General features: G+C 34.7%; 35 protein-coding genes, 11 tRNA genes and 3 pseudogenes. 43 read left to right on the top strand and 6 right to left on the bottom strand.

What is annotated here, in order from left to right; translation table 11 throughout:
* Nucleotides 1–16 precede the first annotated feature (16 nt).
* The 21 genes and pseudogenes from ACIQ7L_RS25985 (at nucleotide 17) to yhbH (ending at nucleotide 12,112) form a co-directional block, all read left to right on the top strand.
* Nucleotides 17–92, top strand: a tRNA-Asp gene (locus ACIQ7L_RS25985).
* A 10-nt stretch (nucleotides 93–102) separates the two neighbouring features.
* A tRNA-Phe gene (locus ACIQ7L_RS25980) sits at nucleotides 103–178 on the top strand.
* A 14-nt stretch (nucleotides 179–192) separates the two neighbouring features.
* Nucleotides 193–268, top strand: a tRNA-Thr gene (locus tag ACIQ7L_RS25975).
* Nucleotides 269–278: 10 nt separating this feature from the next.
* Nucleotides 279–362 (top strand) — tRNA-Tyr (locus ACIQ7L_RS25970).
* Nucleotides 363–376: 14 nt separating this feature from the next.
* Nucleotides 377–450 (top strand) — tRNA-Trp (locus ACIQ7L_RS25965).
* A 12-nt stretch (nucleotides 451–462) separates the two neighbouring features.
* Nucleotides 463–538: transfer RNA gene (locus ACIQ7L_RS25960), tRNA-His, on the top strand.
* A gap of 114 nt (nucleotides 539–652) precedes the next feature.
* Nucleotides 653–727, top strand: a tRNA-Gln gene (locus ACIQ7L_RS25955).
* Between the two features lie 5 nt (nucleotides 728–732).
* Nucleotides 733–807 (top strand) — tRNA-Gly (locus ACIQ7L_RS25950).
* Between the two features lie 10 nt (nucleotides 808–817).
* A tRNA-Cys gene (locus ACIQ7L_RS25945) sits at nucleotides 818–888 on the top strand.
* Nucleotides 889–898: 10 nt separating this feature from the next.
* Nucleotides 899–980 (top strand) — tRNA-Leu (locus ACIQ7L_RS25940).
* Between the two features lie 55 nt (nucleotides 981–1,035).
* On the top strand, nucleotides 1,036–1,164 hold the full coding sequence (locus ACIQ7L_RS25935; protein WP_400572822.1) for a hypothetical protein: 129 nt from the start codon (nucleotides 1,036–1,038) through the stop codon (nucleotides 1,162–1,164).
* A 216-nt stretch (nucleotides 1,165–1,380) separates the two neighbouring features.
* A complete protein-coding gene (locus tag ACIQ7L_RS25930) occupies nucleotides 1,381–2,100 on the top strand; it encodes a YebC/PmpR family DNA-binding transcriptional regulator (RefSeq protein ID WP_097896623.1) in 720 nt (239 codons plus the stop codon).
* 58 nt (nucleotides 2,101–2,158) lie between these two features.
* Nucleotides 2,159–2,279: pseudogene (locus ACIQ7L_RS25925) on the top strand (DNA mismatch repair protein MutT); the annotation flags it as partial.
* Between the two features lie 779 nt (nucleotides 2,280–3,058).
* Complete coding sequence (locus ACIQ7L_RS25920; RefSeq protein WP_400572820.1) at nucleotides 3,059–3,835, top strand: transglycosylase domain-containing protein; 777 nt, start codon at nucleotides 3,059–3,061, stop codon at nucleotides 3,833–3,835.
* A gap of 187 nt (nucleotides 3,836–4,022) precedes the next feature.
* Nucleotides 4,023–4,676 carry a DsbA family protein gene (locus tag ACIQ7L_RS25915; protein WP_400572818.1) on the top strand — a complete coding sequence of 218 codons (654 nt, stop codon included), beginning with the start codon at nucleotides 4,023–4,025 and terminating at the stop codon, nucleotides 4,674–4,676.
* A 113-nt stretch (nucleotides 4,677–4,789) separates the two neighbouring features.
* Nucleotides 4,790–4,863, top strand: a tRNA-Gly gene (locus ACIQ7L_RS25910).
* Between the two features lie 211 nt (nucleotides 4,864–5,074).
* Nucleotides 5,075–6,217 carry a tRNA epoxyqueuosine(34) reductase QueG gene (gene queG, locus ACIQ7L_RS25905; RefSeq protein ID WP_400572816.1) on the top strand — a complete coding sequence of 381 codons (1,143 nt, stop codon included), beginning with the start codon at nucleotides 5,075–5,077 and terminating at the stop codon, nucleotides 6,215–6,217.
* Nucleotides 6,218–6,261: 44 nt separating this feature from the next.
* A complete protein-coding gene (locus ACIQ7L_RS25900) occupies nucleotides 6,262–7,149 on the top strand; it encodes an amidase domain-containing protein (protein ID WP_400572814.1) in 888 nt (295 codons plus the stop codon).
* A 58-nt stretch (nucleotides 7,150–7,207) separates the two neighbouring features.
* Nucleotides 7,208–7,696, top strand: a complete 489-nt coding sequence (gene trmL, locus ACIQ7L_RS25895; protein ID WP_400572812.1) for a tRNA (uridine(34)/cytosine(34)/5-carboxymethylaminomethyluridine(34)-2'-O)-methyltransferase TrmL — start codon at nucleotides 7,208–7,210, stop codon at nucleotides 7,694–7,696.
* A gap of 701 nt (nucleotides 7,697–8,397) precedes the next feature.
* Nucleotides 8,398–10,293: a PrkA family serine protein kinase gene (locus ACIQ7L_RS25890; protein WP_400572810.1), complete on the top strand. Its 1,896-nt coding sequence runs from the start codon at nucleotides 8,398–8,400 to the stop codon at nucleotides 10,291–10,293.
* A 643-nt stretch (nucleotides 10,294–10,936) separates the two neighbouring features.
* Nucleotides 10,937–12,112: a sporulation protein YhbH gene (gene yhbH / locus ACIQ7L_RS25885; RefSeq protein ID WP_400572808.1), complete on the top strand. Its 1,176-nt coding sequence runs from the start codon at nucleotides 10,937–10,939 to the stop codon at nucleotides 12,110–12,112.
* A gap of 121 nt (nucleotides 12,113–12,233) precedes the next feature.
* On the opposite strand, the gene ACIQ7L_RS25880 is transcribed toward yhbH, so the two are convergent.
* Nucleotides 12,234–14,045, bottom strand: a complete 1,812-nt coding sequence (locus tag ACIQ7L_RS25880; RefSeq protein ID WP_400572806.1) for an S-layer homology domain-containing protein — start codon at nucleotides 14,043–14,045, stop codon at nucleotides 12,234–12,236.
* Nucleotides 14,046–14,508: 463 nt separating this feature from the next.
* Between ACIQ7L_RS25880 and ACIQ7L_RS25875 the strand changes: the two genes are divergently transcribed.
* The 3 genes from ACIQ7L_RS25875 (at nucleotide 14,509) to ACIQ7L_RS25865 (ending at nucleotide 18,841) form a co-directional block, all read left to right on the top strand.
* Complete coding sequence (locus ACIQ7L_RS25875; RefSeq protein ID WP_400572804.1) at nucleotides 14,509–15,057, top strand: NfeD family protein; 549 nt, start codon at nucleotides 14,509–14,511, stop codon at nucleotides 15,055–15,057.
* 12 nt (nucleotides 15,058–15,069) lie between these two features.
* Nucleotides 15,070–16,632, top strand: a complete 1,563-nt coding sequence (locus ACIQ7L_RS25870; RefSeq protein ID WP_400572802.1) for a flotillin lipid rafts scaffold protein FloT — start codon at nucleotides 15,070–15,072, stop codon at nucleotides 16,630–16,632.
* A gap of 226 nt (nucleotides 16,633–16,858) precedes the next feature.
* On the top strand, nucleotides 16,859–18,841 hold the full coding sequence (locus ACIQ7L_RS25865; protein ID WP_400572800.1) for a methyl-accepting chemotaxis protein: 1,983 nt from the start codon (nucleotides 16,859–16,861) through the stop codon (nucleotides 18,839–18,841).
* Nucleotides 18,842–19,064: 223 nt separating this feature from the next.
* Here the strand turns inward: ACIQ7L_RS25865 and ACIQ7L_RS25860 are convergent.
* Nucleotides 19,065–19,296, bottom strand: a pseudogene (locus ACIQ7L_RS25860) (EcsC family protein); the annotation flags it as partial.
* Between the two features lie 196 nt (nucleotides 19,297–19,492).
* Between ACIQ7L_RS25860 and ACIQ7L_RS25855 the strand changes: the two are divergent.
* The 18 genes and pseudogenes from ACIQ7L_RS25855 to ACIQ7L_RS25770 all read left to right on the top strand — a co-directional run bounded on the left by ACIQ7L_RS25855 (nucleotide 19,493) and on the right by ACIQ7L_RS25770 (nucleotide 38,772).
* A complete protein-coding gene (locus tag ACIQ7L_RS25855) occupies nucleotides 19,493–19,747 on the top strand; it encodes a hypothetical protein (protein ID WP_400572798.1) in 255 nt (84 codons plus the stop codon).
* Nucleotides 19,748–19,903: 156 nt separating this feature from the next.
* Nucleotides 19,904–21,178, top strand: coding sequence for a right-handed parallel beta-helix repeat-containing protein (locus ACIQ7L_RS25850; protein WP_400572797.1), 1,275 nt, complete (start codon nucleotides 19,904–19,906; stop codon nucleotides 21,176–21,178).
* Nucleotides 21,178–21,696 carry a nitrous oxide reductase accessory protein NosL gene (locus ACIQ7L_RS25845; RefSeq protein ID WP_400572795.1) on the top strand — a complete coding sequence of 173 codons (519 nt, stop codon included), beginning with the start codon at nucleotides 21,178–21,180 and terminating at the stop codon, nucleotides 21,694–21,696. The genes ACIQ7L_RS25850 and ACIQ7L_RS25845 overlap by 1 nt, the downstream gene beginning before the upstream one ends.
* A gap of 90 nt (nucleotides 21,697–21,786) precedes the next feature.
* Nucleotides 21,787–22,599: an ABC transporter permease gene (locus ACIQ7L_RS25840; protein WP_400572794.1), complete on the top strand. Its 813-nt coding sequence runs from the start codon at nucleotides 21,787–21,789 to the stop codon at nucleotides 22,597–22,599.
* On the top strand, nucleotides 22,596–23,291 hold the full coding sequence (locus ACIQ7L_RS25835; protein WP_400572792.1) for an ABC transporter ATP-binding protein: 696 nt from the start codon (nucleotides 22,596–22,598) through the stop codon (nucleotides 23,289–23,291). The genes ACIQ7L_RS25840 and ACIQ7L_RS25835 overlap by 4 nt, the downstream gene beginning before the upstream one ends.
* Before the next feature lie 553 nt (nucleotides 23,292–23,844).
* Complete coding sequence (locus ACIQ7L_RS25830; protein ID WP_400572790.1) at nucleotides 23,845–24,207, top strand: alpha/beta hydrolase family protein; 363 nt, start codon at nucleotides 23,845–23,847, stop codon at nucleotides 24,205–24,207.
* On the top strand, nucleotides 24,180–25,004 hold the full coding sequence (locus ACIQ7L_RS25825; protein ID WP_400572788.1) for an ankyrin repeat domain-containing protein: 825 nt from the start codon (nucleotides 24,180–24,182) through the stop codon (nucleotides 25,002–25,004). The genes ACIQ7L_RS25830 and ACIQ7L_RS25825 overlap by 28 nt, the downstream gene beginning before the upstream one ends.
* 347 nt (nucleotides 25,005–25,351) lie before the next feature.
* Nucleotides 25,352–26,056 carry a metallophosphoesterase family protein gene (locus ACIQ7L_RS25820; protein ID WP_400572787.1) on the top strand — a complete coding sequence of 235 codons (705 nt, stop codon included), beginning with the start codon at nucleotides 25,352–25,354 and terminating at the stop codon, nucleotides 26,054–26,056.
* A gap of 1,136 nt (nucleotides 26,057–27,192) precedes the next feature.
* The gene (locus ACIQ7L_RS25815; RefSeq protein WP_400572785.1) at nucleotides 27,193–27,864 is read left to right on the top strand and encodes a response regulator transcription factor; all 672 of its coding nucleotides are present in this window, start codon (nucleotides 27,193–27,195) and stop codon (nucleotides 27,862–27,864) included.
* Entirely contained in the window at nucleotides 27,861–29,105 is a 1,245-nt protein-coding gene (locus tag ACIQ7L_RS25810; RefSeq protein WP_400572783.1) for a sensor histidine kinase, read from the top strand. Before ACIQ7L_RS25815 ends, ACIQ7L_RS25810 begins: the two co-directional genes overlap by 4 nt.
* Nucleotides 29,106–29,213: 108 nt before the next feature.
* Nucleotides 29,214–29,413, top strand: a pseudogene (locus ACIQ7L_RS25805) (transporter); the annotation flags it as partial.
* A 24-nt stretch (nucleotides 29,414–29,437) separates the two neighbouring features.
* Entirely contained in the window at nucleotides 29,438–30,280 is an 843-nt protein-coding gene (locus tag ACIQ7L_RS25800; RefSeq protein WP_400572825.1) for a C39 family peptidase, read from the top strand.
* A 48-nt stretch (nucleotides 30,281–30,328) separates the two neighbouring features.
* Nucleotides 30,329–30,856 carry a GrpB family protein gene (locus ACIQ7L_RS25795; protein WP_400572781.1) on the top strand — a complete coding sequence of 176 codons (528 nt, stop codon included), beginning with the start codon at nucleotides 30,329–30,331 and terminating at the stop codon, nucleotides 30,854–30,856.
* A gap of 308 nt (nucleotides 30,857–31,164) precedes the next feature.
* Nucleotides 31,165–33,147, top strand: a complete 1,983-nt coding sequence (locus tag ACIQ7L_RS25790; protein ID WP_400572779.1) for a methyl-accepting chemotaxis protein — start codon at nucleotides 31,165–31,167, stop codon at nucleotides 33,145–33,147.
* Between the two features lie 572 nt (nucleotides 33,148–33,719).
* On the top strand, nucleotides 33,720–35,327 hold the full coding sequence (locus ACIQ7L_RS25785) for a sensor histidine kinase (RefSeq protein ID WP_400572778.1): 1,608 nt from the start codon (nucleotides 33,720–33,722) through the stop codon (nucleotides 35,325–35,327).
* Complete coding sequence (locus ACIQ7L_RS25780; protein WP_400572777.1) at nucleotides 35,324–36,031, top strand: response regulator; 708 nt, start codon at nucleotides 35,324–35,326, stop codon at nucleotides 36,029–36,031. The genes ACIQ7L_RS25785 and ACIQ7L_RS25780 overlap by 4 nt, the downstream gene beginning before the upstream one ends.
* 120 nt (nucleotides 36,032–36,151) lie before the next feature.
* The gene (locus ACIQ7L_RS25775) at nucleotides 36,152–37,498 is read left to right on the top strand and encodes a 2-hydroxycarboxylate transporter family protein (RefSeq protein WP_400572775.1); all 1,347 of its coding nucleotides are present in this window, start codon (nucleotides 36,152–36,154) and stop codon (nucleotides 37,496–37,498) included.
* A gap of 68 nt (nucleotides 37,499–37,566) precedes the next feature.
* A complete protein-coding gene (locus tag ACIQ7L_RS25770; RefSeq protein WP_400572773.1) occupies nucleotides 37,567–38,772 on the top strand; it encodes an NAD(P)-dependent malic enzyme in 1,206 nt (401 codons plus the stop codon).
* Nucleotides 38,773–39,107: 335 nt separating this feature from the next.
* Here ACIQ7L_RS25770 and ACIQ7L_RS25765 read toward each other — a convergent pair whose 3' ends face one another.
* The 4 genes from ACIQ7L_RS25765 to ACIQ7L_RS25750 form a co-directional block, all read right to left on the bottom strand.
* Entirely contained in the window at nucleotides 39,108–39,632 is a 525-nt protein-coding gene (locus ACIQ7L_RS25765) for a DUF4871 domain-containing protein (RefSeq protein WP_400572771.1), read from the bottom strand.
* 201 nt (nucleotides 39,633–39,833) lie between these two features.
* Entirely contained in the window at nucleotides 39,834–40,346 is a 513-nt protein-coding gene (locus tag ACIQ7L_RS25760; protein WP_400572769.1) for a GNAT family N-acetyltransferase, read from the bottom strand.
* Nucleotides 40,347–40,530: 184 nt separating this feature from the next.
* On the bottom strand, nucleotides 40,531–41,919 hold the full coding sequence (locus ACIQ7L_RS25755; protein WP_400572767.1) for a sensor histidine kinase: 1,389 nt from the start codon (nucleotides 41,917–41,919) through the stop codon (nucleotides 40,531–40,533).
* A 79-nt stretch (nucleotides 41,920–41,998) separates the two neighbouring features.
* On the bottom strand, nucleotides 41,999–42,670 hold the full coding sequence (locus ACIQ7L_RS25750) for a response regulator transcription factor (RefSeq protein ID WP_400572765.1): 672 nt from the start codon (nucleotides 42,668–42,670) through the stop codon (nucleotides 41,999–42,001).
* A 330-nt stretch (nucleotides 42,671–43,000) separates the two neighbouring features.
* Between ACIQ7L_RS25750 and ACIQ7L_RS25745 the strand changes: the two genes are divergently transcribed.
* Nucleotides 43,001–43,123, top strand: coding sequence for a hypothetical protein (locus tag ACIQ7L_RS25745; protein ID WP_097896567.1), 123 nt, complete (start codon nucleotides 43,001–43,003; stop codon nucleotides 43,121–43,123).
* Nucleotides 43,124–43,681 lie beyond the last annotated feature (558 nt).

Below are 43,681 nucleotides of genomic sequence, written 5' to 3'. Positions count from 1 at the left end.
GTCCCCGCAACCAAATGGTCCCGTGGTGTAGTGGTTAACATGCCTGCCTGTCACGCAGGAGATCGCCGGTTCGACCCCGGTCGGGACCGCCATTTATATAAAGGCTCGGTAGCTCAGTCGGTAGAGCAGAGGACTGAAAATCCTCGTGTCGGCGGTTCGATTCCGTCCCGAGCCACCATTTTAACTAAATATGCCGGCTTAGCTCAATTGGTAGAGCAACTGACTTGTAATCAGTAGGTTGGGGGTTCAAGTCCTCTAGCCGGCACCATGTAAGTTTCGGAGGGGTAGCGAAGTGGCTAAACGCGGCGGACTGTAAATCCGCTCCTTCGGGTTCGGCAGTTCGAATCTGCCCCCCTCCACCATTTACATTTTATATAGGGGTATAGTTTAAAGGTAGAACAGAGGTCTCCAAAACCTCCAGTGTGGGTTCAATTCCTACTACCCCTGCCAAAACATAACATGGCGGTTGTGGCGAAGTGGTTAACGCACCGGATTGTGGCTCCGGCATTCGTGGGTTCGATTCCCATCAGTCGCCCCATTTATTTAAAATATTTACAAATTAATTTAACTATGATAAGATAGATAACGTCTTATGTAAATATTAATAGTAATAAAATAAGTGTTAAAACTATATAATGTATTAATAATTCGGTGGGCTATAGCCAAGCGGTAAGGCAACGGACTTTGACTCCGTCATGCGCTGGTTCGAATCCAGCTAGCCCAGCCATTTTTGCGGAAGTAGTTCAGTGGTAGAATACAACCTTGCCAAGGTTGGGGTCGCGGGTTCGAATCCCGTCTTCCGCTCCAAATTTAATATGGCGGCATAGCCAAGTGGTAAGGCAGAGGTCTGCAAAACCTTTACCACCGGTTCAAATCCGGTTGCCGCCTTTCTTATTATGCCGATGTGGCGGAATTGGCAGACGCGCACGACTCAAAATCGTGTTCCTTCGGGAGTGTCGGTTCGACCCCGACCATCGGTATCAAATAGCGTGGTAGAAAAAGACTCTAACAGAAATGTTAGAGTCTTTTTCGAATATGAAACAGCTTAGTAGAACGAAAATAGAGCTTTTATTACCTAATATTACATGTGGTGAAGCAAGTGGCGTAGAAATGAAGAAGTTAGTGAAAAACTTTACATCACTAATCATTCACCACAAACTGTAAAATCATGTTATTTGAGTATTACACTCGTAATGAATTATAGAATTAAGGTATAATATAATTTGGTGAATGAACAAAAATTATATCGATTTATATTATGTCAGTAATGCGAATTGATTAAGAACTTTTTGTATTTATTTTGAAAAAGTGTTGAATAAACAGTGTATTTCATATTAATATTTTTTATGTAGATTTAAACGTGAAAGAGAGTGGAACAGTATGGGCCGTAAATGGAACAATATTAAAGACAAAAAAGCGTCAAAAGATGCAAATACAAGCCGTATATACGCTAAATTTGGACGTGAGATTTATGTAGCAGCAAAACAAGGTGAGCCGGATCCAGAATCAAACCAAACGTTAAGAGTTGTATTAGAGCGTGCAAAAACGTATAGTGTACCAAAAACAATTATTGACCGTGCAATTGAAAAAGCAAAAGGTGGTTCAGAAGAAAACTATGACGAGCTTCGTTATGAAGGATTTGGACCAAATGGATCTATGGTAATCGTGGATACACTTACAAATAATGTAAACCGTACTGCAGCAGATGTACGTGCTGCATTTAGTAAAAATGGTGGTAACATGGGCGTGAACGGATCTGTAGCATATATGTTTGATGCGACAGCTGTTATTGGTCTTGAAGGAAAAACATCAGATGAAGTTCTTGAGATTTTAATGGAAGCAGATGTAGATGCACGTGATATTTTGGAAGAAGAAGAATCTGTTATCGTTTATGCTGAACCTGATCAATTCCATGCAGTACAAGCAGCACTTAAAGATGCTGGTATTACTGAATTTACAGTTGCAGAATTAACAATGCTTGCACAAAATGATGTAGAACTTCCAGAAGATGCACAAGTACAATTTGAAAAAATGATTGATGCATTAGAAGATTTAGAAGATGTGCAACAAGTTTACCATAACGTGGACTTAGGTGAATAATGAAGAAAAAAGACCCTTTCGTTTAATGAATAGGGTCTTTTTTCTACTAAAATTTTTCAATGAAGAAAATATTGATGCGTATATAACGCGTCCTCATATGAGATCAAGAACGCTTGATGAGATGAAGGCAACTCATTTTATTCCATATGAAACCTTATAATCTAGTAGGGCGATTATAAAATTATATATATTTTTATATAAATCCATTTTAATTTTTCAACATCTAAATCCCTGCTATGCAGAATAAACAGTGACCTACACTCGTTTGCTCTTTCCGTTTTTACTTCGCATGTGGCAGAAAAAGGCCCTGACCGCTTCTATGCATGAATAGATGCTCTCTCACACCTAAAAAGAGGTTTTTTTTAATTGATGTATATATAGGTTAGTCGCTTGAGATCATCTCAAACGACTAACCTTTCTTTTTATATAAAGAAAATCGTCTAATATGCAAGGAGAAAGGTCAAACTAAAAGTATAGTTATTTTGAAACGGAAATTAGAAAGTTAGTATTGATTAATAGAACGTTTGTTCTGTATAATAGTTATACTGTTATACAGAAAATTGGTCAAAAAATCAGTTCACCGCTCAAAAAACAGATGCATATCAAATGATATAATAGAAGAATGGGGCTTCCTATTCAAGTTTTCATATGAATAGGAAGTTAAGTGGTATTGTGATACAATATGTTTTTTATCCCGCGATTTGCGGGCAGTAATACTCCGACCTCAAAATTTGGCGAAAGCAAAGGAGTTAGATGGGAGATAAACTGTCCGTAAAAGCCCGATTGGTGAGGGCTAATAATCAGTGGGTGATGAAGAAAACCCCCGCTGATTAAAGTTTCACTTTATAACTTACAACATTGTAAGGTAGGTGTAAGAGAAATCGATTGGACGTTCTTTAAAGAAAATGTATTCTTAATTTGAGAATTATATATGATGTACGGAAAAGAGGTGTGCACGATGAAAGAACGAGTATTATCTAGGGTAAACTATCACCAAAAAATTTCATTCAATCCGATTGCAAAATTTTTTTATAAAGCTATTATTTTATTATTATTACTAAGTTGTACATTATTATTTATCGGAAATGTAATGATTGAACGAAGTGATATTAGTAAGTTACATGTACCTGCTCAATTAGAGATGCCAGATTCGTTAGCTCACGCATTTATTGCGACTGAGGATAAAAGGTTTTATCATCATAACGGTTTAGACTATATAGCAATTGTTCGTGCTTCTATTGAAAATATAAAAGCTGGTGGTGTTGTACAGGGCGGAAGTACAATTACACAGCAGCTTGCAAAAAATGTTTTTTTATCTAATGAACGTACGTTTTCTCGGAAATGGAAAGAAATTTTTTATACAAAAAAAATTGAGCGCACATTTACTAAAGATGAGATTTTAAAATTATATGTGAGCAATATTTATTATGGAGAAGGTGCATGGGGAATTGAAAAGGCGGCAAATTTATACTTTGGTAAAAAGGTCAATCAATTAACATTGAGTGAGAGTGCTATGATGGCTGCTGTAGTAAAGGCACCTGCCTATTATTCACCTGCACAGAATTATGATAAAGCAGTAGAAAGACGAAATGTTGTTTTAAAACTAATGGAGCGACAAGGATACATTAAACATGATGAATATATGCAAGCTGTAAGTGAGAAATTAGTGATTCGTCACGATATTAAAACAGAGCATTCCGTGCAAAAGACAGCACGTGAAAAAGCTGTAAGCTAAAGGGAGTTCCTATATAGGAGCTTTTTTTTATGAATAAAATATGAAAAAAGGGGACACAATATCGTCACATTTGTTATGTTTTTGGAAATTATGTGAGCGTGTTCATTGCGTGACTTGTATAAGTATTGATATTATGTGTAATGTATACAAAAATGTATACATAATATGAATTTAAAGAGGAATGTATATGAAATCATCAAACAAAATCATGGTTCTTGGTATTGTTTTTTCTGTCGCAGTATTAATCGTAATAGGGACAATTGTGTATAGTATTATAAATGACAAGAAAGATAAAGGGGATGAGATGTTTGCTTATTCCACACAACAATCTTTAGGTAAGGAAGATGCCCCTATTAAGATTGTAGAATTTGGAGATTTTAAATGTCCAGCTTGTCGGACTTGGGATTCGACAGTATTACCTCGTTTAAAAGAAGATTATATTAATAAAGGTAAAGTACAGTTTTATTTTATTAACTTCCCATTCATCGGAAAAGATTCTGATTTAGGTGCTGCTGCTGGTGAGGCGATTTATAAACAGGATCCAGAATCATTCTGGACATTCTATGATGAAATCTATCAGAATCAGAAGAAAGAAAATGAAGAATGGATTACAGAAGAATTGCTTCTTAATATAGTAAAGGAAAAACTTCCGAAAGTGAATGTGGAGCAGTTTAAAAAAGATTTACATAGCAAGGAAACACAAGATAAAGTACAGAAGGATTCAGATCACGCAAAAAAACTAAAAGTACCAGGTGCTCCTTCAGTATATGTAAACGGAAATCTTGCGAATCCAGATTATGATAGTATCAAAAAGGAAATTGATAAAGAATTGAAAAAGTGATGAGTATATCATCACTTTTTCGACTTTTTTCGATAAAATTCTTGCTTGGACTTTTGTTACATGCTATAATATTTTACATAAGTTATTTCAATGACTTATGTTTTTTCATATTTGCGGGTGTAGTTTAGTGGTAAAACAAGAGCCTTCCAAGCTCTGGTCGAGGGTTCGATTCCCTTCACCCGCTCCAGATCTTATTTCATATTCTCATAATAAATTGTGATCAACGCAGTGTTTCGTTTCTAAGATAAACGAGGCATTGCGTTTTTTAATGTTTGGAAATGATAATTTTATGCGAAAATAGAATGAAAGAGTATGATTACGAAGTAAATTGTTAACCAACAGTAGGTGGCTACTTGTTAGATGAGGTGTATGTATTCATCGTAGGAGGAAGCTTAAGCATGGATTTTGAGAAATTAAAACAAGAAGTAATAGCGTATAGTAAGACGATTGGAATAGATAAAATAGGTTTTGCGAGTGCTTCACCATTTGAAGAATTAAAACAGCGTTTAATGCAGCAGCAACAATTAAATTATCAGTCTGGTTTTGAAGAACCTGATATTGAAAAAAGAACAAATCCACAGCTGTTATTGCCTGGTGCAAAGTCAATTATTGCGATTGCGTTAGCGTACCCATCGAAGTTGAAAAATGCGCCGTTAAGTAAGCGAGGAGAGCGAAGAGGTATTTTTTGTCGAGCTTCCTGGGGACAAGATTATCACCTTGTTTTACGAGATCGCCTGCAGAAATTAGAGGCATATTTAATTGAGAAACTTCCAGATATAGAAGTGAAGTCAATGGTGGATACAGGAGAATTGAGTGATCGAGCTGTTTCGGAACGTGCTGGTATTGGGTGGAGTGGAAAGAATTGTTCTATTATTACTCCTGAATTTGGCTCTTATGTATATTTAGGTGAAATGATTACGAATGTACCATTTCTCCCTGACCAGCCGATAGAAGATCAGTGTGGCAGCTGTACAAAGTGTATTGATATTTGCCCAACGGGAGCACTTGTACAGGGCGGACAATTGGATTCCAAAAAATGTATTGCGTTTTTAACACAGACGAAGGGTTTCTTACCTGAAGAATATCGAGATAAGATTGGAAACCGTATATATGGATGTGATACATGTCAAACAGTTTGTCCGAAAAATAAAGGGAAAGATTTTCATAATCATCCCGAGATGGAGCCGGATCCAGAGTTAGTTAAGCCGTTATTACTACCACTTTTAACGATTAGCAATCGAGATTTTAAAGAGAAGTATGGTATTATGTCAGGATCGTGGCGGGGGAAAAAACCACTGCAACGAAATGCAATTTTGGCGCTTGCACACTTTAAAGAAACGGCAGCAGTTCCTGATTTAATAGGTGTTATGAAAGATGATCCAAGACCAGTAATGCGGGGGACTGCAGCATGGGCACTTGGTAAAATTGGCGGCGATGAAGTAGGAGCAGCCATTGAAAAAGCAATGGAACGTGAGAAAGATGAAGAAGTCCTTCATGAAATGAATCGCGGGCTTGAATTGTTGGCACAGAAAAAACAGTAGATAATATTTCCCTTCTTCATATTGTAATATGGGAGGGAGAGGAAATGATTGTAAGATCACATATTGAAAAACAGACGAAACAATTTTTAGCATTTATAACAAATAAACGTATAGATGCAGATGAAATTCCTGCAGATTTATTGCAAGTATTGCAAAGAAAAAAAAGCTTGTTTCAAAAACGCGGTGCTGAAATAGTAAAAGCAACAGCGGATGTTTCTTTTATTAGGCAATTAAATAGCAGGGAATATCAAGAGATCGATTATCAAGTACACTTGAAATATTTAATCCATCATAAAGAATTATTTTATATTGAAGAGGAACAATTAATACGACGTTTGTGCTTAAAAGATGGATGTATTGCAAAAGATCATGTTATTGAAATGAAAGAAGAAACTGTAAATAGTGGAACACTCGAACGCGAGGGAAAGAAAGGGAAGTCTAGTTCATATCAATATAATCGTCTAGAAGCGGTTAAATATGCAGAACGTTGGTGGGATGATCGAAATCCAGCATATCGCAATTTTCCTGATAATTGTACGAATTTTATTTCACAGTGTCTACATGCAGGGGAGACACCAATGACAGGATATCCTAACATTCGTAAAGGCTGGTGGCAAAGAGAAAATCAGTGGAGTTGGAGCTGGGCAGTAGCTCATTCATTTTATTGGTATTTGTCAGGTGCTACAGCAGGACTTCAGGCTAAAGCAGTGGAAAAGCCCGAAGAACTTATACTTGGAGATGTAATTGCCTATGATTTTGAAGATGATGGAAGGTGGAATCATACAACAATTGTAGTAGCAAAAGATGCTGATGGTATGCCGCTTGTAAATGCACATTCTGCTAACAGTCGCCGTCGTTATTGGAATTATGAAGATTCGAGTAAGTACACACCACAAATGAAATATAAATTTTTTCATATTATTAATGGGTAGAGATTTTTCGCTCAAGTGGTATAATACGTAGTAGACAAAAAATTGAGGTGAATATCACGTGGGAGTACATGTTGTTTTATATCAACCAGAAATTCCAGCAAATACAGGGAACATTGCACGTACTTGTGCAGCAACTGGAACAGAATTACATTTAATTCGACCGCTTGGATTTTCAACGGATGATAAAATGTTAAAACGTGCTGGTCTAGATTATTGGCAGTACGTAAAAATTACGTATTATGATTCAATTGAAGAGTTTTATGAAAAAAATAAAGATGGTGAATTTTTCTATTTAACAAAGTATGGTGAAAAAGCACATACAGCGTTTGATTATAGTAATCGTGAAAAAGATTACTACTTTGTATTTGGAAGAGAAACAAACGGATTACCGGCAAACGTAATCGAAGAGAATTTTGATCATTGTTTACGTATTCCGATGACAGATAAAGTTCGTTCATTAAACTTATCAAATACAGCAGCAATTTTAATTTATGAAGCGTTCCGTCAGCAAAATTATCCAGGTTTGGATTTAGAAATTGTATACTAAGAGTCGTCATTTGACGGCTTTTTTTTATAAGGATGTAGGAAATGTTTATTTATATATATACATCAATTAAAAAACCGACATACCCCCCTCTTTTTAGGTGGGAGAGAGCATCTATTCATGCATAGAAGCGGTCAGGACTTTTTTCTGCCACATGCGAAGTAAAAACAGAACGAGCAAACGAGTGTAGATTACTTTTATTCTGCATAGCAAAGATTTAGATGCCGAAAAATTAAAATGGATTTATATAGTCAAGTATGTAAGTCAAACAAGCTGATAGGAAGATTTACGAAAACCTAGTTAAAAAGTAGAAGGAAAAAAGTGATGGGCCTAGGCTCATCACTTTTTGTTTGTTCCGGGTTTATCATTATATCCAGATGTGAAAATTGCAGTAAGGAATGTGAGTGAGACACCTAAAATTAGTAATAATTTCACGTTAATTCCCCCTCTCTCTTAATATGTGAGTTGCACTTTTTAGCCTAAATTTATGTAAGTTCTGTGGAAGTAAAGAAGGGATTTATATAAGAATGAATAAAAAGGTGAGCTCCCTAATACTTTTATTATACAGAATTTTCTTTGAATTTTGGTAACGAAATTTTTAAGGAGTATTAGATATTTCATTTTGATTTCAAGAATGTTTAAGGACATCCTCGCATACCTTTTATAATAATCCGATTGAACAAGGAGATGGGGGAGGAGCTATAATGGATATTTTAAAAAAAATTGAACAGCACCGAGAAGCAGAAGAACGTTTGCAATGGGAAGGTACGTTTGCGGAGTATTTGGAGCTTGTGAAGAAAAGACCATGGGTGGCTCAAACAGCACACTCTCGCATTTATAATATGATTAAAGAAGCTGGGATTGAAGAAGTAGATGGCAGAAAAAAATATAATTTTTTTAGTAATCAATTATTTGGATTAGAGGAAGCGTTAGAGCGTCTTGTTGAAGAATATTTTCATCCGTCTGCGAAACGTTTAGATGTTAGAAAGCGGATTTTATTATTAATGGGGCCAGTTAGTGGAGGGAAATCGACATTAGTTACAATGCTAAAAAGAGGATTAGAAACATACTCACGTACAGATCGGGGGGCTATCTTCGCTATAAAAGGATGCCCGATGCATGAGGATCCTCTTCATTTAATCCCGCATCATTTACGGGACGATTTTTTTGATGAATATGGCGTAAGAATTGAGGGGAATTTGTCACCATTAAATGTAATGCGATTAGAGCAGGAATATGGTGGAAGAATTGAAGATGTAGTTGTCGAGCGTATTTTCTTCTCTGAAGATCGTCGGACGGGGATTGGTACATTTAGTCCCTCTGATCCAAAGTCACAAGATATCGCTGACTTAACAGGTAGTATTGATTTTTCTACAATTGCAGAATATGGTTCAGAGTCGGATCCGCGTGCCTATCGATTTGATGGAGAGTTAAATAAAGCGAATCGTGGCATGATGGAATTCCAAGAGATGTTAAAATGTGATGAGAAATTTTTATGGCATTTATTATCTCTTACACAAGAAGGAAATTTCAAAGCAGGAAGATTTGCGCTTATTTCAGCAGATGAGTTAATTGTAGCCCATACGAATGAAACAGAGTATCGCTCTTTTATATCCAATAAGAAAAACGAAGCATTACATTCAAGAATTATTGTAATGCCAGTTCCATATAACTTACGTGTTAGTGAAGAGGAACATATTTATGAAAAGATGATTCGTGAAAGTGATGTATCGAATGTGCATATTGCGCCGCATACATTTCGCGTTGCGGCAATGTTTACAATTTTAACTCGTTTAAAGGATCCAAAGCGTCCAGATATTGATTTAATTAAAAAGATGCGTTTATATGATGGTGAGATGGTAGAAGGTTATAATGCAATTGATGTCGAAGAATTGCAGCGTGAATATCAGGATGAGGGTATGAGTGGTATTGATCCTCGTTATGTGATTAACAGGATTTCTTCTACAATTATCCGGAAAGAAGTTCCATCGATTAATGCACTTGATGTATTACGCTCTTTAAAGGATGGATTAGATCAACATCCATCTATTAGTAATGAAGATAGAGAGCGCTATATGAATTTCATTTCATTAGCAAGGAAAGAGTACGATGAAATTGCGAAAAAAGAAGTGCAAAAAGCGTTTGTATATTCATATGAAGAATCAGCTAAGACACTTATGGATAATTATTTAGATAATGTTGAAGCATATTGCAATAAATCAAAATTACGCGATCCACTAACAGGAGAAGAAATGAGTCCAGATGAAAAGCTTATGCGTTCAATTGAAGAACAAATTGGTATTTCTGAAAATGCAAAGAAAGCATTCCGTGAAGAAATTTTAATTCGCATTTCTGCTTATGCTCGTAAAGGAAAACGCTTTGACTATAATTCACATGAACGCCTTCGTGAAGCGATTCAGAAAAAGCTATTTGCTGATTTAAAAGATGTGGTGAAAATTACAACATCGACGAAAACACCAGATGAGAATCAACTTAAGAAGATTAATGATGTTGTAGCACGCTTAATCGATGAGCATGGTTATAACTCTTCATCAGCGAATGAATTGTTACGTTATGTGGGCAGTTTATTGAATCGATAGTTTGATAATAAAACGCTGTCTCTTATGAAAGCAGAGGCAGCGTTTTTGTATCTATCTGATTGAAGTGATGGAACTTTACTATATAAATCCATTTCGATTTTCCGACATATAAGTCGTGGCTATGAAAACAAAAGGAAATCTCCACTTATTTTCTCCCTTTGTTTTCTAAAAAGGCATTGAACGCTACTATGCATGGTCGGATGCTCTCTCCCACCTAAAGATTAAGTTTTTTATGTCGGTTTTTTAATCTGTATTTATATAGTGAATGTTTCCTGGGGACTTGTCCAAATACAATAAATTAAGATGTAATTTCATGAATTTATTGTCAATTATTTTTACAATACGCATATGATAGAGTAACCAACCATTCATACAGAAAAAAGCCAACACAATACAATATGTTGCAGAGCAAAAAAATGTGCAACAATGCATTGTGTTTCTTTCTTATCAACTACAGAATGTTTCGTTCTATTAATTGAGTGTCAAAGTTTTTGTTGGGAACGTTCGGCGTATTACGTAAAGGGATGATTAAAGGGAAAATAGGTTTTAATGAACAGTTATTTTTTGTCACATCACAAACGTATATGTAATCGTACGGTTTGTTGGAACGGAATGAAGAAAATTACAGTAAGGAGGGAAAGAGATGGGCGAAGAAAATCAACCTAATTATACAATTTCACAGGAAAACTGGTCCCTCCATCGCAAAGGATATGACGATCAACAACGCCATCAAGAAAAGGTGCAAGATGCAATTAAGAATAATTTACCAGACCTTGTAACAGAGGAAAGTATCGTTATGTCTAATGGCAGGGATGTTGTAAAAATACCAATTCGTTCTTTAGATGAATATAAAATTAGATACAACTATGATAAGAATAAACATGTTGGGCAAGGAACGGGTGATAGTAAAGTCGGAGATGTAGTAGCAAGAGATGGGTCAAGTGCCCAAAAGCAGAAGGGACCAGGAAAAGGGCAAGGTGCAGGAGATACAGCTGGTGAAGATTATTATGAAGCTGAAGTATCCATTTTAGAATTGGAGCAAGCGTTTTTCAAGGAGTTAGAGCTACCTAACTTAAAGCGCAAAGAAATGGATGAAAATCGTATTGAACATATTGAATTTAACGATATTAGAAAAACAGGGCTATGGGGCAATATTGATAAAAAACGAACGATGATAGCAGCCTATAAACGAAATGCGATGAGTGGAAAACCATCTTTTCACCCAATTCATAAAGAAGATTTGAAGTTTCGCACGTGGAATGAAGTATTAAAGCCAGAATCGAAGGCTGTTGTATTGGCAATGATGGATACAAGCGGATCAATGGGGATTTGGGAGAAATATATGGCGCGTAGCTTCTTCTTTTGGATGACACGCTTCTTACGTACAAAGTATGAAACAGTAGATATTGAATTTATTGCGCATCATACAGAAGCAAAAGTTGTAACAGAAGAGGAGTTTTTCTCAAAAGGAGAGAGCGGTGGAACGATATGTTCCTCTGTTTATCGAAAAGCACTTGAACTTATAGATGGAAAGTATTCACCAGAACGCTATAATATTTATCCATTCCATTTTTCAGATGGGGATAACTTAACATCAGATAATGCTCGTTGTGTGAAGCTTGTACAAGAATTGATGAAGGTATGTAATATGTTTGGGTATGGAGAAGTGAACCAGTATAATCGCCACAGTACGCTTATGTCAGCATATAAAAATATTAAAGATGAGAATTTCAGATATTATATTTTAAAACAAAAAGCTGATGTATTTCACGCGATGAAGAGCTTTTTTAGGGAAGAATCAAGTGAGAAAATGGCGTAACGATATAAGGGAATCAGAATTTGTATTGTTACTGAAAATACAGCGAATGAATAAAGTAGGATAGAATTTACCTGCTCATAAAATTAACAAAGGCATCCAAAAAAGATGCCTTTGTTAGTTTTTAATATGTAAAAGTAATAGTTACTAATGAATAGCCTGGTTTTGCACTATATGGCGTTGCCTGATAAGAAGCGCGTTGTGAGCCTTCTGGCCAATCCACCTCTTTGAATATTTTTTTCACATCTTGTATGGCTCCATCTGTAGATTGTTTATAAAGAACTTCTACTTTTTCTGGTTTTGATGAGAATTGCTGTTGTAATTTGTCTTTTAGTTCATCATAGTTATTAGCAATATATTGTGTAGATAAGTAAACCAGTTTTGTATCTTTTAGTATTTGTTCATATGTTGATGATTTAGAGCTACCAGCTGTTATCTTATTTGTAAGTTCATCATAGTAGTTTGTAGTAGCCTGTGGGTACTCACTGCGATTCCATTGATGATCTTTTGCAAGTTGTTCATCAGATAAATTAAAATATGAATATAATACTCTTCCTTGTTCATCTGGTATTGGATCATCGAATGTTGTATCAAGGTGATACCATTTGTTATCAATTTTCACTAAATTCCAAGCGTGTGCTTCTCCGTTTCCAGTTCCAGTTACGATATGAGAATCAATCCCTGCTTCTTTAAGCAATTGATAGGTTAATAGTGCATAACCTTGACAAACAGCAGAATGGTTTGCTAATGCCCCGTATCCTGTGTAAGAATTATATGAAGTATCATAAGCCACATGTTTTACAACATAATCATGAATGGCTTTAACCTTTTCATGCTCATCCATTCCATTTTGGATGATGGAATTAACAACTGTTTTTGTTTGCTGCATTACATATTCTGTTTGCTCTTTTGATTCACGATATGTAATGTTTAAGGTAAAAGTATAGTTTCCAGGTGAACCAGAAAGAGAATAGGAAGTTTGTGCTACAGTATAATTCACATATTCATTTGTATGTACGACTTCTTTATATGCGTTAAAAAGTGTATCCATAACTTCCTGATTATTCGTATTCTTTGTTTTGTATGGAATTGTAATATTTGTTTCATAAGTATCGATATGTTTCTGTAATTCTTTCTTAAATTCTTCTATTAGTTGTGTATCCCCTTGTGGAGCGCTAGGATCTGTTTGCTTATCTTCTCCTTGTGGAGTGCTAGGATCTGTTTGTGTATCTCCTTGAGTACGCTTCTTATGCTCTAAAGCATTGTATAAAAACTGCGCATATTGTTCGCGTGTCACCTTCTTATTCGGCTCGAATTTCCCATCACCTGTCCCTGATGCGATATTATTTGATTGTACAGCGCTAATGGCATCATTGGCCCAAAAATTGCCTGGTACATCGTTAAATGTATGTGGTTTTTGAATGGAAAGATGGAAAGCATTTTTAATGATTTGCGCCATTTCCGCACGGCTTACAGAATCTTTTGGTCTGAAACTTCCACGTTCATCGCCTTTAAAAATTCCTAAATCAGTTAGAGTTAAAATCTCTTCTGGAAACATTGTAGAAGTAGAATTGATATCGCTATATGGATTTTTAAGTTTAGAGCCGTCTTGCATTACATAAAGAGAATTATCATTACTAAAAGTGCCATTTTTTTTATTTGGAAGTAAAACACGATAAATTAAAGCAGCTACTTGTTCTCTCGTCGCAACGTCACCTAAACCGAACATCCCATTTCCATAGCCGGCAATAATATTTTGATTTGCCAAATTTGTAATAGCAGGATATGCCCAGTGCGTTTGAGGAACATCATAAAATGAAGCAGACGTCTGATTGTTAGGGGTTTCTGCAGCTTTTACAAGACTACTATTTGAGTATAATAAAGCACTGCCTATTAGTGTTAATGATGTAATTGATTTTAATAGTTTCGTGTTCATAATACTTCCTCCTAATATATAATTTTATGGATAAGTTATACAATTTGATTTGTTTTGTTTTGAAGCATAGTATGAATTTATTTATTGAAAAATCCGAAGGAAAACAATATAACTACATACATTATACAATTAATCTTTTTATAACGATATAATATATTTGTGAAAATGCAAAATAACATAATTTAAGATTGTATAGAAATCTAAATTAGCAAGATAAATTCATTTCCAATGTATATATAACTTTACTTTTTGTGGAAATTAATATATTATATAGATATACAATATATCAGTTATTTTCTAGGAGGAGCCTGTCACTATAGGCTCCTTCTGTTCTTTTTTAGGAAACCTGTCGTACAGGTTTTTCTTTAAAGGATAAATAACTGAAAATTAGGATAAATAATCTTTAGGAGAGGTGAGGCATACATATAACAGAAAGGGATTGTTTAAGAAAGGGGGATAAGAAATGATAGTGTTTAGTTATCCGCTTGAGACAATTTATTTATATGGATTTATTGTTGCCACTATACTTACCGTTATCTATATCTTTTTTGGAGATATATTTGAATCAATATTTAGCTTCGGGGGTGGATCCACATCTATTGTAACGTTACTACTCAGCTTCTTTGCTATGCTCTGTGGTTTTAGTTATATAGGCGAGTATTTATTTTCTTTAAATAGTATCGTTATTTTTAGTCTTGCGTTTGGTGTATCTTTTCTTGGAGTTTTTGCGATGAAAATATTAATTTTAAAACCAATTGCAGAGGCTGAGCAAAATACAGTACAACGTATGGATGAGTTTGTTGGATGTCGAGGGGAAGTAATTATTACAATCCCGAAAGAAGGTTTTGGAGAAGTATTAATTTCTTCACAATTTGGAAGCAATGCGATACCAGCTAAGACAATTGGCAAGAAAGAGATTTTACAAGGAACCGAAGTCATTATTGAGGAAGTTCAAGATGGTGTTTTGCTTGTACAAAACATCGCTTATTCTTTAAAAAAACCAAAGTTATAAGGGGGAATTTGAATGATTCCATTAATTATCGGTGGTGTCTTACTCGCAATTTTACTTTTACTTATTTTGGTGTTCATCACAAAATATCGTACAGTTGGTCCAGATGAAGCGCTCATTGTAACAGGGAACTGGCTCGGCGGTGGAAAGAATGTTGTAACAACAGATGATGGAAAGAAAATTAAGATCATTCGTGGTGGTGGTACATTTGTTGTACCAATTATGCAACGAGCGGAACTTCTTAGTTTATTAAACTATAAATTAGAAGTTGGAACACGTGATACATATACAAAGCAAGGGGTGCCAGTTACGGTAAATGGTGTTTCTATTATTAAAGTAGGTTCAACAATTGAAGAAGTATCTACAGCAGCTGAACAATATTTAGGGAAAGAAACGGAAGAGTTAAAAGTTGAAGCGAAAGAAGTATTAGAAGGCCATTTACGTGCTATCTTATCTTCAATGACAGTGGAGGATGCTTATAGTAATAGAGAGCAATTTGCACAAAAAGTACATGAAGTTGCTTCGACAGATTTGAAGAAAATGGGGCTTCGTATTGTCTCCTTTACAATTAAAGAAATCATGGATAAAAATGGTTATTTAGATGCTTTAGGTCAACCGCAAATCGCAACAGTGAAACGTGATGCAACAATTGCGAATGCAGAGCGTGAAAAAGAAGCACGTATTGAAAAAGCTCGTGCGGAGAAAGAAGCAAAAGAAGCTGAATATCAACGTGATGCACAAATTGCTGAGGCTGAAAAGCATAAAGAATTAAAAGTACAATCATATAAGAGAGAGCAAGAGCAAGCACGTGCCGATGCGGACCTATCTTATGAATTACAACAAGCAAAAGCACAACAAGGTGTTACAGAAGAGCAAATGCGCGTTAAAATCATTGAGCGTGAAAAGCAAATTGAATTAGAAGAAAAAGAAATTGCGCGTCGTGAAAAACAATACGACGCGGAAGTAAAGAAGAAAGCAGATGCAGATCGTTATGCAGTTGAACAATCAGCGGAAGCGGAAAAAGTAAAACAAATAAAAAAAGCAGATGCAGATCAATATAAGATTGAAGCAGAAGCAAGAGCACGTGCGGAAGAGGTGCGTGTAGAAGGTTTAGCAAAAGCCGAAATTGAAAAGGCACAAGGGCAAGCAAAAGCTGAAGTTCAAAAAGCACAAGGTACAGCAGAAGCGGATGTTATTAGGTTAAAAGGTTTAGCAGAAGCGGAAGCGAAGCAAAAAATTGCGGAAGCATTCGAATTATATGGGCAAGCAGCAATTATGGATATGGTTCTTAAAATGCTTCCAAGCTATGCGAAGGAAATTGCAAGTCCACTTAGCAACATTGATAAAATTACTGTTGTTGATACAGGCGGCGGTGGAAAAAACAGCGGCGCTGGAAAAGTGGCAGGATATGCGACTGACTTAATGGCAACGATGCAGGAAACATTAAAAGCTTCTTCTGGTATTGATTTGAAAGAGCTATTAGAAAGTTTTGCTGGAAAAGGTGCAGTGCAGCAGGCGGTTAGTGAAAAACCTGTAGTGCAAGTGGTAGAAGAACAGAATAAAGAGCATCAAGAATAGTGTTGAATAAAGCCTCTGATCATATGATCAGAGGCTTTTTGCTGCTACTTAAAAAAATTTAATAATATACATGCTTATAAGTTGTTTTAGTTATTTAATTTATATAGAATTAAAGATATATTTCTGCAGGATAATATTTTTATTTACATTATAAGATTTGTATAAAAAGGATAAAAATGTTAAAAGTTTTGCGGTTTAAACAAAAACGTATAAAGGGGAAAGAGATATGTTTCAAGGGACAAAGGGACTAAGGGGAGTACCTTTAAAAACAAAATTACTTGTATCGTTTATTATCATTTTAATTCTTCCAAGTGTTGTAATTGGCTGGACGTCTTATCAACAAGCAAAAACAAATTTTAATGAAGCAATTTTACAAGCAGCAAAAGATAATATAAAGATTTTAGATAATGTGGTCAATAAAGACATAGAAAATAAGTATGTAGATGCGACGTATTACGCAAAGTTATTTACGCAAGCAAGTTATCAAGAAGATCAGCTTCAAAATGTTCAAAATAAATTAGAAGAATACAATAAGATACACCCAGGAGTGGAAGCAATCTATAGTGGTTCTAGCAACGGACAATTTATTCAATCACCAAATGTTCAAATGCCAGAAGGATACAATCCTACAGAAAGGGATTGGTATAAAGAAGCAGTGAAAAAGAGTGGAGAAGTGATTGTAACGGCTCCTTATACATCAAAGACGACAGGAAATGTAGTTGTAACAATTGCGAAGCAAAATGAAGATAAAAGCGGTGTAATTGGTATTGATTTAATTATTAATGGAATTGTGACGACTTCCAAAATGGTTAACATCGGAAAAGAGGGATATGTAGCAATTTTTGACCAAAACAAGAATGTAATCGCACATCCGTCTAAAAAACCAGGTGAGAAACTGGAAGATTCATTGGCGAAAGAACTTTATCAAAAAGAGACAGGAGATTTTAAGTATTCTCTAGATGGTAAAGACCAAAATGTACTATTTAAGACAAATAAGAAAACAGGATGGAAAATAGTAGGGTTTATGCCTTCAAAAGAAGTCATTCAGGCAGCTGAGCCTATTCTTTATAAAACATTGACTGTAATAGGTATTTCATTATTAATTGGTGGAGTGTTAATTTATTTCATTATCGCCTCTATTATTACACCGTTAAAAGAACTTGTTATGTCATCAAAGAAAATTAGTGAAGGGGATTTAACAGAATCCATTGCTATTTATTCGAAAGATGAAATTGGACAATTAGGGCTAAGCTTTAATGAAATGTCGACATCTTTACATACTGTGATTTCTCAGATTAATAAGTCAGCAGGCTATGTAGCGGCTTCTTCAGAAGAATTGACAGCTAGTGTAAAACAAGCAAGTGAAGCGACAGGACAAATTACGCAAGCTATGGAGCAAGTATCAAGTGGTGCAGAAATACAAAATCGAGAAGTTGAAGAGGGAGCAAATTTATTAGAAGAAGTTACAGAAGGAATCCAACGTGTTGCAGATAGTTCTTCATTAGTATCAAATGCATCTGTATATACAAAACAAAAAGCTGAAGATGGCGGGAAATTAGTAGAGCAAACAGTTAATCAAATGCAATTAATTCATCAATCTGTTTCGCATTCAGATACAGTCATTGCTTTATTAGATGATAAGTCGAAACAAATTGGAGAAATTCTTGAAGTAATCCAACACATTGCGGGGCAGACAAACTTATTAGCATTAAATGCAGCAATCGAGGCAGCAAGAGCTGGTGAGCATGGAAGAGGTTTTGCAATTGTAGCAGATGAGGTGCGGAAGTTAGCGGAACAATCAGGACAATCTTCTACAGAAATTGGAAAGCTAGTATCGGAAATACAGTCCGATATAAAACAAACCGTAAATTCTATGAATCAAGTGGGAAAAGAAGTACAGTCAGGGCTTGTAGTTGCTAACGAGACAAAACAGAGTTTTGCAGAAATATTACGTTCTACAAATGATACAGTTTTACAAATAGATAATATGGTAGATATAGCAAAACGTATGACAGTAGATGCAAAACAAGTAAGTGCATCTATTAATGAAATTGCAGCAACAGTCGAAGAAAATGCGGCAAGTGTACAAAATATTGTTGGTTCTTCTGAAGAACAATTGGCTTCCGTGGAAGAAATTAATTCAGCGGCAGTTCATTTATCGCAAATGGCTGAAGAGTTACAAGGAATGATTGGGAAATTTAAAGTGTAAAAAGATTTTTCTATTCTATATATACATCAAAAACCCCTCTTTTTAGGTAGGAGAGAGCATCTGGCCATGCATAGAAGCGGTCAGAGCCTTTTTCTGCCACATGCGAGGTAACAACAGAAAGAGCAAACGAGTGTAAGTTACTTTGTATTCTGCATAGCAGGGATTTAGATGTAGAAAAATTAAAGTGGATATATATAAAACGGAGTAGGTTCTCTACTCCGTTTTACTTATTATTAGATAGATGTTTTGTTTTTTCTAGTCTGTCTAACACCCTTCTTTTCTTATATAGCATTTTACCGACCTCTGCAATCTCTTCAATTGTTTTTCGGTTTAAATAAGCACCAAAAATCATGCCGGCAACGGGAATCATTTTTCCAACCATAATTATCGCGGTATACAGTAAACACTTCACGCCATGATTTCATTTGTGAAATACTATCAGTATGAGTAGCACGAGTGTAGGTTACTTTTTATTCTTCATAGCAGGGATTTAGATGTCGAAAAATGAAAATGGATTTATAGAGTACAATTGAAACAAAGATGTTAATTTGGCTTGTGAAATTCGAATTTTTAAAAATATAACTGATTCATTACAAGGGTGATAGAATAGATGAGAAAATAGAGAAGCGTGCAGTAGGGAGTAGATTTTGAATGAAAGCAAGGATTGAAGAGATTTATAGTTCATATCAAGGAAGAGTAGAAGAAATTTTCGTTGATGAATCAGCTTACGTATATGAATGGGAAAAGTTAATGACGATTCGAAAAAATGACGGAACACTGGAGAAAGTAGCGGTGGGAATTAGTGGTCATATAAGATCTGTAAATATAGAGGTTGGTCAGGAAATCGATATGGATACATTGTTACTTAAGCTAGAAGATGATTTGTTGATTACTGGTTGTGAATAATAGAAGGTGTGTAGAAATTGCTACACATCTTTTTTTATTAGCAACAATTCCATTTATTACAAAAAACACATTGTTTTTTCACAAATTCCACACAAACGTTTGATATCCTCTTAATTGAGAAAGTTAATAGAACTTGATTAGAGAAGGGAATTACATATGAAAATAATTCAATTTTCTTTTCTCTTATTTTTTGTATTACTCTGTATCCCATTTAGTAGTCATGCTGAGACGACAATACAATCACAAATTGATGCTGCTCCTGCATATGGAACTGTGAAACTAAAAGATGGCGTTTATAATGAAGCGATTGAAATATCGAAGCCTATTATATTAGAAGGAGAAAGAAATACGGAGATTCGTTTTTGCGGTAATAAACCTATTATTACAATAAGTGGAGAAAATGTTACCGTTAAACGCATAAAAATAGAGCAGTGTAAGAATAAAGAAGGAACAGCTGCTGTATCTGTCTCAGGAACTGGACATCATTTAACTGATTTAGAAATTCGTACACAGCAAATCGGAATTAAAATGGAAGACGCCTGGAATACGAAAGTACAGAATAGCAGTATTCTAGGGAAAGAAAATGCTAATGGAATTGATTTATGGCAATCTCACCAGAATCAAATTGAAAATGTTCAAATAAAACATGTACGAGATGGAATTTATTTAGAACAAAGTGATAATAATCAAATATTGAGAAATTCCATTGAGCAATCTCGTTACGGTATTCATCTTATGTATTCTGATGGTACGAGTGTGAACAATAATCTATCACAAAATAATATAACTGGTGCAATGATTATGGGCACAAAAAGAACGACTGTAAAGGAAAATCAATTTATAAATAACAGAAAGAATGTTCATGCACAAGGGTTACTCTTGTATGATTCGGTAGAAGCAGAAGTTATGCAGAATCAAGTTGCTAACAATAGAGTGGGAATTTATGTCGAAAAGGCGAAAGACAATCAGATTATAAAAAATGAAGTTACAAATAACTTTATTGGCTTGCAATTTAAAGATGCGAATGAGAATGAAATAGCTGAAAATGCCTTTTTAGCTAATATTAATGGATCGCAAGCTACGAAAAGTACGAATAATATCATTCATCGTAATTATTGGGATGCTTCTTTGAAAGTCGATGTAAATCATACAGGTATTAGTGCATTACCGTATAAAGCCGATTCGTTCTTTCTTGTTTTAACGCAAGATATTCCGGAATACCAGATATTTTTTCATGCACCAGGGATGCTCGTTTTACAAAATTTAATAAAAATTCCAGATGAGTCAATGTTGATTGATTACAAGCCAAGTATGAAGATGCAGTTTTGTAAGATAGAAAGGGACACAACATCTCAATTTGGAGCTTGGATAATTAGTTTAAGTATGTTGCTAATAGGGAGTATATTGTTTATTTTAGGGAGGAATTATTGATGAGATTAAAACATATTGTATTAGCTATGTGTATATGTTTAGCATTTGCGGTAGTAGGGTGTGGAAAGAAGAGTGTAGAGGCAGTTGCAGTCGATGGAAAAAATGATAAGTGTGATAATTGTAATATGGCAGTAATGGACAATCAATTTGCTACGGAAGTTATTTTAGAAAATGGAAAAGCGTTAAAATTTGATGACATTGGCTGTATGTATAAATGGATGGATAAGCATAAAAATGAAAAAACACAGGAAAAATTTGTCCGAGATTATAATACAAAGGATTGGATTTCATTAGATAAAGCGACTTATGTGTATGATAAAACAATTAAAACACCAATGGCTTACAATGTAATTTCTTTTAAAGAGAAAAAAGACGCTGAAAGCTTTGTATCTAAACATGCTGGAAAAGTAATTTCATATAAAGAGTTAGCGGATCATAAATGGGAAATGAATAAAGAAATGATGGGGGAAATGAAGAAAGAGCATGGGAAAGAGAATAGCACGGGTCACTCCCATTAATATGAAATAAAATGGGGCCATATAGCCCCAAAATAGCTGGATAAAAGACAACCTTAGGCGGTTGTCTTTTTCTATAAAAAGGGTGATGATATGTGGAATATATTTTATTCAGAGTGGCGTAGTACAGTAAGGGAAAAGTCTGCGTACACGTTTTTAGTGCTTTGGGTTGTGGTACTCTCTTTATTATTTTTAATGGAACGAAATGTACCATCTTTAGCGGGATATACAAACACAACGGGAACAATTTTAAATCTAGTCTTATATATTATACCGTTATTTATGTTAATTACAGGCTCATTTTCGATTGCAAATGAGCTTGAAAATGGAAAATGGAGGTTGCTATGTACGTATCCTTTAGCGACATCTTCATATGTAATAGGAAAAATCGCGGGTCAATTTATAGGACAAATTATTATTTTTACACTTAGCTTTGGAAGTAGTGTAATGATTGGATTATTAAGTGGAAGTAGGTTTGAAAGTAGCTGGATACTAGCAATTTATTTATTTTCTGTTATTCTCATATTCCTTTTTTTAGTTTTAGGTATAGCAATTGGTGGATTTTCTTCGACAAGATGGCAAGCATTAGCAATTTCAATTGCAGTTTGGTTTTTACTTATTATGATGTGGCCTACAGCGATAATAAGTATTCTTAACCTTGTTCCATATACGATGATAGCCCCGCTTATAAAAATTTTTTTGTTTTGTAATCCTGCTGAACTATTGCGAATTATATTTGTTATTCAATTAGGAGGGGGAGCCGTATTTGGTCAGCCATATGATCAGCTTGTGACATTTATGCAGAGCGGGACGGTAGTAATAGTTCTTTTCGTATACATTGTAATTTATACAGCGTTCTTCTTATTAATAGCAGTCTGGCGATTAGAAAGGAGAAGAAACGAATGACGATATTGCAAATTGAGGGGATTTGTAAACAGTATAAAAAGAAGACAGCATTATTTCCTACTACATTGCAAGGGAAAGGTGGAGAGTGTATTGTATTATGTGGTGGAAATGGAGCTGGGAAAAGTACGTTTCTTGATATACTAGCTGGAATTTCTTCACCCACATCTGGAATAGTAAAATTACAGGGAATAGAATTACATAAGGATCGGAAGCGATATGTAGCTGAAATTGGCTATATGCCAGATGATTTTCATGCACAGCAATCCATGACTGTACACGAATTTCTAGCATTCTATGCAGCTTTTCGAAAGATAGGAAAAGAGAGAGTGCAGGAAGTAATTACATTACTTGGATTAGAAGAAAAGAAAAACGAATGCTTACACAGATTATCAAAAGGTATGAGACAAAGGTTACTATTTGGACAAGCTTGGCTCGCTAAGCCTAAATTATTGATATTAGATGAACCGACAAATGGTTTAGATCCTTACTGGGTCAGTGAATTTGTTACGTTATTAAAAGGCATAAAGAGAAGCGGTACAATCATTGTTTTCTCAACACATATGATGGACGTAGCCGCAGAGGTTGGAGATGTGGTGCTTTTTATGAATGAAGGCAAGGTTACAAAAGAGATAAGGAATGATGGGAACACGGAAAGTTTGATATTACAATTGTTGAAACTTCACCGTAAGTAATAGTTCTGTATATAATACAAACAGCTGTTGGACATGATGCAACAGCTGTTTGTATTATATACTTGTTCTTATTTTTGATAATATAGACATGGGATATATTAGGAACCAGGGGATATATGAAGAAAGCTTTTGCTGCTCAAAGTTTCACTGTACATATGAGAGATGAACAATTTAGGAGATTGGCTAAAGAATTACAGAAGCCCTTTAGAAGCATATTCAGCTATTGGATTAATCGGTAGTACTTGAAAAAATTAATCGGGATGGAAATACGGGGCGTTTACAGGTAAACTTATATATAGCAATTAAAAAAACGACATAAACCCCCTCTTTTTAGGTGGGAGAGAGCATCTGGCCATGCATAGAAACGGTCAGGACCTTTTTCTGCCCCGTGCCAAGTGAAAACAGAAAGAGTAAACGAGTGCAGATCATTTTTTGTTCTTCATAGCAGTGACTTATATGCTGGAAAATCAAAATGGATACATATACTTTATAGACTGGTTATCTAAAAGGATTAGGATTTCATAGCATATGAGAAAGCGAAAATGAAACACTTATGGATAAGAGGCAGTACTCAACAGAAGACGTTATAAGGATAAAAGGTACAAAATTGAATGCAAAATGGTTAAGAGAACAGTTACAATATAATGTAGTTACATATTTAGAGAAAGTGTCATGCCATGTTTTAGCAATAACGGGAGACAAGGATATACAAGTGTCGCCTGAACATGCTAAACGAATTGCTTTATACGTTAGTGGTGAAGCAGGGTGGCATATCATTCCGAACATGAAACATTATGAACATAAGCATACAATGATTCGATTAAGGAAGGAATATAGGAGGCTTATGGATAAATCTATTGAAGAAGAGTTATTACATGTGATGAAGGAATGGTTAAAAAAACATTATCTTTCATAGGAGCTGTAGTTGTGAGGAAACAAAAAATTTTATTATTTATGTTATTAGGACTTTTAATTATGACAGTAGCTTGTGATAAGCAAGAAGAAACTGAAACGAAACCAGTTCAAGTGAAAAATGAAAAAAATCACGAGAAGAAGCAGAAGGAAAAAGAAGAAAAAGACGCGACGGGTATGGACTTAATGGATAAGCAATTATTGCTTTCCGCAACACTTGGTGATACAGAAACAGCTATGAAGTTGATAAAAGATGGAGCAAATATAAATGTAGTAGGCGATCAAGGCGAAACACCGATAATGGCAGCGACATACCACAATCATGTTGACACAGTAAAAGCATTGATTGATGCAGGGGCTGATATTGAGTTACAAGATAAAAAACAAAATAATCCGTTTCTGTATGCAAGTAAAGAAGGATATATTGACATTGTGAAGTTAACAATTGATGCAGGGACGAATATAAAGGAAATAAATCATTCTGGTAACACAGCGCTTATTGCAGCAGCTGAAAGAGGACATGTCGAAGTTGTAAAAGAGCTATTAAATCGTACACAAATTGATGTGAATTATAAGAATGATCATGGTGGAACAGCATTGTTGGAAACAATTGTTTTAGGAAATGGTAGTGAGAATCACAAACAAATCGTTCAGTTACTGATTGACCATGGAGCAGATGTAAACATGGCTAATCGTGAAGGAATCGCTCCTTTACAGCATGCAGAAAAACGAGGGTTTAAAGAAATTGTTAATATGTTGAAATTAGCTGGAGCAAATGAAATAAAACAGCCTACACTGTAATATAAGCTGTTATAAAAAGAGGTGAGGGAGCAAAGAAAGTATGCGAACTCATCTCTTTTTATATAATTACATCTAAAATATATATAAGGGCATTTGAAACTATATAAATCCCTTTTCATTTCTCATCTCTCCTTGTTTCTTGTTTTATTTCTTACTTTAAGTATAGTCAAAGCTTAGGAAGACAAACATCGAATTGGGTGACTGGAGACTTACAGTATTGTAAGAAAAAACAGTTAAGTTGTAAGGGAGAAATCTATTTTTGAAATTCATTTAGTTATTGTAATCTGAAAAATTAGATATTTTAAGGTATAATGTGGAAGAACTGGTTTTGGAAAGAAGGGGCATAGATGAAAAGAATTCTTGTAATAAGTGATATTCATGGGGAAATAGAGAAATTTGAAAAGCTGTTAGTAGAAGCAAAATATAACGCGAAAGAGGATCAGTTAATTTTACTAGGGGATTATGTTGATCGTGGTCCAAATGCAAAGGCTGTAATAGAAAAAGTAAAGCAATTAAAGAAAGAAGGAGCTTTTGTTTTAAAAGGAAATCACGAAGATATGATGATTAAAGCATTAACAACTAATGAAGAAAAATCATGGAATCATTGGGTAAAGAGAAATGGTGGAGATCAGACGTTATATAGTTATGGTTTTTTAGAGAGTGAGATTGCTGTCATTGAAGGAGCTTTTGAAAAACCAATTTTGAAGTCTGATATATTAGAAGAACATTTGAATTTTATCCAAGAGCTAGATCATTTCATTGAAACAGAAGAGTATATATTTGTACACGCAGGTGTTGAACCAACGAAAAAAGTTGCTGATTCTGAACCATACACATTAATGTGGATTCGGAACGAGTTCCATAGTGGTTATGATGGTGAAAAGATTGTTGTATTTGGACATACGGAAACAAAAACACTTCATGGTGATAATAATTGTAATGTGTATTTTGGGAATAACCGAATTATAGGAATTGATGGCGGAGCAGTATATGGTGGCCAGTTGAACTGTTTAGAATTACCAAGTCAAAATGTATATGCAGTGAAAGAATAATATAAAAAAGAGATAAGGGATTAAAACCAAGATCAAACCTTATCTCTTTTATGTGTTTATATAATTTGTGAAATCATTACTACGATTCATTATTGATTTAACTCCATTGCAACTTGCTTACCATTTACTAAAGCTGCTACCACAGCTACTACAACTTCCATTACTTTTTTCATTTTTCATCTCTCCTTGTTCCTTGTTTTATTTCTTACTTTAAGTATAGTCAAAGCTTAGGAAGACAAACATCGAATTAGGTGACGGGAGACTTACAGTGTTGTAAGGTATGTAATTTCTATTTGAAAATATTTTTTGCTAAGGGAAAATTAAGAAATAGAGTTCATAATAAAGCCTATATAGAACGTTATATATACATCAATTAAAAAAACGACATAACCCCCCTCTTTTTAGGTGGGAGAGAGCATCTAGCCATGCATAGAAGCGTTCTGCTACATACGAAGTAAAAACAGAAAGAGCAAACGAGTGGAGGTTACTGTTTATTCTGCATAGCAGGGATTTAGATGTTGAAAAATGAAAATGGATTTATATAGATAGTGAAATGAGTGAGGAATTTATTCATGCTATGAGAAGTCTACATAGGTAAGGGTATACAATGACTTTAAGTACGCATGATTTAGAGATACCAAAGTAAGTCGAATTGTTCGTATACAAGACGGGCAACGGTTTGAAAATAGGAATAGGTATGTTGAGTCTGCTTTCTTTTGTTATTATGAAAATAGGAATAGGGATTATTTATCCCGCATTAACGGGCAGTAATACTCCCACCTCGAAATTCGGGGAAAGCAAAGAAGTTAGATGGGAGATAAACTGCCCGTAAAAGCCCGATTGGTTCAACTAATAATCAGTGGGGGATGAAGAAAACCCCCGCTGATTAAAGTTTCACTTTATAGATGAATAGAAAATATTTTTATGTATACATCAATTGAAAAACCGACATCCCCCTCTTTTTAGGTGGGAGAGAGCACTAGCCATGCATAGAAGCGGTCAGTGCCTTTTCTGCCACATGCGAAATAAAAACAGAAAGAGTAAACGAGTGTAGGTTACTGTTTATTCTGCATAGCAGGGATTTAGATGTTGAAAGATTAAAATGGATTTATATAGATGAAAGGTGAGAAAGTGGCATGCGCTTATTAGTTGTAGAAGATAATGCACCTTTATTGGAATCAATTACACAAATTTTACGTGATGAATTTGAAGTGGATACAGCGGTAAATGGAGAAGATGGATTGTATTTGGCACTGCAAAATATTTACGATACAATTCTTCTTGACGTAATGATGCCAGGGATGGATGGTTTTGAAGTCATTCAAAGAATACGTGATGAAAAGATTGAGACTCCTGTCTTATTTTTAACAGCTAAAGATTCTTTGGAGGATCGAGTAAAAGGATTAGATTTTGGCGGAGATGATTATTTAGTTAAGCCATTTCAAGCTCCTGAACTGAAAGCGAGAATTCGCGCTCTATTACGTAGAAGCGGTAGTTTAACAACAAAGCAGACCATCAAGTATCGCGGAATTGAGCTGTTTGGAAAAGAAAAGGACATTCAAGTAGATGGAGAAGCAATAAAATTAACGTTAAAGCAATATGAGCTTTTAGAATATCTCATTCATAATAGAGGGAAAATCTTAATGCGTGAACAAATTTTTGATCGTGTGTGGGGATTTGATTCGGATACAACCGTAGCGATTGTTGAAGTGTATGTTCATCATCTTCGCAAAAAATTAGAGCCATTCGGTTATCAGAAAGATATTCAAACCGTTCGCGGTATTGGATATATATTAAAAGAGCAATGAAGAGAGAAAGTATGTTTCAAAAAACACGTATTCGTCTTACCATTTTAAATTCATTGGTGTTCATCATACTGATTGGGGTGTTAGGGAGTGTTATCTATGCATACACGTACAATCGGATTTATAGCGGAGTAGATACTTCTATAGAAATTGCTAAAGCAAAAGAGGAGAAAGATTCTAGGTTTCCACCAAAAGAAGTTGCTAAAATTCATATTGGAGATCCACGGATTACGAAATTAGTATGGCGTGGAAAACAAGTTGTAATAGACGAGAAGGGATTCAAGTTTGACCCTATTTTTCAAGAAAATATTTCAGAGTTTTTTCCGGGAAGACTGGAAGAGTTTCAAGATGTTCAAATAGAAGGGCGAAGTTTTCGAGTGTTTGCGTTTCAACGTGATACTGAAATTGTCCAATTTGTGCGCGATGCAACTGCGGAAAGAGATATGTTACATACATTATTGCTCATTCTTATAATTGGATGTGGTATAGGTAGTTTATGTGCAATTGGACTTGGATTCTTCCTAGCCGGAAAGGCCCTTATACCTATTCGAAATTCTTGGGAGAAACAACAACAGTTTGTTTCTGATGCATCACATGAATTACGAACACCGCTAGCAGTTATTCAATCGAAAACAGACGTATTGTTTCAATCACCTTCTGCGACAATAGAAGAAAAAGCAGTTGATATATCTACTATTTCGAAAGAGTGCAGAAGGTTATCAAAGCTCGTTGCCAATTTATTGTTATTAGCGCGTTCAGATTCGAATCAAATCGAAATGGATAAAAAGAATTTTGCGCTAGATGAGTTATTACAGGAGGTAGTAGATCCGTATAAGGAAATTGCTGCATACCAAGAAAAAGAGATAATATTGAAAGTGGAATCTAAAGTATCATTTATTGGGGATAGGGAAAGAATTCATCAATTGATTGTAATTTTACTAGATAATGCGATGAAATATACGAATGAGGGGGGAAAGATCCAAATAAGCTGTATACAAACAGGTACATCAATTATCATGCAAGTAAAAGATGATGGAATAGGGATTCAGGAAGAAGATATTTCGAGATTGTTTGACCGCTTTTATCAGGGGGATAAAGCCAGAACGAAATCAGAGGGAGCAGGTTTAGGACTTTCGATCGCTAGTTGGATTGTGGAAAAGCATTATGGAAAAATAACCGTAAAAAGTAAACTTGGAGAAGGTACTTGTTTTGAAATTGTTTTTCCAAAAAAACAAAGAGTATAAGAGAAATGACGGACGGCCTTGTTTTTTTACAAGGTCGTCTTTTTTTAAGAGAAAGTTAAGGAACGTTTTTTAGAATGAATGTTGTAAGGAAAAAGTGGCTAAAGGAGAAAAAAGTTTTATATTGATTTATATGGTAAAGATAGTTAACAAGTGCTAAGAGAAATAAATGAGCAAAAAGTCATCCAAATGGCAGATGGGCTTGGAATAGATGGAACAAATATAAATATTCAATAACTAACGGAAAAGAACTTACCTTTTTACCCATGGTCCAAACAGATGCGGATGCATTGTATTCGTATTTAACGAATGAAAAAGGACGTGAAGATAGAAGAATGATACGGAATTGGAAGATGTATATATGTGTGGTTGTATTAGGAATGGTTATTTGTAGCGTATATATGAAAAAGAGCGATATAATTCCCATTACTAAACATGTAGAGAAAGTAAAGAGCATTGTCTCAAATCAATTTATTCAAAAGAAAAGCGGTAAGGACCAACTCGTCATTCCGACTAAACATTCTCAACAGAAAAAGGGATTTGTGAATACAGATGAAGAAAAAGTATTACTGCAAAATGTACCTTTTATCCAGCAGTTACCAGAGTTAGATCGGGGATGCGAAGTAACTAGTTTAGCTATGATGTTACAGTACGCAGGTGTTTCTGTAGATAAGATGACGCTGGCTGATGAGATAGAGAAAGTTCCCTTCTCAAATAACGGTATACGTGGTAATCCAAATGAAGGATTTGTAGGGGATATTTATACCTTTTCTGAATCAGGATATGGAGTGTATCATAAGCCACTTTTTCAGTTAGCAAATAAATACTTACCAAATCGAGCTGTTGATTTAACAGGTAAAGATATAAATGAAATTTATAAAGTTGTAAAAGAGGGCGAACCAGTTGTTATGATTACAAATGCAACGTATGCTCCATTAGGCGAAGATGAATTTGATACATGGGAAACAGATGAAGGCAATGTTTCGATTACGTACAATGAACATTGCGTTCTTCTTATTGGTTATGATAAGGAATCGGTATATATCCACGATCCGCTTAGTGATACGCCGAATGTCAGCGTACCAAGAGAAAATTTTGAACAGGCATGGGTACAAATGGGGAGTCAAGCAATTAGCTATATGAAAAATTCTAAAGGAACTGGGCAGGAAATGGAGTGAATCGGAGAGAAGTTCTACCGTCTTATACTATGTTAAAGGAGAAGAGACATGGAACTAGGATTAAAGGGAGATGAAATTAAATTTGTTCATTATACGGATGAATGGCAGAAAGAATTTACTAAGGTGAAAAATGATATACAAAAAAATACCCATATAGAAGAGAATCGTATTGAGCATATAGGTAGTACAGCTATTGAAGGAATTTTAGCTAAGCCTATTGTGGACATATTAGTCGCGGTGAATGACTTGAATTCAGTGGAGGAATCCATTATAAAGGGGCTTAAAAAAATCGGTTTTTTACGATTAAAAGTGAAACGACCTGGTGAAATTGTTTTTGCAAAATTTACAGATGGTTCTTTTGAGAAACGAACACATTATATTCATTTAGTTGAGTATAAAAAAGATCTTTGGAATAACTTAATTTTTTTTCGAGACTATTTAAATGAACATGAAGAAACGAGAGAAGAATATACGAATTTAAAACTAGATTATGTAAAGATATGTTCGACTGGGATAAGAGAATATACGGATCATAAAGAAAGGTTTGTAAAAAGTATTTTTAGGAAGAGAAAGTGATGACAATATTACATTTTCAGAATAAGAAATAAGAGGAATTCAGCATATGTAGTATACTGAATTCCTCTTATTTTTGTGTTTCATTTATGAATGCTTCCATTACATATTTCATTATTTTTTATGAGAACGCGTGAAAAAAGCAATTGTTAAAATAGATGACAGAGCAGTGAGACTGTAAGAATAAATAAGTATTTTAAAATATGTAATTGATAAAATTTTTTTACAAATCATCATTATATATTGTTTTATTAATTATGATTATATAAAATTACACAGACGCTTTATATTTAAATAAAGGGGGGCCTATTATGCAAAATATATTTAAGCAATTTAGAGGAACTAGTATTAAAAAGAAATTAATCTTTTCCTTTCTCATTCTTTTAACTGTACCTGGGCTTATTATTGGTGGTGTTTCTTATCAGACTGCAAAAACGAATTTTGAGCAGCAAATTACGGGGAAAGCCAAGGAAAATATTTCAGTTTTAAATGGTGTTATTACTCAAAATATAGAAGCGAAATTTGTTGATGCGGAATATTTTGCCGATATTTTAACAGAGGATACATATCCAAATGGACAAGAAGACATAGTAAGAACGAAATTAACACAATATATAAAGCTTCATCCAGAAGTAGAGGGCATTTATATTGGAACGCAAACAGGGAAATTTATAAGAGAACCATTTATTCAAATGCCAGAAGGATATAATCCAACAGAAAGATCATGGTATAAAGAGGCAAGTGAAAATAAAGATAAGGTAATTGTTACTGCTCCATATCAGTCAACCTCCACAAAAAATATGGTGGTAACGATCGCAAAGCAGACGAAAGATGGTAAAGGTGTTATAGGGATTAACTTAAATCTGGATAACATATTAAAGATTTCAAAAATGATTGATATTGGTAAGAAGGGTTATGCTGTTATCTTAGATCAAAACAAACAAATTGTTAGTCATCCATCTAGAAAAGGTGGATCAAAGGTTACGGATCCTTGGGTGACACCAATTTATGAAAAAAATGAAGGTACTGTGTCTTATACCGAAAAAGGTGATGAAAAGAAATTAGTCTTTACAACAAATGAGAAAACAGGCTGGAAAATAGTTGGTGTTATGTTTGAAGATGAAGTGATTCAAGCAGCTAATCCAGTCTTTTATAAAACGTTAATTGTTATTGTAATTTCTATTGTACTTGGTAGTGTTTTAGTTTATTTCCTTACACAATCTATTACAAGACCACTACGCAAAATTGTAGACTCTGCACATAAAATTAGCGGAGGAGATTTAACAGAAGAAATTACTGTTCATTCAAAGGATGAGATAGGAAAATTAGGGGATTCATTCAATGAAATGTCTACGTCTCTACGTAGTGTTATTTCGCAAATTAGCTTTTCTGCAGAACATGTTGCAGCCTCAGCGGAGGAGTTAACAGCAAATGTACAACAAGCAAATGATGCAACTGACCAAATTACACTTGCGATGGAACAAGTATCAAGTGTAGCTGAATCACAAAGTCGGGGTGTTGAGGAAGGCGCAGCTACGTTACAACAAGTAAATACAGCAATTCAAAATGTGACAGGAAGTGCAGAATCTATTTCGGTTTCTTCATCACATACAAGACAAAAGGCAGATGAAGGTGAAGGACTAGTAGAGCAAACAGCGAAGCAAATGCAGTCTATTTCTCAATCTGTTTCCCAATCAGATAGTATTATTAAAGGGCTTGATGAGAGATCAAAACAAATTGGTGCCATTTCGGAAGTGATTCAATCTATTGCGCAGCAAACGAATTTACTCGCTTTAAATGCAGCGATTGAAGCAGCGAGAGCAGGTGAACAAGGACGCGGATTTGCAATTGTGGCAGACGAGGTTAGAAAGCTAGCAGAGAAATCGGAAGAGTCATCAGGTGAAATTGCAAATTTAATTAAAGAAATTAAGATGGATATTGAGCATACTGTACAATCAATGGATCATGTTAGCGAAGAAGTTCAGTGTGGTCTAGAAGTTGTAAACAAAACAAAAATAAGCTTTACAGAAATTTTGGATTCTACTAATCATATTGTTTCGCAAGTTGATCAAATGGTAGAGACGACAAAACTTATGGCGGGAGATGCAAATGAAGTGACAAATGCCATTGATGAAATTGCGGCAGCAGCAGAAGAAAATACAGCAAGTATGCAAAGTGTCGCAGCCTCAGCAGAAGAACAAATTAATTCAATGGAAGAAATTAGTTCTTCTGCTCAAAACTTAGCAGAGATGGCAGAGGAATTACAAGAAATGATTAGTAGATTTAAAGTATAATGGTAAGAAATAAGTAAGATGAGGATTTTATCATCTTACTTATTTTTCTATGTATACATCAATTAAAAAACACATAAAACCCCTCTTTTTAGGTGGGAGAGAGCATCTATTCATGCATGGAAGCGGTCAAAGCCTTTTTCTGCCACATGCGAAGTAAAACAGAAAGAGCAAACGAGTGTAGGTTACTTTTTATTCTGCATAGCAGGGATTTAGATGTCGAAAAATTAAAATGGATTTATATAGTAAGGCCTATGGAGGTAGTTCATTACATGGACAAGTGTCTCTTGCGAAATGATATATATACATCAATTAAAAAAACACATAAAACCCCTCTTTTTAGGTGGGAGAGAGCATCTATTCATGCATAGAAGCGGTCAAGGCCTTTTTCTGCCACATGCGAAGTAAAAACAGAAAGAGCAAACGAGTGTAGGTTACTTTTTATTCTGCATAGCAGGGATTTAGATGTCGAAAAATTAAAATGGATTTATATATTTAAAGAAGTATTATATGTATAAAAAAATTAAGTGAAATAATTCAAGTAGTGTAAAAGAAATAGGGGAGTCGCTGATGGGATGAGAAATAGAAAAAGGCTAGTAAGTTTATGGAAAACGATTACATTTTTAGTGTGTACTGTCGTTATACTTTCTTTACTTGTAACAGATGTTTTAATTAGTCATAACGTTGAGCGTACGACAGAAGAAAGCCAAGCCGAAAAAGCAAAAACGATTGCACATATTGTAGCAAATTCACCAATTGTAATCGAAGGTTTAACGGGCAGAGAAAATGTAGCTGAAATTCAAACGTATACGAACAGGCTATTAAAGAATACAGGTGTTCAGTTCATTGTGGTTATGGATATGAATGGAATTCGAAAGTCACATCCAGATCCCAACAAAATAGGTCAGCATTTTGTTGGAGGAGATGAAGGGATCGCTTTAAAGGGAAAAGAACATGTGTCTTTGGCTAAAGGAACTTTAGGGGCTTCAATGCGAGTATTTGTGCCCATTTTTTCTGAAGCGGGAGAGCAAATTGGTGCAGTTGCTGTTGGAATTTCAGCTGATAATGTACAAGAAAGAGTCAAGGAAAGTAGACATATTATTTATATTGGCGTTGGTGTAGGAATATTAGTTGGGATTATAGGAGCAATATTATTAGCTAGACATATTAAGAACATTTTATTTGGTCTTGAGCCACATGAAATTGTAAAAATTTTAGAAGAAAGAGATACGATGTTACAATCTGTAAAAGAAGGAATTATTGCCGTAGATAAAGAGGCGAGGGTTACTTTAATCAATAATGAAGCAAAACGGTTATTTAAGAAAAGCGGCCTTGAAGAAAATTTTATTGGTAAAGATGTGGAGCTATATATGCCGAACTCACGTATAAAAGAAGTTTTACAAACGGGGGAAGCGCAATTACATGAAGAACAGAATATTTATGGTATTACAATTGTTACAAATCGAGTTCCTTTATATGTTAAAGGGGAGATAGTTGGTGCAATTGCGACGTTTCGTGACAAAACAGAAATTAGAAAATTAGCAGAAGAATTAACAGGTATTCGGCTGTACGCAGAAGCATTGCGAGCGCAATCCCATGAGTTTATGAATAAAATGCATGTCGTATTAGGACTTACACATATGAAACAGTATGAAGAATTACAGAAATATGTGAGTAGTATGGTATCAGAGCATCAATATGAAATCGGTGGGATTATGAGGAAAATTAAAAATCCTGTATTTGCTGGATTTTTGCTTGGTAAACTTAGTTATGCGAGAGAAAAGAATATACAGCTGATTGTAAGTGAAGATTCTTATTTGCCAGAGACAAATGATGAAAGTATCATTCATGAACTTATTACGATTGTAGGAAATTTAATTGATAATGCAGTAGATGCAGTAATGAATTGTGAAAAGAAGCAGGTTCAGGTTTCGATTCGTTATGAAGATAGATTAATAATTACAGTACAAGATATGGGAACCGGAATAGAAAAAGATAAATTTAATACCATATTCATGAAAGGATATTCCACAAAAGGAGATAATCGGGGCTATGGTTTATATCTTGTAAATGAAAGTATAAAAAGAATAGATGGGGAAATTTATTTTCATTCATTGTTAGGAAAGGGAACGACAATAACAATTGAAATACCATATAAAAGTAGGGATGAGATACAAAGATGATTAAAGTTTTGATTGTGGAAGATGATCCGATGGTAGCAATGCTAAATAAGCATTATTTAGAACAAGTAGGAGGATTTGAACTTGTTCATGTGGCTCATTCTGTAAATGAAGCGATAGAAATATTAGAGAAATCCCATGTAGAATTCATATTACTTGATATTTTTATGCCTGAAGATACAGGCTTTGAGTTGTTAATGTATGTTCGGAATCAAGAAAAAGAAATTGATATTATGATGATTTCAGCTGTACATGATATGGGAAGTATAAAAAAAGCATTGCAATATGGAGTTGTAGACTATTTAATTAAACCATTTACCTTTGAACGATTTAAAGAGGCATTAACCGCATATCGAGAGAAATTTAAATTTATGAAAGAACAACAAAAGATTAGCCAATCAGAATTAGATACACTAATTTTACAAAAAGAAAAAGTAGAACCTCACACAAATCAAGAACTTCCAAAGGGATTAACAAAGCAAACGTTGCAGTTAATATGGAACCAAATTGAACTGCTTCATGGACAAGCTTTTACAACAGATGAAATGGCGCAATTAGTGGGAATTTCAAGGGTTTCTATTCGAAAGTATGTAATGTTTTTAACTGAAATTGGAGTTTTAGAAAATGAAATGGTTTATCAACATGTAGGGAGACCAGTAAGTAAACTAAGGTGTATTGACCATAAGAAAATAGATGTGTATGTATAAGCGGCTTATATAAGTCGCTTATACTTTTTTTAATTACAAAACCAGTTACAAAACTTACAAAAACTATTTTTCCTATTGGAAGCGTTTTAATATTGTAAATAAGAATATAGGGGGTGCCATATGGGGATTCAAAACAACATGGAAGCGATGTCATCTGTAGAGGGAACAGAACCAAAGCAAGAATCTTTCGCTTCTAAAATAATGAATATTAAAATCGGTGTTATACCTTTACCGTTATATGTTGTACTAGCAGCGGTTATTTACGGAGCATCTGTATATAATAAGTTGCCAGCGGATATGATTGGCGGATTTGCAGTTATTATGATTATGGGTATTTTCTTAGGCGATATCGGAATGAGAATTCCAATTTTAAAGAACGTTGGTGGACCAGCGATTCTTTCCTTATTTATTCCGTCATTTCTCGTGTTCTTTAACTGGATGAACCCAGCATCAATGAATGCTGTAAATATGTTAATGAAAAAATCGAACTTTTTATATTTATACATTTCTTGTTTAGTAATCGGAAGTGTGTTAGGAATGAGCCGTAAAGTGTTAGTACAAGGCTTTATTCGCATGTTTATTCCGTTAGTTGTAGGAACACTTGCTTCGATTGCAGTTGGATTATTAGTAGGGTCATTATTCGGATTTGAAATGAAGCGAACGTTCTTCTTTATCATTGTGCCAATTGTAAGTGGTGGTATTGGAGAAGGGATTTTACCACTTTCCTTAGCATACAGTGAGATTTTACATCAATCATCAGCAACATTTGTATCTCAGCTTATTCCAGCAGCGGTTATCGGAAATATGTTTGCGATTGTAGGCGCTGGATATATGAAGCGATTAGGTGAGAAAAAACCAGAGCTTAGTGGTAATGGTGTATTGGTGAAAACAGGTAATCAAGATGATTTATTAAAAGAACAAAATATAGAAAAACCAATTGACTTCTCATTAATGGGAGCAGGTTTATTAATTGCATGTACGTTCTTTATTTTCGGTGGACTTGCTTCTAAATTTATTGGTATTCCAGGTGCAATCATTATGATCTTCTCAGCAGCACTTGTGAAATACTTCAAATTAATGCCAGCAAAAATGGAACAAGGTGCATATCACTTATATAAATTTATTTCAACAAGCTTAACGTGGCCATTAATGGTTGGTTTAGGATTACTATACATTCCGTTAAAAGATGTAGCAGCTGTTCTTTCAGTTGGATATGTTGCGGTGTGCGCATCAGTGGTAATAACAATGATCACGACTGGTTTTATTGTTGGGAAAATTATGAAAATGTATCCGGTCGAGTCTGCAATTGTAACTGGATGTCATAGCGGATTAGGCGGAACAGGAGACGTTGCGATTTTATCAGCTTCAAATCGTATGGAATTAATGCCGTTTGCACAAATTTCAACGCGTTTAGGCGGAGCAGCAATGGTTGTAACTGCATCAATTTTACTAAAAATGTTTTCGTAAGGTAACATCAGACAAGCTAGCTATGTAAAGACGTAGCTAGCTTGTAAAATTAGGAGGAGATTATTTTTATGTTAGAGAGCCAAATTAAGGAACGTTCGTTATTACTTCATAAAGAATTAGTAGGAAAAATTGAAATTACAAGTAAAGTAGAAGTAAATTCAGCAGATGATTTAAGTTTGACATATACACCAGGAGTGGCTGAGTCTTGTAAAGCGATCGCTGCAGATGAAGAAACAGCTTATGACTATACAGCACGTGGTAATATGGTTGCAGTTGTTTCGGATGGAACAGCAGTACTTGGATTAGGCGATATTGGACCAAAAGCAGCTATGCCTGTTATGGAAGGAAAAAGCATTTTATTTAAAAAGTTTGCGAATGTCGATGCATTTCCGCTTTGCCTTGGAACGACTGATGTAGATGAAATCGTAACCATTGTTAAAAATTTAGAACCTACATTTGCAGGTATTAATTTAGAAGATATTGCAGCGCCGCGCTGTTTTGAAATTGAAAAGCGTTTAAAAGAAGAAACAAACATTCCAGTTTTCCATGATGATCAGCACGGAACAGCAATTGTTGTTTTAGCGGCAGTTATTAACGCGTTAAAAGTAGTAAACAAACAGATGGATGAAGTGAAGATTGTCATTAATGGTGCCGGTTCTGCAGGGATTGCAATTGGTAAATTGTTATTAAAAGCAGGCGCCGAGCATATGACGTTAGTAAGTTTAGAAGGTATCGTTTGTGAAGGAGAGTCATGGATGAACCCTGCACAAATCGAGATTGCGAAAGTAACAAATCGTAAGTTTGTACGTGGAACATTAAAAGAAGCGATTGCCGGTGCAGACATCTTTATCGGCGTATCTGCTCCTAATGTATTAACAAAAGAACATGTGAAGACAATGAATGAAAATCCGATTGTATTTGCAATGGCGAATCCAGTACCAGAAATATTCCCAGAAGAGGCACTAGAGGCTGGGGCAACTGTTGTTGGAACGGGACGTTCTGATTATCCAAACCAAGTGAACAATGTATTAGCATTCCCTGGTATATTCCGTGGTGCATTAGATGTACGTGCAACAGATGTCACAGAAGAAATGAAGCTAGCGGCAGCGTATGGAATCGCTAACATCATTACTGATGAAGAACGTAATGAAAACTATGTAATTCCGAATCCGCTAGATAAACGAGTTGTCCCAAGTGTTGCAGCTGCAGTAGCAAAAGCAGCAATTGAATCAGGGGTAGCGCAAATTACAAAAATGCCAAGTTATGAATTATAAAAAAGAAGTGCCTTCTTACAAAAGAAGGCACTTCTTTTTTGGGGAGATAAGAAATTAAAGTAATAAGGAAATCGTATCTCCGTTTATTTTTTTATAATGTGAATCATCATTATTTCTCGTAGCATTATTGATTCAACTCCATTGCAACTTGCTTTCCATTTGCGAAAACTTCTAACACTGCAACTACAACTTCCATTACTTTTTTCATTTCTCATCTCTCCTCAGTTTTTGTTTCAGTTCTTACTTTTAGTATAAGGGAGAGAAAAGGATGTAACGATCGAAGTAGGTGACGTAGAAATTACATTGCTGTAAGGAACAAATGAAGATTTGTCACTTTACTCTACGTTAATAACAAGTTGCTCGTAATATTTTTCATTTATATATACATTTAATACCCATAACCCAGAAGACGGCAGTGACATAAGCAGGGGCATTTCTTTTATATCAGGTTGGATTTGATTTGGTGCTGTCCAATTTTTTTGGGAATTTTCATTTGAAAAGATTACAGGAGTTGGAGTGGTGGATCCTAGTTTTAAAGCAATAATGGAGAATTTTCCGGTTGGCATTTGTGGATCGAGAAAAAACCACATATGTTCCATTTTTTCGTTCGAAGTAAACGAGCTATCTGCAATGGCTATTTTTCCTTCGATTCCTTTTAATGGAGTTTTACCTTCTACAAATGAAGGACTTTCTTCCCAATTCACATCTTTTAAGACGCTAAGATGGAAAAATGAAGGTGCATTTGTTTGAGGATTTGAGGCTTCAATGATTTCTTTTTTTTGAGTTTTAGAATCTTGTTGTATTGCTGTACATCCACTGATAAGAAAGGTGAATAGTAGCATAGTGCCAATTTTTTTCATTTAGCCACACTCCTATTTTTCATTGTTAGTGTAATTGTATTTGCTAGAAGGCGGGACAATTCCTGTTAAATGATAAAAAGAGGTTGTAAGTTTAGTACGACCTCTTTTGACATTGGTAGAGATTAAAGAGGCTATTCAATTGGTATATAATGCGTGGTTTACAGCATAAAAAAAACCCTCAAGTATACGAGGATTTTTTTATTATTTTTCTTCATCTAAGAATAAAACCATGTGTTCTTCATCCCAATATTGCCCATTATATTTTAACGAACGTTCTTGAACACCGAATGTTTTAAAGCCCAATGATTCATAAAGCTTTTTTGCACCATCATTTCCGACAACAACATCAAGCATGACTTGCTCTATTTCTAATTTTTTTGCGAGTTCAATACATTCTTTAATAAGAGATTTTCCTGCTCCAAGTCCACGTGCTTTTGGAGATACATATACGGAACCAATCTTCGCTTTATGTTCTTGTTTTACATATGGTTTCGTTTCCAATGTTGCAACTCCAATTAGCTTATCATCTTTAAATGCACCAAGTGTGTAGTTTTCATCTTGTGCTAATTTTTGTGCTTTATATTCAATTGGACATTCTTTATTAATAATATCTTCATAAGAGGAACTAAAAGCTTCCGGATTTTGTTTTAATCCTTCTACACGAAGTTCTAAGTAAATTTCGGCCTCTTGCTTTGTTAATACATGGATTTCCAATTATATCATCCTCCAAATCGTTTCCAGTTGTATTTATATTTTATATTGAAATATAAATAATTTCAAAAGGTCAGCTTATATGAGTAGGATTTATGAGTTTTTCTGACCTTTTGTAAACAGATATTAGTTATTCAAATAATAGTACCAGCAGTTTTATATGGCCACTGATGATGTAATGTATATACTATTCAAATGGTAATTCAATTATAAATTCTGTTCCAATTCCTAATTCACTTTTTACGTGAATAGATCCATGATGTAGTTCTACAATTTCTTTTGCAACAGCTAATCCAATCCCTTTACCACCTGTAGCTCTAGTTCTAGATTTATCAACTCGATAAAAGCGGTCGAAAATATGAGGAATGTCTTCTTTTGGAATACCTTCTCCTTCATCTTGTACACATATAGTAAAAGTATTCTCCTTTTTAAGCACACTTATTGTAATCATGGATTGTTCATGGGAGTGTTGATAAGCGTTATGTAATAGATTTAACATTACCTGTTCCATTCGCCGTTCATCCATATAAACTTCCAGATTATCCTTACAGTGCAATTGAATTTGCATTTCTTTTTTTGTAAGTGTTGTTTTTGTTTTTTCAATCATTTTTTCGAGAAATGGTTGAATCGATACTCTTTGCTTTTTAATAACAAATTGATGCTGTTCTAGTTGAGCAAGGTCAAATAAATCTTGCACAAGTTCTGTTATGCTGTCAGTTTCATCCTCGATAATTTGTAAATATTCTTCGCGCTCTTCTTTAGATAAAGAATCTCTTTTTGCAACCTTCGCATAGCCTTTCATATAAGTAAGCGGAGTTAATAATTCATGTGCAACACTAGCAAGAAACTCATTTCGTTCTTTTTTCATATAGGTTAGTTCGCTAGATAATTCTTCAATAGTTGTCGCTAAACTACCAAGTTCATCGTTGCGTTTAATGCCTAATTTAATCGGTTTATTTAACTTTAACATCCCTTCTGTTGCCCGTTTCATTTTAATTAGTGGATCGGTAATGACGCGAGAAAAGATAAAGACAGAAATTGTAGTTAAAAGAAGGGTTACGATCCCGACAATAATAAATTGATTTGTTAAACGAAGAATCATTTTTTCTAAGAAGGATGTATTTAAAAACATATGTACATATCCAGTAACATGTCCATTAATAATAATTGGACTTGCAGTTGAAATGAATTTAGACTGTTTCCAGTCTTTCTCAGTTGTTGTTCCGTTTCTTGAAATAGATTTTATTTTGCAAGCAAGTTGTTTCTTCATATCTTCTGTTACAAGATCTGAAGCAGACAAGATTTTCCCATTGGTGTCCGTTATGACTAATGTTGTATCTGAATTAGAGTGAGATTCTATTTCAGCAACATATTCAATAACACGCGGCGCATGTCCTTTTTTCATAGATTTTTCAATAACATTACGATAACGATTTCCTTTATCTAAAAGGGCGTTTGTTTCTTCAGCGATCCGCATATTAGTAAGGCTTCTGTGACAAGAGATAAAAGCTATTGCTTCAATACATAAAGCTAATATTAAAAAGTATGTACCAATCTTGAGTGAAAGTTTGTTCATTGTTTCACCGTACCTTTATTGTATATAAAGTGAAACTTTAATCAGTGGGGGGGTTTCATTTTTCCACTGACCAAAGCAATTATTCACTTTTCCATTTATAGCCTACTTTGTAGACAGTTTCTAAATATTCTTCGACAGGAAAGCCTTTCTTTCGTAATTTATCGCGAATATTTCGGATATGTGAATCAACAGTACGATATTCAATGTCTGTTTGATATCCCCATATCTTTTCGATTAAATCATCACGACTGTAAGCGCGGTTTGTATTTTGTAAAAACAGTCCTAATAATGAAAACTCAATCGGTGTGAGTGAAATTTTCTCATCGTAAACAGTAACAGTATGTTTTGTTTTATCCCATTCAATGCCGTTAAAGCTAACAAACCCATCTTTTTTTGTCCGTCGCAATACTGCTTCAATTCTTGCAAAGAGTACTTGTTCATCAAATGGCTTTGTAATATAGTCATCGGCGCCCATTGTGAGTCCTTTTACCATATCGTAATTTTGATTACGGGCGGTTAGCATTATAATGGGAACATTACAAATTTGACGGATTTGGTAACATGTCTCCCATCCATCCATCTTGGGCATCATGACATCTAGCAAAATGATATCAAAATCTTTTTGTTGAATTAGTTCAAGAGCTTCAACTCCAGACGTGGCTTTCATACAGAAATAACCACGTGGACTTAGGAATAAATCTAATAATCGCAACATGCGTTCTTCATCATCTACTAATAAAATTTTTATCATATTTTTGTGCACCCCAAAAAATTCATTCTACCTTCTACCTTGTATAGTTTACATGAAAATGATAAAAAACTCTGTTTATGTGATTGTATTTTTTCTACCAAAGCAATTGACATAAAAAATGCACTACTTTTGCAAAACTCTTTTTTATAATAGAACATGTAGCGACACAAAATACCCTATGTTGCGACATAACGTCATGTCATTTTATTTATAAAATGACAATTCCATTCTATTGTGTATGTGGGATAGTGAGGATTTTCGTATTCACCTCGCATCGGATAAGAAAAGTTTCCTATCTCACACTTTTTTGTTATAAAGGGGACTATACACGTGAATAAAAAAGAAGAACGTTTACAAAAAGAGAAGCAAGAGCGTAATGCTATTGTGATGTGTATTGCAGTATCTATGCTAATCATTGTGAAGTGTGCTAATAAATTTTTTGGGATTTTATAATAGATGAAAAAAGCTAGTCGTTTCTTTTGAGAAACAACTAGCTTTTTTATTTTTCCTTAACAAGAGTACATACAGAATTCTTGTTAGGGAGGGATAACGGATCAAAAAATGATAGAAGTGTTAAACAATAAACCAAGGAAGAATTGCTAACCCAGATGTTACAATGACTGTACCACAAATTAGAAAGATAAAATGTTTATTCTGTTTCATCTCGCATTCTCCTTTAACTAGTAATTTAATTCCATTGCTACGTAAGTACAAATTGAAAAATTGACATAAAGCCTTTCTTTTAGATGGGAGAGAGAATCCGCTCATGCATAGAAGCGGTCAGATCATTTTTTAGCCCCATGCCGTGTGAAACCAAAAGGATAAAACAAGTGGAGCTCTCTTTTTATTTTCATAGCCGTGATTTATATGTCGGAAAATCAAACTGGAATATATATATGGGAGAGAGAATCCGGCCATGCATAGAAGCGGTCAGATCATTTTTTAGCCCCATGCCGTGTGAAACCAAAAGGATAAAACAAGTGGAGCTCTCTTTTTATTTTCATAGCCGTG

Source organism: Bacillus sp. NPDC094106, from assembly GCF_044764345.1.
Lineage (GTDB): Bacteria > Bacillota > Bacilli > Bacillales > Bacillaceae_G > Bacillus_A.
This window is presented reverse-complemented; position numbering and strand designations above follow the sequence as displayed.

What these genes read in the sequence shown, in the direction of transcription:
- ACIQ7L_RS25755 (WP_400572767.1), bottom strand. Translation starts at nt 41,919, where the DNA reads ATGAACAAACTTTCACTCAAGATTGGTACATACTTTTTAATATTAGCT.
- ACIQ7L_RS25865 (WP_400572800.1), top strand. Translation starts at nt 16,859, where the DNA reads ATGTTTCAAGGGACAAAGGGACTAAGGGGAGTACCTTTAAAAACAAAA.
- ACIQ7L_RS25825 (WP_400572788.1), top strand. Translation starts at nt 24,180, where the DNA reads ATGGTTAAAAAAACATTATCTTTCATAGGAGCTGTAGTTGTGAGGAAA.
- ACIQ7L_RS25835 (WP_400572792.1), top strand. Translation starts at nt 22,596, where the DNA reads ATGACGATATTGCAAATTGAGGGGATTTGTAAACAGTATAAAAAGAAG.
- ACIQ7L_RS25900 (WP_400572814.1), top strand. Translation starts at nt 6,262, where the DNA reads ATGATTGTAAGATCACATATTGAAAAACAGACGAAACAATTTTTAGCA.
- ACIQ7L_RS25820 (WP_400572787.1), top strand. Translation starts at nt 25,352, where the DNA reads ATGAAAAGAATTCTTGTAATAAGTGATATTCATGGGGAAATAGAGAAA.
- ACIQ7L_RS25870 (WP_400572802.1), top strand. Translation starts at nt 15,070, where the DNA reads ATGATTCCATTAATTATCGGTGGTGTCTTACTCGCAATTTTACTTTTA.
- ACIQ7L_RS25790 (WP_400572779.1), top strand. Translation starts at nt 31,165, where the DNA reads ATGCAAAATATATTTAAGCAATTTAGAGGAACTAGTATTAAAAAGAAA.
- yhbH (WP_400572808.1), top strand. Translation starts at nt 10,937, where the DNA reads ATGGGCGAAGAAAATCAACCTAATTATACAATTTCACAGGAAAACTGG.
- ACIQ7L_RS25935 (WP_400572822.1), top strand. Translation starts at nt 1,036, where the DNA reads ATGAAACAGCTTAGTAGAACGAAAATAGAGCTTTTATTACCTAATATT.
- ACIQ7L_RS25930 (WP_097896623.1), top strand. Translation starts at nt 1,381, where the DNA reads ATGGGCCGTAAATGGAACAATATTAAAGACAAAAAAGCGTCAAAAGAT.
- ACIQ7L_RS25770 (WP_400572773.1), top strand. Translation starts at nt 37,567, where the DNA reads ATGTTAGAGAGCCAAATTAAGGAACGTTCGTTATTACTTCATAAAGAA.
- ACIQ7L_RS25815 (WP_400572785.1), top strand. Translation starts at nt 27,193, where the DNA reads ATGCGCTTATTAGTTGTAGAAGATAATGCACCTTTATTGGAATCAATT.
- ACIQ7L_RS25800 (WP_400572825.1), top strand. Translation starts at nt 29,438, where the DNA reads ATGATACGGAATTGGAAGATGTATATATGTGTGGTTGTATTAGGAATG.
- queG (WP_400572816.1), top strand. Translation starts at nt 5,075, where the DNA reads ATGGATTTTGAGAAATTAAAACAAGAAGTAATAGCGTATAGTAAGACG.
- ACIQ7L_RS25750 (WP_400572765.1), bottom strand. Translation starts at nt 42,670, where the DNA reads ATGATAAAAATTTTATTAGTAGATGATGAAGAACGCATGTTGCGATTA.
- ACIQ7L_RS25920 (WP_400572820.1), top strand. Translation starts at nt 3,059, where the DNA reads ATGAAAGAACGAGTATTATCTAGGGTAAACTATCACCAAAAAATTTCA.
- ACIQ7L_RS25880 (WP_400572806.1), bottom strand. Translation starts at nt 14,045, where the DNA reads ATGAACACGAAACTATTAAAATCAATTACATCATTAACACTAATAGGC.
- ACIQ7L_RS25795 (WP_400572781.1), top strand. Translation starts at nt 30,329, where the DNA reads ATGGAACTAGGATTAAAGGGAGATGAAATTAAATTTGTTCATTATACG.
- ACIQ7L_RS25780 (WP_400572777.1), top strand. Translation starts at nt 35,324, where the DNA reads ATGATTAAAGTTTTGATTGTGGAAGATGATCCGATGGTAGCAATGCTA.
- ACIQ7L_RS25845 (WP_400572795.1), top strand. Translation starts at nt 21,178, where the DNA reads ATGAGATTAAAACATATTGTATTAGCTATGTGTATATGTTTAGCATTT.
- ACIQ7L_RS25850 (WP_400572797.1), top strand. Translation starts at nt 19,904, where the DNA reads ATGAAAATAATTCAATTTTCTTTTCTCTTATTTTTTGTATTACTCTGT.
- ACIQ7L_RS25775 (WP_400572775.1), top strand. Translation starts at nt 36,152, where the DNA reads ATGGGGATTCAAAACAACATGGAAGCGATGTCATCTGTAGAGGGAACA.
- ACIQ7L_RS25765 (WP_400572771.1), bottom strand. Translation starts at nt 39,632, where the DNA reads ATGAAAAAAATTGGCACTATGCTACTATTCACCTTTCTTATCAGTGGA.
- ACIQ7L_RS25830 (WP_400572790.1), top strand. Translation starts at nt 23,845, where the DNA reads ATGGATAAGAGGCAGTACTCAACAGAAGACGTTATAAGGATAAAAGGT.
- ACIQ7L_RS25890 (WP_400572810.1), top strand. Translation starts at nt 8,398, where the DNA reads ATGGATATTTTAAAAAAAATTGAACAGCACCGAGAAGCAGAAGAACGT.
- ACIQ7L_RS25840 (WP_400572794.1), top strand. Translation starts at nt 21,787, where the DNA reads ATGTGGAATATATTTTATTCAGAGTGGCGTAGTACAGTAAGGGAAAAG.
- ACIQ7L_RS25855 (WP_400572798.1), top strand. Translation starts at nt 19,493, where the DNA reads ATGAAAGCAAGGATTGAAGAGATTTATAGTTCATATCAAGGAAGAGTA.
- ACIQ7L_RS25915 (WP_400572818.1), top strand. Translation starts at nt 4,023, where the DNA reads ATGAAATCATCAAACAAAATCATGGTTCTTGGTATTGTTTTTTCTGTC.
- ACIQ7L_RS25875 (WP_400572804.1), top strand. Translation starts at nt 14,509, where the DNA reads ATGATAGTGTTTAGTTATCCGCTTGAGACAATTTATTTATATGGATTT.
- ACIQ7L_RS25785 (WP_400572778.1), top strand. Translation starts at nt 33,720, where the DNA reads ATGAGAAATAGAAAAAGGCTAGTAAGTTTATGGAAAACGATTACATTT.
- ACIQ7L_RS25810 (WP_400572783.1), top strand. Translation starts at nt 27,861, where the DNA reads ATGAAGAGAGAAAGTATGTTTCAAAAAACACGTATTCGTCTTACCATT.